Source organism: Ralstonia sp. TCR112, assembly GCF_007997035.1.
GTDB classification, from domain to species: Bacteria; Pseudomonadota; Gammaproteobacteria; order Burkholderiales; family Burkholderiaceae; genus Ralstonia; species Ralstonia edaphi.
Window position 1 is genome coordinate 1 of sequence record NZ_VOSS01000101.1, and the last position, 53,963, is coordinate 53,963.

General features: G+C 64.0%; 46 protein-coding genes and 6 pseudogenes. 13 read left to right on the plus strand and 39 right to left on the minus strand.

All coding sequences use genetic code 11. The annotated features are described in order from the left end of the window. Positions 1–134: 134 nt before the first annotated feature. The 9 genes from FUT88_RS21875 to FUT88_RS21910 form a co-directional block, all read right to left on the minus strand. Positions 135–479, minus strand: coding sequence for an L-rhamnose mutarotase (locus tag FUT88_RS21875; RefSeq protein ID WP_147218341.1), 345 nt, complete (start codon positions 477–479; stop codon positions 135–137). A 7-nt stretch (positions 480–486) separates the two neighbouring features. Further along, positions 487–1,263, minus strand: a complete 777-nt coding sequence (locus FUT88_RS26290) for an SDR family oxidoreductase (RefSeq protein ID WP_186829361.1) — start codon at positions 1,261–1,263, stop codon at positions 487–489. Between the two features lie 3 nt (positions 1,264–1,266). Further along, positions 1,267–2,148 (minus strand): amidohydrolase family protein, encoded by an 882-nt coding sequence (locus FUT88_RS26295; protein WP_186829362.1) that lies wholly within the window; start codon positions 2,146–2,148, stop codon positions 1,267–1,269. Between the two features lie 19 nt (positions 2,149–2,167). Then, on the minus strand, positions 2,168–3,445 hold the full coding sequence (locus tag FUT88_RS21885) for an L-fuconate dehydratase (RefSeq protein WP_147218343.1): 1,278 nt from the start codon (positions 3,443–3,445) through the stop codon (positions 2,168–2,170). A gap of 41 nt (positions 3,446–3,486) precedes the next feature. Then, positions 3,487–4,347 (minus strand): ureidoglycolate lyase, encoded by an 861-nt coding sequence (locus tag FUT88_RS21890; protein WP_104566896.1) that lies wholly within the window; start codon positions 4,345–4,347, stop codon positions 3,487–3,489. A gap of 40 nt (positions 4,348–4,387) precedes the next feature. Next, positions 4,388–5,137 carry an SDR family oxidoreductase gene (locus FUT88_RS21895; RefSeq protein ID WP_147218345.1) on the minus strand — a complete coding sequence of 250 codons (750 nt, stop codon included), beginning with the start codon at positions 5,135–5,137 and terminating at the stop codon, positions 4,388–4,390. Positions 5,138–5,278: 141 nt separating this feature from the next. Beyond that, entirely contained in the window at positions 5,279–6,226 is a 948-nt protein-coding gene (locus FUT88_RS21900; protein ID WP_147218347.1) for an ABC transporter substrate-binding protein, read from the minus strand. A 35-nt stretch (positions 6,227–6,261) separates the two neighbouring features. Then, positions 6,262–7,293, minus strand: a complete 1,032-nt coding sequence (locus tag FUT88_RS21905; protein ID WP_147218349.1) for an ABC transporter permease — start codon at positions 7,291–7,293, stop codon at positions 6,262–6,264. Beyond that, positions 7,286–8,791, minus strand: a complete 1,506-nt coding sequence (locus tag FUT88_RS21910) for a sugar ABC transporter ATP-binding protein (protein WP_261797259.1) — start codon at positions 8,789–8,791, stop codon at positions 7,286–7,288. The genes FUT88_RS21905 and FUT88_RS21910 overlap by 8 nt, the downstream gene beginning before the upstream one ends. Positions 8,792–9,087: 296 nt before the next feature. Here FUT88_RS21910 and FUT88_RS21915 point away from each other — a divergent pair, with 296 nt between their 5' ends. The 4 genes and pseudogenes from FUT88_RS21915 to FUT88_RS21930 all read left to right on the plus strand — a co-directional run bounded on the left by FUT88_RS21915 (position 9,088) and on the right by FUT88_RS21930 (position 13,871). Beyond that, a complete protein-coding gene (locus FUT88_RS21915) occupies positions 9,088–9,795 on the plus strand; it encodes a FadR/GntR family transcriptional regulator (protein WP_027677440.1) in 708 nt (235 codons plus the stop codon). A 412-nt stretch (positions 9,796–10,207) separates the two neighbouring features. After that, positions 10,208–11,214: pseudogene (locus FUT88_RS21920) on the plus strand (zinc-binding alcohol dehydrogenase family protein). Between the two features lie 4 nt (positions 11,215–11,218). Then, positions 11,219–12,346, plus strand: coding sequence for a mannitol dehydrogenase family protein (locus tag FUT88_RS21925; protein WP_147218352.1), 1,128 nt, complete (start codon positions 11,219–11,221; stop codon positions 12,344–12,346). A gap of 14 nt (positions 12,347–12,360) precedes the next feature. Continuing rightward, positions 12,361–13,871 (plus strand): annotated as a pseudogene (locus tag FUT88_RS21930) (UxaA family hydrolase). Positions 13,872–13,890: 19 nt separating this feature from the next. Here FUT88_RS21930 and FUT88_RS21935 read toward each other — a convergent pair. Together FUT88_RS21935 and FUT88_RS21940 are read right to left on the minus strand one after the other, a co-directional pair. Then, positions 13,891–14,664: a DUF2182 domain-containing protein gene (locus FUT88_RS21935; RefSeq protein WP_147218354.1), complete on the minus strand. Its 774-nt coding sequence runs from the start codon at positions 14,662–14,664 to the stop codon at positions 13,891–13,893. Further along, the gene (locus tag FUT88_RS21940; RefSeq protein ID WP_147218356.1) at positions 14,639–15,409 is read right to left on the minus strand and encodes a DUF899 domain-containing protein; all 771 of its coding nucleotides are present in this window, start codon (positions 15,407–15,409) and stop codon (positions 14,639–14,641) included. The genes FUT88_RS21935 and FUT88_RS21940 overlap by 26 nt, the downstream gene beginning before the upstream one ends. An 87-nt stretch (positions 15,410–15,496) precedes the next feature. Here FUT88_RS21940 and FUT88_RS21945 point away from each other — a divergent pair, with 87 nt between their 5' ends. Continuing rightward, positions 15,497–16,717: a helix-turn-helix domain-containing protein gene (locus FUT88_RS21945; protein WP_147218358.1), complete on the plus strand. Its 1,221-nt coding sequence runs from the start codon at positions 15,497–15,499 to the stop codon at positions 16,715–16,717. Positions 16,718–16,753: 36 nt separating this feature from the next. Further along, on the plus strand, positions 16,754–17,398 hold the full coding sequence (locus FUT88_RS21950) for a DUF5074 domain-containing protein (RefSeq protein WP_147218360.1): 645 nt from the start codon (positions 16,754–16,756) through the stop codon (positions 17,396–17,398). Positions 17,399–17,474: 76 nt separating this feature from the next. Here FUT88_RS21950 and FUT88_RS21955 read toward each other — a convergent pair whose 3' ends face one another. The 4 genes from FUT88_RS21955 to guaB form a co-directional block, all read right to left on the minus strand. After that, entirely contained in the window at positions 17,475–17,678 is a 204-nt protein-coding gene (locus FUT88_RS21955) for a cold-shock protein (protein ID WP_027677448.1), read from the minus strand. Positions 17,679–17,948: 270 nt separating this feature from the next. After that, positions 17,949–19,568 carry a glutamine-hydrolyzing GMP synthase gene (gene guaA, locus FUT88_RS21960; RefSeq protein ID WP_147218361.1) on the minus strand — a complete coding sequence of 540 codons (1,620 nt, stop codon included), beginning with the start codon at positions 19,566–19,568 and terminating at the stop codon, positions 17,949–17,951. Next, on the minus strand, positions 19,543–20,121 hold the full coding sequence (locus FUT88_RS21965; RefSeq protein WP_012761917.1) for a hypothetical protein: 579 nt from the start codon (positions 20,119–20,121) through the stop codon (positions 19,543–19,545). Before FUT88_RS21965 ends, guaA begins: the two co-directional genes overlap by 26 nt. A 123-nt stretch (positions 20,122–20,244) precedes the next feature. After that, a complete protein-coding gene (gene guaB / locus FUT88_RS21970; protein WP_102067139.1) occupies positions 20,245–21,708 on the minus strand; it encodes an IMP dehydrogenase in 1,464 nt (487 codons plus the stop codon). A 154-nt stretch (positions 21,709–21,862) separates the two neighbouring features. Between guaB and FUT88_RS21975 the strand changes: the two genes are divergently transcribed. Further along, entirely contained in the window at positions 21,863–22,807 is a 945-nt protein-coding gene (locus FUT88_RS21975) for a DMT family transporter (RefSeq protein WP_147218363.1), read from the plus strand. Between the two features lie 154 nt (positions 22,808–22,961). Beyond that, positions 22,962–23,501, plus strand: a complete 540-nt coding sequence (locus tag FUT88_RS21980; RefSeq protein ID WP_147218365.1) for a DUF4124 domain-containing protein — start codon at positions 22,962–22,964, stop codon at positions 23,499–23,501. Positions 23,502–23,510: 9 nt separating this feature from the next. Here FUT88_RS21980 and FUT88_RS21985 read toward each other — a convergent pair whose 3' ends face one another. Together FUT88_RS21985 and FUT88_RS21990 are read right to left on the minus strand one after the other, a co-directional pair. Next, on the minus strand, positions 23,511–23,876 hold the full coding sequence (locus FUT88_RS21985) for an RnfH family protein (protein WP_147218367.1): 366 nt from the start codon (positions 23,874–23,876) through the stop codon (positions 23,511–23,513). After that, positions 23,863–24,300, minus strand: a complete 438-nt coding sequence (locus FUT88_RS21990; RefSeq protein WP_009238217.1) for a type II toxin-antitoxin system RatA family toxin — start codon at positions 24,298–24,300, stop codon at positions 23,863–23,865. The genes FUT88_RS21985 and FUT88_RS21990 overlap by 14 nt, the downstream gene beginning before the upstream one ends. A 125-nt stretch (positions 24,301–24,425) precedes the next feature. Here FUT88_RS21990 and smpB point away from each other — a divergent pair, with 125 nt between their 5' ends. Next, positions 24,426–24,872: an SsrA-binding protein SmpB gene (gene smpB / locus FUT88_RS21995; protein ID WP_147218369.1), complete on the plus strand. Its 447-nt coding sequence runs from the start codon at positions 24,426–24,428 to the stop codon at positions 24,870–24,872. A 20-nt stretch (positions 24,873–24,892) separates the two neighbouring features. Here smpB and FUT88_RS22000 read toward each other — a convergent pair whose 3' ends face one another. The 3 genes from FUT88_RS22000 to ppsA all read right to left on the minus strand — a co-directional run bounded on the left by FUT88_RS22000 (position 24,893) and on the right by ppsA (position 28,859). Further along, complete coding sequence (locus FUT88_RS22000; protein WP_102067135.1) at positions 24,893–25,819, minus strand: SPFH domain-containing protein; 927 nt, start codon at positions 25,817–25,819, stop codon at positions 24,893–24,895. A gap of 49 nt (positions 25,820–25,868) precedes the next feature. Next, positions 25,869–26,294: an NfeD family protein gene (locus FUT88_RS22005; RefSeq protein ID WP_147218371.1), complete on the minus strand. Its 426-nt coding sequence runs from the start codon at positions 26,292–26,294 to the stop codon at positions 25,869–25,871. Between the two features lie 177 nt (positions 26,295–26,471). Then, positions 26,472–28,859 (minus strand): phosphoenolpyruvate synthase, encoded by a 2,388-nt coding sequence (gene ppsA, locus FUT88_RS22010; RefSeq protein ID WP_147218373.1) that lies wholly within the window; start codon positions 28,857–28,859, stop codon positions 26,472–26,474. A 230-nt stretch (positions 28,860–29,089) separates the two neighbouring features. Here ppsA and FUT88_RS22015 point away from each other — a divergent pair, with 230 nt between their 5' ends. Beyond that, on the plus strand, positions 29,090–29,941 hold the full coding sequence (locus FUT88_RS22015; protein WP_147218375.1) for a pyruvate, water dikinase regulatory protein: 852 nt from the start codon (positions 29,090–29,092) through the stop codon (positions 29,939–29,941). Between the two features lie 66 nt (positions 29,942–30,007). Here the strand turns inward: FUT88_RS22015 and FUT88_RS22020 are convergent, their stop codons facing one another. The 19 genes and pseudogenes from FUT88_RS22020 to rpsB form a co-directional block, all read right to left on the minus strand. After that, entirely contained in the window at positions 30,008–30,904 is an 897-nt protein-coding gene (locus FUT88_RS22020) for a metal-dependent hydrolase (protein ID WP_147218377.1), read from the minus strand. Positions 30,905–30,936: 32 nt separating this feature from the next. Continuing rightward, the gene (locus FUT88_RS22025) at positions 30,937–32,745 is read right to left on the minus strand and encodes an SDR family oxidoreductase (protein ID WP_147218378.1); all 1,809 of its coding nucleotides are present in this window, start codon (positions 32,743–32,745) and stop codon (positions 30,937–30,939) included. A gap of 17 nt (positions 32,746–32,762) precedes the next feature. Further along, a complete protein-coding gene (locus FUT88_RS22030; protein WP_147218380.1) occupies positions 32,763–33,638 on the minus strand; it encodes a M24 family metallopeptidase in 876 nt (291 codons plus the stop codon). 142 nt (positions 33,639–33,780) lie between these two features. Then, the gene (locus FUT88_RS22035; protein WP_147218382.1) at positions 33,781–34,563 is read right to left on the minus strand and encodes a TrmH family RNA methyltransferase; all 783 of its coding nucleotides are present in this window, start codon (positions 34,561–34,563) and stop codon (positions 33,781–33,783) included. 22 nt (positions 34,564–34,585) lie between these two features. Further along, positions 34,586–35,284: a ribonuclease HII gene (gene rnhB, locus FUT88_RS22040; RefSeq protein ID WP_024975783.1), complete on the minus strand. Its 699-nt coding sequence runs from the start codon at positions 35,282–35,284 to the stop codon at positions 34,586–34,588. A 4-nt stretch (positions 35,285–35,288) separates the two neighbouring features. Next, positions 35,289–36,422 carry a lipid-A-disaccharide synthase gene (gene lpxB / locus FUT88_RS22045; protein WP_410003896.1) on the minus strand — a complete coding sequence of 378 codons (1,134 nt, stop codon included), beginning with the start codon at positions 36,420–36,422 and terminating at the stop codon, positions 35,289–35,291. A 41-nt stretch (positions 36,423–36,463) separates the two neighbouring features. Beyond that, positions 36,464–37,279: an acyl-ACP--UDP-N-acetylglucosamine O-acyltransferase gene (gene lpxA, locus FUT88_RS22050; protein WP_027677464.1), complete on the minus strand. Its 816-nt coding sequence runs from the start codon at positions 37,277–37,279 to the stop codon at positions 36,464–36,466. Then, positions 37,276–37,779, minus strand: a complete 504-nt coding sequence (gene fabZ / locus FUT88_RS22055) for a 3-hydroxyacyl-ACP dehydratase FabZ (protein WP_147218386.1) — start codon at positions 37,777–37,779, stop codon at positions 37,276–37,278. Before fabZ ends, lpxA begins: the two co-directional genes overlap by 4 nt. Further along, positions 37,776–38,849: a UDP-3-O-(3-hydroxymyristoyl)glucosamine N-acyltransferase gene (gene lpxD, locus FUT88_RS22060; protein WP_147218388.1), complete on the minus strand. Its 1,074-nt coding sequence runs from the start codon at positions 38,847–38,849 to the stop codon at positions 37,776–37,778. The genes fabZ and lpxD overlap by 4 nt, the downstream gene beginning before the upstream one ends. 10 nt (positions 38,850–38,859) lie before the next feature. Further along, complete coding sequence (locus FUT88_RS22065) at positions 38,860–39,411, minus strand: OmpH family outer membrane protein (RefSeq protein ID WP_124381025.1); 552 nt, start codon at positions 39,409–39,411, stop codon at positions 38,860–38,862. Beyond that, a complete protein-coding gene (bamA, locus tag FUT88_RS22070; RefSeq protein WP_027677467.1) occupies positions 39,411–41,708 on the minus strand; it encodes an outer membrane protein assembly factor BamA in 2,298 nt (765 codons plus the stop codon). Before bamA ends, FUT88_RS22065 begins: the two co-directional genes overlap by 1 nt. A gap of 115 nt (positions 41,709–41,823) precedes the next feature. Further along, on the minus strand, positions 41,824–43,212 hold the full coding sequence (gene rseP / locus FUT88_RS22075) for an RIP metalloprotease RseP (protein WP_147218402.1): 1,389 nt from the start codon (positions 43,210–43,212) through the stop codon (positions 41,824–41,826). Positions 43,213–43,298: 86 nt separating this feature from the next. Beyond that, positions 43,299–44,486: pseudogene (gene ispC, locus FUT88_RS22080) on the minus strand (1-deoxy-D-xylulose-5-phosphate reductoisomerase). 11 nt (positions 44,487–44,497) lie between these two features. After that, positions 44,498–45,316, minus strand: a complete 819-nt coding sequence (locus FUT88_RS22085) for a phosphatidate cytidylyltransferase (RefSeq protein ID WP_147218390.1) — start codon at positions 45,314–45,316, stop codon at positions 44,498–44,500. A gap of 3 nt (positions 45,317–45,319) precedes the next feature. Continuing rightward, positions 45,320–46,096 (minus strand): polyprenyl diphosphate synthase, encoded by a 777-nt coding sequence (uppS, locus tag FUT88_RS22090; protein ID WP_147218392.1) that lies wholly within the window; start codon positions 46,094–46,096, stop codon positions 45,320–45,322. A 52-nt stretch (positions 46,097–46,148) separates the two neighbouring features. Further along, complete coding sequence (frr, locus tag FUT88_RS22095) at positions 46,149–46,709, minus strand: ribosome recycling factor (RefSeq protein WP_147218394.1); 561 nt, start codon at positions 46,707–46,709, stop codon at positions 46,149–46,151. Between the two features lie 176 nt (positions 46,710–46,885). After that, positions 46,886–47,595, minus strand: a pseudogene (gene pyrH, locus FUT88_RS22100) (UMP kinase). 292 nt (positions 47,596–47,887) lie between these two features. Next, a complete protein-coding gene (gene tsf / locus FUT88_RS22105; RefSeq protein ID WP_027677473.1) occupies positions 47,888–48,778 on the minus strand; it encodes a translation elongation factor Ts in 891 nt (296 codons plus the stop codon). A gap of 272 nt (positions 48,779–49,050) precedes the next feature. Next, a pseudogene (gene rpsB / locus FUT88_RS22110) lies at positions 49,051–49,793 on the minus strand (30S ribosomal protein S2). 302 nt (positions 49,794–50,095) lie between these two features. Between rpsB and map the strand changes: the two are divergent. From map to FUT88_RS22125, 3 genes and pseudogenes are all read left to right on the plus strand, one after another. Then, positions 50,096–50,920, plus strand: a complete 825-nt coding sequence (gene map, locus FUT88_RS22115; RefSeq protein ID WP_147218398.1) for a type I methionyl aminopeptidase — start codon at positions 50,096–50,098, stop codon at positions 50,918–50,920. A 118-nt stretch (positions 50,921–51,038) separates the two neighbouring features. Continuing rightward, positions 51,039–53,627, plus strand: coding sequence for a [protein-PII] uridylyltransferase (locus FUT88_RS22120; RefSeq protein ID WP_147218400.1), 2,589 nt, complete (start codon positions 51,039–51,041; stop codon positions 53,625–53,627). Beyond that, a pseudogene (locus tag FUT88_RS22125) lies at positions 53,611–53,963 on the plus strand (16S rRNA pseudouridylate synthase); the annotation flags it as partial. The gene FUT88_RS22120 and the pseudogene FUT88_RS22125, both read left to right, overlap by 17 nt.

Sequence of the window (53,963 nt, forward strand, 5' to 3'; positions counted from 1 at the left end):
AGCGTGACGTTGGTTTGTGCATGCGCCGCGCCAGCAGCCGCGCACAGGATTGCCGCACACAGCGGCAGGGTGGCTCGTTTCTTCATTGTCATCTCCTCTCTCTGGTGTCATGCCGGCCACGGCCGGAATTGCTTCTACTGCGGTTGCTGTTGCAAATCGAAGATCCGGCGCATCGGCATCCACTTCTGCCCGGCGGGCGTCCACGGGGTCGGTGTCTGGAACTGCCACATCAGCGCTTCCCATTCGCGGATCTTCGGGTCCATTTCGGTGGCAAGCGCCATGCGCTCGGCGTCGTAGATCGCGTCGTCGGTCTCCATGAGCATCACCATGCGGGTGCCCAGGCGATAGATCTCCATGCCGGTCACGCCGTGCTTGCGCAGGTGCTGCGCGACTTCGGGCCAGATGCGTTGATGGTGGGCTTCGTACGTGGCGATGAGCGCCGCGTCGTCTTTCAGGTCCAGAGCAAGGCAGTAGCGCATGGCAGCCTCACGTCAGGGCGCGGTCGAGGTGCGTGTAGCCGCCGTCGACAAACACCCACTGGCCCGTCGTATGCGAGGCCTGCGCAGAGAGCAGGAAGACCGTGGTGCTGGCAATCTCGTCGGCGGTGGTCATGCGCTGGCCGAGCGGAATCTTCGATGTAATCGCCGCGAGCTTGGCATCGGGGTTGTCGAACGTGGCGATCCAGCGTTCATACAGCGGCGTCAGCACCTCGGCCGGAATGACCGCGTTGACGCGCACGCCATCCGGCGCCAGCGACGCCGCCCATTCCCGCGTGAGCGACAGCTGTGCACCTTTTGCGGCGGTGTACCCGCTCGTATTGCCCTGCCCCGTCAGCGCCGTTTTCGACGAGATATTGACGATGGCCCCTCGGCTCGCTTTCAGGTGCGGCACGCACAGATGTGCCATGACGTAGTAATGGATCAGGTTCTTTTCGAGCGACCGCACGAAGGCGTCCCGGCCGGCGTCCAGGCCCACGCTGTCATTGATGCCTACATTGTTGACAAGACCATCGATATGCCCGAACGCGCGCAAGGTTTCTTCCACCATGCCGCGGCAGTCGACTTCATCCTCCAGGTCGAACTGGAAGAAGCGTGCCTTCGGCTGCCGATGCATCAGTTCGGCTTCAAACGCCGGGGCCATCGGGCTCTTGCCACAGACGACGGGAATGGCGCCCTCGGCTGCCAGTTGCAGCGAGATGGCCGCGCCAATGCCGGCCGCGCCGCCCGTGACGATGACGACTTTGTCTTGCAGATGCAAATCCATGGTTCAAGCCTTGAGTTGCAGGTTGTAGCAGCGGGCGGCGGTGCCACCCCAGAGATCGATGCGTTCGGTGGCGCTGAGCCGCTCTTCGGCCCAGACGTGCAGCACGTCGACCACCGTGCCGTACGACGCCGCCAACTGGCAGACGGGCCAATCCGAGCCGAACATCACGCGACCTGGGCCGAACACGTCGAGTGCCACGTCAAGGCACTGGCGCGCGTGCTGAACGTCGCGCACGGTCACGCCCTTTCGCCAGTCGGCTTCGGTCAGCAAGCCGGAAAGCTTGCACGCGACATGCGGCATGTCCTTGAGCGGTGCCAGCGCGGCCCGCCAGCGCGCCAGGGCCTGTGCGTCACGCTCGAACGCCTCCAGCGGCGGCTTGCCGAGGTGGTCCAACACCAGCCAGTGGTGATCGTGCCGACCGCAGAAATCCACGGCGGGCGCAAGCTGATGACCGAACACCAGCACGTCGTACGTGTAGCCCCAGAGCTGCAGCAGCGCGACGCCCTGCTCGAATGCCGGGTCTGACAAGAACGCCGCGACGTCCGGTTCGTTCTGCACGGTGTGCCGGAAGCCGACCAGCTTGTGGTCACCGCTCCTTGCCTCGAGGCGCGCTTCAAGGTCGGTGGCATGCAGGTCTTCCCAGCCCACCACGCCGACAATCCAGTCGTGCGCAGCGGCGAGTTCGAGCAGGAAATCCGTTTCCTCTCGCACGCCGCGCGCCTGCACGGCGATCGCAGCGTCCAGGCGTTGCGCCCGAAGCTCCGGCAGCAGGTCGGCAGGCAGGCGGTCTTCGGCCAGGGCTTCCATGCCGGGACCGATCCACGAATACGCCTCGGGGCGATAGCGCCAGAAATGCTGGTGCGCGTCTATTCGCGGCACGGGCAGCGCAGGATCCGTCATCGCATCAGCCCCGGAAGCGGTATTGCTCAAGCGATGCCGGTTTCATCGTGATGGAGAAACCGGGAGCCTGCGGCGGCAGATAGGCGGCATTGCGCACCACGCACGGATCGACAAAGTGCTCGTGCAGGTGGTCGACGTACTCGACCACGCGGCCTTCTCGCGTGCCCGACACGCAGATGTAGTCGATCATCGACAGATGCTGCACGTACTCGCACAGGCCCACGCCGCCAGCGTGCGGGCACACCGGCAGGCCGTACTTGGCGGCCAGCAGCAGCACAGCCAGGATTTCATTCACGCCGCCCAGCCGGCACGCATCGATCTGCACAACGTCAATCGCGCCGCGCATGATGAACTGCTTGAAGAGGATGCGGTTCTGGCACATCTCGCCGGTAGCGACCTTGACGGGGGTGACGGCTTCGCGAATCTTGCGATGGCCTTCCACGTCGTCCGGGCTGGTCGGCTCTTCAATGAACCACGGCTTGGCGAAACCGAGTTCGCGCACCCAGTCGATGGCCTCCTTGACGTCCCAGACCTGGTTGGCGTCGATCATCAATTCGCGGTCCGGCCCCAGCACTTCACGGGCGATAGAGACGCGGCGAATGTCGTCCTTCAGATCGCGCCCGACCTTGAGCTTGATATGGCGGAAGCCGCTGTCGACCGCCTCGCGGCAGAGGCGGCGCAGCTTGTCGTCGTCATAGCCGAGCCAGCCGGCGGACGTGGTGTAGCACGGGTAGCCTTCCTGCTCCAGCGTGCGGATGCGCACGGCCTTGCCGGGCACCTGTTTGCGCAGCAGCTCCAGCGCTTCTTCGGGCGTGATGCCGTCGGTGATGTAGCGGAAGTCGATGCAGCGCACGAACTCTTCGGGCGTGAGATCGGCCACCAGGCGCCACAGCGGCTTGCCTTCCGCCTTCGCCCACAGATCCCACGCCGCATTGACGACCGCGCCCGTCGCCAGATGAATGGCGCCCTTGTCCGGGCCGATCCAGCGCAGCTGGCTGTCGGACGTGACATGGCGCCAGAAGCGGCCCATGTCTTCACGAATCCAGTCGAGGTCGAGCCCTTCCACCAGATGACGCATCGCCGCGATGGCGGCGCAGCACACCTCGTTGCCGCGACCGATCGTGAAGGTCAGGCCATGGCCTTCCAGGCCCGGCTGGTCAGTCTCCAGGATCACGTAGGCCGCGGAGTAATCCGGGTCCGGATTCATCGCGTCAGAGCCGTCGAGATGCTGCGAGGTCGGAAAGCGCACGTCCAGCACGCGCAGGGATCGGATGATGGTCATGAGTATCGTGTTCAGGATTGCGGAATGCGGAACGCGTGCTTTCAGCCTTGTGCATCCACCGTGCGCTGGCGTTGCTCGCCCAGGCCCTCGATGCCCAGGCGCATGGTCTGGCCCGCGCGCAGGTAGACCGGCGGCTTCTGCCCCAACCCCACGCCCGGCGGCGTGCCGGTGGAAATCACATCGCCCGGCTGCAGGCTCATGAAGCGGCTCAGATAGCTGACAAGATGCGCCACGCCAAACACCATCGTCGACGTCGATCCGTTCTGGTAGCGATGCCCATCCACCTCCAGCCACAGATGCAGTGCCTGCGGGTTGGGCACCTCGTCTGCGGTGACGAGCCACGGGCCGATGGGGCCAAACGTGTCGCAGCCCTTGCCCTTGTCCCACGTGCCGCCGCGCTCGAGCTGATATTCGCGCTCCGACACATCGTTGATGACGCAGTAACCCGCCACGTGCGCGAGCGCATCGGCCTCGCTGATGTAGCGGCCGCCCTTGCCGATCACCACGCCAAGCTCGACTTCCCAATCGGTCTTCACCGAGCCGCGCGGGATTTCCACATCGTCGTTCGGGCCGCAGATGGCGCTGGTCCATTTGCCGAAGACGACCGGCTCGGCAGGGACCTCGGCGCCGGTTTCGGCGGCGTGGTCGGAATAGTTCAGGCCGATGCAGATGAACTTGCCGACGTTGCCCACGCAGGCGCCCAGGCGCAGGCCCGCTTGCGGCGTGCCATCGACGATCGGCAAGCGGCTGATGTCGAGCGTGCGCAGCCGAGCCAGGCTCTCGGGCAGCAGCGCCGCGCCGGCAATGTCGTCAATCACGCCCGACAGGTCGCGCACTTGACCTTGCGCGTCGAGCAGGCCGGGCTTTTCCTGGCCCTTGGGGCCGTAACGGAGGAGTTTCATCGTGTTGTCGTTATCAGCTACTGCAATCAATCAAGCCAAATCAGTTGGACCAGCCGCCGTCAATCACGCAGCAGGTGCCGGTCGTGAAGCGGGACTCATCCGAAGCGAGGTAGGTCGCCAGCGCGGCAATCTCCTCTGCCGTGCCGACACGGCCCATCGGCTGGCGCGCAACGAAGGCGGCGCGGACGGTGTCGATCGACACCTTCTGCTCGCGCGCCTGCGCGGCAATGCGCTGCTCGAGCGACGGAGACTCCACCGTGCCCGGACAGATGGCGTTGCAGCGGATGCCGCGCGCCACAAAATCGGCGGCAATCGCCTTGGTCATGCCGATGACAGCGGCCTTGGTGGTGCCATACACGAAGCGGTTCGGCACGCCCTTCACGCTGGACGCGGCGGAGGCCATGTTGATGATCGAGGCGCCGCCGTTGTCGAGCATCTTCGGCAGCAGCGCGCGCGTCAGGCGGTACATCGACGTCACGTTGAGCTGCCACGAGAACGCCCAGTCGTCCTCCGAACATTCGAGGATGCTGCCCGGGTGCACGTAGCCCGCACAGTTGAACAGCGCATCGAAGGCGGCTTCTTCGCGTGCCAGGACGGCGACGGCGTTGGCGTCTGTCACGTCCAGGCGCAGGGTGCGCACGCCGGCGGTCTCTGCCAGCGTAGTCAGCGCTTCTGCGTTGATATCGGTGGCGAGCACCTGCGCGCCCTCTCTTGCAAACATCATCGCGCTGGCCCGGCCAATACCCTGCCCGGCCGCCGTCACGAGGATGCGTTTTCCTTGGAGTCTCATTGCGTCTGCGTTCCGGCGCGGGCCACGTTGGCGATGGCCCGTTCCGTCAATGGAGTGAAAAGCACTGCGCCGTTCAGGAAGGAGATGCAGCCGGCATGGCGGTGAACGACACGCCGCCACGCCCCTTGTCGCGATGCCTCGTCAGTACAAGACGTTCTTGGCTTCAGGCGAATCCAGGTTCTGCTTGTTGACCATCATCACGCCGGTGTCGACCTGCTTCTGTACGGGCTTCTTCTCGATCACGCTGACCACCGTTTCGATGCCCTTGTAGCCCATCTGGTACGAGCTTTGGACAGCGATGGCGCGGATCGTGCCGTCGCGCACGAAGCCCTGCAGATCCTGGTTGCCGTCAAAACCGATGGCCGCCACCTTGCCGCTCTTGCCGGACTGCTGCAGCGCGCGGCCCATCCCGACGGCCGTCGGCTCGTTCGCACCGAAGATGCCCTTCAAATCGGGATTGGCGGCCAGCACGTCCGTCGTCTGGTTCAGTGCCGTCGCCATCTGCGATTGCGAATAGAACGGCCCGACGATCTGCAGCTTCGAATGCGTCTCGATGTATTTCTTGAAGCCGCCCACGCGGCCGATTTCAGAGCCGGCGCCCGGCACGTACGACATGATGGCGATCTTGCCGGTCTGGCCGACGGCCTCGATCATGGCCTTCGCACACAGCTCACCGGCCTTCGTGTTGTCCGTCGACAGGAACGACTGGTAATACTGCTTGCCGGAATCGGACACCATCGAGTCGATCAGCACCACGGGGATGTGCGCTTCCCACGCTTTCTTCATCGCCGGCACCAGCGCGTCGGGGTCCGACGGCGCGAGCACGATGCCCGCCACATGCCGGTTGACGGCGTTCTCGACCATGTTCACTTCGTCGGCAATGGCCGATTCCGCCGCTGGTCCCTGGAACGTCATCGTGTAGCCCTTCGCGTTGCCCATGGCGGCCGTCGCGCCTTTCTGAACGTTCTGCCAGTAGTTGGAATTTGCCGATTTCACGATCACGGCAATTTCACCGCCTGCCGCCTGCGCATAGGCAGAGAACAGTGCGCACGTTGCTGCAACCACCGACAGCACGGAAAGCTTCTTCATGTCTCACTCCTTGGTTTTGGTTTGAACTTCTCAAGTCACAACTTGCGGTTTCTGAGCTGATCAATCCAGACGGTGCCGAGGATGACCACGCCGATGATGATCTGCTGGATAAAACTCGATACGCCGTTCATGTTGAGCCCGTTGCGCAACACGCCGATCACGAACGCGCCGATGGCCGTGCCCGAGACCGTTCCGACACCGCCCATCAGCGACGTCCCGCCGATCACGGCGCTGGCAATTGCATCCAGCTCGTACATCACGCCTTCATTCGGCTGCGCCGTCACGAGGCGAGACATCAGCACGCAGCCCGTCATCCCGGCCAGCAAGCCCGACAGCACATACGTGAACAGCTTCACGCCCTGTACGTTCACGCCGGACAGGCGCGCCGCCTCGGCGTTCGAGCCGACTGCGTAGATGTGGCGACCGAGCGAAGTCCGTGACAGCAGCACCGACACGGCGACGAACAGCGCCAGCATGATCACCACCGGGTAAGGAATGCCGGGGAAGACCGTGTCCGGGAAGCCGTCTGCGCCGATGTGCGAGATGCGGAACAGTGCGCCGTTGCCGAGTTCGCCAAAGGCGTCGCCCAGGCCCGAGACCGGACGGGCCCCCGTGATCTGCAGGGCCAGGCCGCGCGCGACCAGCATCATGCCCAGCGTGGCGATGAACGGCGGCAGGCCCATCCGCGTGATGCAGATACCGTTGACCCATCCGCACGCGGCGCCGACGGCCACGCCGGCCAGCATGGCCAGCGGCACCGGCACGCCCATCTTCACAAGCAAGGCGGCCACCACGCCCGAGAGCGCCAGCACCGAACCCACCGACAGGTCGATGCCGCCGGTGATGATCACGCACGTGGCGGCCACGCCCAGGTAGGCAATCGACGTGACCTGCAGTGCGACGGTCATGAAATTGCCGACCGAAAAGAAGGCTGCGCTGGTGGCGGAAAACGCCATCACGAGCGCCACAAGGCTGCCAAGCGCTGCAAACTTCTGGATCAAGTCGCGGTGGTGTTGCTTGCGCTGCGTCTTCACGGGCTGCGGCTGATCTGATGTCATTTCAAGCATGGGTTCGTCCTGATGCGTAATGCAGAATTTCTTCCTGGTTGGTCTTCCGTGTGTCCAGGACTGCGGTGATGCGGCCTTCATGAAAGACGGCAATTCGATCGGTCATGCCCAGCAGTTCCGGCAACTCCGAACTGATCAGCACGACGCCGACACCGTCCGCGGCAAGTTGATCCATCAATCCATAGATCGCGTACTTGGCGCCCACGTCGATGCCCCGCGTCGGCTCATCGAAAAACAGGATGCGCGAACCGCGATACAGCCACTTGCCGATCACGATCTTCTGTTGATTACCGCCGGAAAGATTGCGCACCGTCTGCCCGACCGACGGCGTGCGGATGTTCAGCTCGCGCACGTAGCGTTGCGCCACGGCGGTCTCTTCGGAAAAGCGCAGGAAGCCATGCGAGGAAATCGCCCGCACATTGGCCAGGGTGATGTTGACGGCCACCGGCATCGAGAGCGCCAGCCCGTCCTTCTTTCTGTCTTCCGACAGGTAGGCAATGCCTTGCCGGATCGCCTCGCGCGGCGAGCGGATCGTGACCGGCTGATCGCCCATATGGCCCAGCATGATCGAGCCGGAATCGAGCCGCTCAGCACCGAAAATGGCACGCGCCACCTCCGTGCGGCCCGCGCCCATCAGGCCGGCAAAACCAAGAATCTCGCCCTTGCGCAGCTCGAACGACACCGGGCCGAAGACGCCTGCGCGGCTCAGTGCATTCACGCGCAGCAAGACCTCGTCGGTCGGCACCGATTTGCGCGCGGGAAACACATCGTCGAGCGAGCGACCGACCATCCGCGCGACGATCTCGTTGACGCTGGTGGAAGCGAAATCGCTGGTGGCGATGTGGCGGCCGTCACGCAGCACCGTCACGCGATCGACGATCTCGGCCATCTCATCCAGCCGGTGCGAGATGTACAGAATCGCCACGCCGTCGGCGCGCAGCTCCTTGATGATGCGAAACAGCTGGACGGTTTCGGATTCCGTGAGCGAAGACGTCGGCTCGTCCATGATGAGCACACGCGCGTTGAGCGAGAGCGCCTTGGCGATCTCCACCATCTGTTGCTGCGCGATCGACAACGTGCTGACCAGCGTCGTCGGCTCGACGGCCAGACCGATCCGCTGCAGATAGCTGCGTGCGTTCGTGTTGAGCTTGCGGTAATCGATGAACGGGCCGCGCTTCGGCTCGCGCGCCAGGAAGATGTTCTCCGCCACCGACAGATGCGGCACGAGATTCAATTCCTGATGGATGATGGCGATGCCCGCCGCCTGCGCTTCGGAGGTCGAGGTAAAGCGCACTGCCTCGCCGCGGTAAGTGATGGCACCATCGTCCGCCGTGTACTGGCCGCTGATGATCTTCATCAGGGTGGATTTGCCGGCACCGTTTTCGCCGCAGATGGCATGGACTTCGCCCACACGCAGATCCAGATTTACGCCATCCAGCGCAACGACGCCGGGAAAGCGTTTGCCGATGCGCTGCAAGCACAGGATCTCTTGCGGCATCGACGCTCTGGAGCTGCTTACGTGCGTAGGCACGGCATCAGCACTGCTCATCGTGGTCTCCGTTGTGTTGCGCGGCTCTGATCTTCCGCTCGACGCACTGGTAAGTCCAGTTTGGAACGTTTCGATCGGGCCGTGCATTTTTTGGTCAAGCCAATATCACTTATAACGTACCTGCCTGACCACTAGTGCAAACCCTGAACTGCTGCCGACACCAGTGTAGACAACGGCTCGCGGTGCGCATGCTAGACTCGAAACAGACCCGAACGCGGTAATGCCCGCAAAAAAATCACACCACAATGAAGCAGACAGAGCCAAAGCGGCTTTACCAATCTGTAGCCGCGCAGATCCTCGCGCTGATCCAACAAGAAAAGCTGGGCCCCGGCACACGCCTGCCGCCCGAGCGCGAACTGGCGCAGACCTTGGGCGTGTCGCGACCGTCGCTGCGCGAGGCGCTGATCGCCCTGGAGATTGGCGGCCAGGTGGAAATCCGCATGGGCTCCGGCGTCTACGTGCAAGACGCAAGCGCCGTCAGCGAGAGCGCGGCCATTCCGTCGCTGGGCGAAAGCCCTTCTGAACTGATGCAGGCCCGTGCCGTGCTCGAAGGCGATGTCATCACGCTTGCCACTGGGCGGCTGACGGCCGCCACGCTCGACAAGCTCCAGCGCACCATCGACCGCATGAAGAAACTCGCGTCGAGCGGAAAGTCGCCCACCGATGCTGACCGCCAGTTTCATATGCTGATTGCCGAGACGGCCGGCAATTCGGTCCTGAGCCGCTTCGTGGCGGAGCTGTTCGACAGCCGCCATGACCCGCTCGCCATGGCGATCCGCGACCATGCCGAGGGCGAATCCAGCTGGCATGCAGCCGTGCATGAACACGAAGAGATTCTCAAGGCGCTGCAGGCCGGCGACCCCATCGCGGCGCAAACCGCCATGCGGGCGCACTTGCGCGCGTCGGAAGAACGCTGGATCGCAGGCGCCATTCAGCAAGACGCCCCGCAGTAAGCCCCTTCTCCATGCGCGGCCCGCCTGTGGCTGCGCCCCCCCTGCTTGGGCGCACCTACGCCACTCCGCCCGCCTCTCAAAGCGGTCTGACCAAATATCTCACCACCGCGCCTTGACCCCTTGAAAACAAGGGATTTCCGGCATCAGGGTTTCCCCCCTCCAGGAATTTCACGCGAGATGTTAAATTGGCCTGACCAATAGGTGAGGCCTGTTTGGCATGACCAGTTGCGGGAGACGCGCACCATTTCCCTCAACTTGGCGCAGTACGCACACGCAATCGGCCCTCACCTCATCCCACCCAAGGAGACCGGAAGGTGACTCACCGTTTGCCATTGCCACGCGCCCATACACAACTTATTCAAGGCCCACGTCAGGCGGAGACTGGCGGCGCTACCTCGGCGGGAGCCGCATCATGCTGACCGTCGTTTGCGAAACGCCGGGCACGCTGCGCGCACTGGACCGGCCCGTCCCGAGCCCCGCCGACGGCGAAGTGCTGCTGCGCGTCAAACGCGTGGGCGTGTGCGGCACTGACCTGCACATCTTCACCGGCAATCAGCCTTACCTGAACTACCCGCGCGTGATGGGGCATGAGCTGTCGGGCATCGTCGAACAGCGCCCGCCGGCAGCGCGCTGAGCAAGGGCGACGTGGTCTATGTGATGCCCTACCTGTCCTGCGGCCATTGCGTTGCATGCCGCCAGGGCCGGACAAACTGCTGCGTCAACATCCAAGTGCTGGGCGTGCATCGCGACGGGGCCTTCACGGAATACCTGAGCGTGCCGCAAGCCTTCGTGCACAAGGCAGACGGCGTCAGTCTCGATCAGGCCGCGATGGTGGAATTTCTGGCCATTGGCGCGCACGCCGTGCGTCGGGCGCAGGTGCGCGCCGGGCAGCGCGTGCTGGTGGTCGGCGCGGGCCCGATCGGCATGGCCGCCATGATCTTCGCCAAGCTGCGCGGCGCGACGGTCACAGCGCTGGATTCGCGCGCGGATCGCCTCGCCTTTGCGACGGAGCAACTCGGCGTGGATGCCAGCGTTGCGCTGGGCGATACCGACGAAGCGCAACTCGCCGCGCTTACAGACAACGAGTTCTATGACGTTGTGTTCGACGCCACGGGCAATCCGAAGGCCATGGAGCGCGGCCTGCGCTTTGTGGCGCATGCCGGCACGTATGTGTTGATCTCGGTGGTGGCGGCCAACCTCTCGTTCTCCGATCCGGAATTCCACAAACGCGAGACCACGCTGCTCGCCAGTCGCAACGCCACCACGGAAGACTTTGAAACCGTGCTCGACGCCATGCGCGCGGGCAAGATTCCCGCCGCGCTCAATACGCACCGCATGGCGCTGGCGGATGTGCCCGAGCACTTCAAAACACTGCTCGACCCGGCCGCCGGCGTGGTGAAAGCCATCGTGGAGTGCTGAGCGCATGACGGCGCCGATCCTCCAGTTCGGCACGAGCCGCTTCCTGCAGGCGCACGTCGACTTGTTCGTGTCGGAAGCGCTCGACGCGGGACAAGCGCTGGGCGGCATCACGGTCGTACAGACGACCGCCAACCCGTCCAGTGCCGCGCGTGTGGCTGCGCTTGCCGGCGGCGCGGGTTACCCGGTGCGCATTCGCGGCTTGCGCGACGGCGCACCCGTTGACCAGACTGTCACCTGCCAGGCCGTGCAGCGCGCCCTGCAGGCCGACGCCGATTGGGAGCAACTGCGCGACCTCATGGCAACAGATGTGCAGGTCGTCGTGTCCAACACCGCCGACCAGGGCTACCAACTCGACCCGCGCGACGATGCCAGCTTGATACAGCAGCCATCGCGCGTGCCGCGCAGCTTCCCCGCGAAACTGGTGACGCTGCTGCTCGGCCGCTGGCTGCGACAGCCGCACGCGCCGCTGTCGCTGTTTCCGTGCGAGCTGATCGAGCGCAATGGCGACACGCTCTGCGCAACGGTCTCCGCGCTGGCACGGCAATGGGCACTGCCCACCGCATTCGTCGATTGGCTGCGCACGCATTGCGTGTGGGCCAACTCGCTCGTAGACCGTATCGTCTCCGAGGCATTGCACCCCGTGGGCGCCGTGGCTGAACCGTACGCCCTGTGGGCCATCGAGCGCCGGCCGGGGCTGGTGCTGCCCTGCACGCACCCGGCCATCGTGCTAACGGATGAACTCGATCATCACGAGCGCCTCAAGCTCTTTCTGCTCAACGCGGGCCACACGTTTCTGGCCGAGCGTTGGCGCGAAGATGCGCACCCCGCCGACATGACGGTCGCGCAGGCCATGGAAGACGCGCGCCTGCGGCCGGAGCTGGAAGCCCTGTGGCACGACGAGATCGTTCCCGTATTCGCGGCGCTCGACAAGCGCGATGCCGCCGAGGCCTATCTCGTCTTGCTGCGGGAGCGCCTGCTGAACCCCTACCTTGCCCACCGCCTGGCCGACATCGCGCAGAACCACGCGCAGAAGAAACAGCGGCGCCTGGCGCCCATCGTCGCGCTCGCGCGGCAGCTGGGATTGCACCTGCCCCAGCCGCGCCTGAACGCCGCGCTGGCCAATCCGAATTGAACCTGCAAAGCATCATGTCCGACGCATCCCTCATTCTTCTTGCCCCCGACGACGATGTGGCCGTCGCGCGCGTGGCGCTCGCGCCAGGCGCAGCACTCAACGCCGGGTTGACCACCCGCGATGCCATTCCCGCCGGTCACAAGGTCGCAATGCGCGACATCGCAGTGGGCCAGCCGGTGCACAAATATGGGCAGGTCATCGGCGTGGCGACAGTGGCCATTCGTGCGGGTGAGCATGTGCACGTCCACAACATCGGCATGGCCCACGCGTCTGCCCAGCACGCCGTGGGCCACGCGTACCGCGCCACCGTCCCCGTCGACACGCTGCCACGTTCCAGGGCTACGTGCGGGCGGATGGCCGCGTCGGCACGCGCAATTTCATTGGCGTCATCTCCAGCGTGAATTGCTCGGCCACCGTGTGCCGGCATATCGTGCAAGCGGCCCAGGCAGAGGCGGCCGCATTTCCCAACGTGGATGGCGTGGTCGCCATCACGCACGGCAGCGGCTGCGGCATGGCCGGCAACGGCGAAGGACTGGAACTGCTGCAGCGCACGCTGCGCGGCTACGCCGACCACCCAAACTTTGCCGGCGTGCTGATCGTTGGACTCGGTTGCGAAGTCAACCAGGTCGCGCCGCTCGTGCAGATGCTAGGGGCGCGCACACCCGGCCTGTTTGCATCGCTGACGATCCAGGAAGAAGGCGGCACGCGTGAAGCCATTGCGGCCGGCCTGTCCATGCTGCGCGACATGCTGCCGATCGCGAACCAGGCAGAACGCAGCGCCGTCCCAGCCAGCCACCTCACGGTGGGCCTGCAATGCGGAGGGTCCGACGGCTACTCCGGCATCAGCGCCAACCCGGCGCTGGGCGCCGCGGTGGATTTGCTGGTGCGGCACGGCGGCACCGCGGTGCTGTCCGAAACACCCGAGATCTATGGCGCGGAACACCTGTTGACCGCACGCGCGGCCACACCTGCCGTGGCCGATGCGCTGATGAACCGGCTGGCCTGGTGGGAGCACTACACCCGCACGCTGGGCGCCGACATGAACAACAACCCTTCGCCCGGCAACAAGGCCGGCGGCGTCACGACCATCCTGGAAAAATCCCTCGGCGCGGTCGCCAAGGGCGGCAGCAGCGGGCTGATGGCCGTGTATGAATACGCGCAGCCGGTGCAGACGCACGGCCTCGTCTTCATGGACACGCCCGGCTACGACCCCGTGTCTGCCACGGGCCAAGTCGCAGGCGGGGCCAACCTGATCTGCTTCACAACGGGCCGCGGTTCCACCTATGGCTGCAAGCCGGTGCCCTCGTTGAAGCTTGCGACCAACAGCACGCTCTATCGGCACATGGAACTCGACATGGACTACGACTGCGGCGGTATCGTCGATGGCCACCTCAGCATCGCGCAAGCCGGCGAGGCGCTGTTCCAGCTGATGCTGGCCACTGCCTCCGGCACGCGCACCAAGAGCGAACTCAATGGCCTGGGCGACAACGAGTTCGTGCCCTGGCAGCTTGGCGCGGTGATGTAACGCGTGTACGCGGCACGCCTCAGGGCAACGCGGCGCGCAACATCAAGAACAACCCGGCGCCGATGGCAACCGCGCCAACGCAGCGGGCCATACGCTGTCCCGCAGGTGCCAGGCGCTCCAGCGTAATCGCCGCTGACACAGCCGCCATTGCGCGCAGATCCATCACACCGGTCACCAGCAGGATTGCCGTCAGGCTCGCGCACGACGCGGCGCAGCGCAGGCCGAGGCGCAAGCCAAATCGCCATGCAGCGCGCCCAGGCGCCGGCACTGCACGGCACCGTGCAAGCTGGCGCGCCTTCCATGCGCTGAACTGCAGTGCGCCGGCCGCAAGAACAACCGCGCCGCTGGCAAACGGCACCACGTGCGCCAACACCGGCCACGTCATTTCAAGCTGGGCCAACGCTGCACCTAGCGCAAAGACCGTCGCACCGACCAGCGCCCACACCGCGAAGTACCCCGCGCCTGCCAACGCCGTCAGCGCATCAACGTTCGGCTTGCCCGTCAGGTAAAGCGCAACGCGATACCGCCGCAGCATTGGCAGCAATGACGGCAGCATCATCGCCATCATCATCCCTGTCCACATGCCAATGAAGGACGCGGCAAAGCTCCACCACGTCCGGCCGCACATCGGCATCCAGGCCATCGGCAGTTCGGTCATGCCCGGCATGGCGTTGCACCACGCTATCGTCGCTGTCGCGCTGGCGATGAACAGCAATGCCGAGACGGCCACGAAGCCGCGCTCGGACACGGCATGCTCGCGCGACGCCTCAACGCTGCTGAGCGTATTCGTCATGGCGACGCCACCAGACACCGGTTTCGTTGCGGCCCAGCGGCGCGCGGTCCAGCCACTGGTATGCGCCCCACAAGCCGTCAAGCCCGCGCGCGTAGGTGGAATACGTGTGATACACGACGCCATCTTCCAGCACGAACGCGCTCATGCCGGGCCGGTCGCGCACATAGGTGGGCGCATCGGTGCCGCACATGCTGGCGAACTGCTGCACGGGTTCGGGCAAGTCGGATGCATCCATCACGTGGCTGCCGCGCACGTAGTTGTAGTCGGCGCTGCCGGCGCGCTGCTGGTCTTCCGTGATCGAGACGTTGAAGTCGTAGTTGAAATCACTGCCCACCGACGACGCCCACGGGAAGCTCCAGCCCATCCGCTCCCGGTACTCCAGTAACTTGGCCAACGGCCCGCGCGACACCGCCATCAGCGTGACGTCGTGGTTCGCAAGATGCGTGACGAAGCCATCAAAGCCGTCGGCAATCATCGAGCACGAGGGGCAGCCCGCCTTGTAGTCGGGCCCGAACATGAAGTGATAGACCAGCAGTTGCGAACGTCCGCCAAACAGATCGGCCAGCGAGGCGCTGCCGTTCTCGGTTTCAAAGCGATAGGTTTTGTCGATGCGAACCCACGGCAGTGCCTGCCGGCGGCGCGCGAGTTCATCGCTGCGGCGCGTGAGTTCCTTCTCGGCCTTGAGCAGTTCAATGCGCTCTGCCAGCCACGTTGCGCGGGTTGCTGTCGGGTGTGTTGCACTCATGCTTGCCTCCGTTTTTGGGTGAGTGGTCGTGTGCTAGATTAGGCGCCGACCTCAAACGGCGGGAGTGACAAGTGTGGCGGGATTCGAATGGATTCATTGATCACGGCTGCAGCCCGCGCACTCGCCGCCGGTGACCCATTCGGAGCGCTGAACCGCGTCGCCTTGCGTGACGACGCGCCCGCACTCGCACTGCGCGGCATCGCCATGGCGCAGCTCGGTGACCTGGCACGCGCCAAGCTCCTGCTGCGCCGCGCCGCCCGCGCATTCGGCGCACGCGAGGCCGTGGCACGCGCACGCTGCATCGTCGCGGAAGCCGAAGTCGCCCTCGCCTCGCGCGATCTGGGCTGGCCCGCCAAAACCCTCGACACGGCACGCGCCACGCTCGAGGCGCACGGTGATCACGTCAACGCCGCACATGCGCGATATCTCAGCATCCGCCGCCTGTTGCTGATCGGCCGCCTTGACGACGCCGAAGCCGCGCTCGCCGCGCTAAGCCCGGCGCGTCTTCCTGCAGTCTTGCGGGCGGCACATGCGCTCGTCGTCGCCGGCATTGCCATCCGACGTTTGCAGACCACCGCCGCACGCGCAGCCTTGAGCGGCGCCGATCTCGCGGCGCGTCAGGCCGGCATCCCGACGCTCACGGCCGAAGTCGAACGTGCCGCCCAGGCCTTGAGCGCACCGGCTGCGCGGCTCATCTCGCGCGGCGAAGAACGTGTCCTGCGTCTTGATGATGTCGAAACCCTGTTTGCGTCGGAAGCGCTGGTGGTGGACGCGTGCCGGCTCGCCGTGCGACAGACCGATATGGTCGTCCCACTCGCCACGCGGCCCGTGCTGTTCACGCTGGCGCGGGCATTGGCGGAAGCGTGGCCGGAAGACGTGCCCCGAGACGCCCTCATCGCGCGCGCATTCCGCACCCGGCATCCGGACGACTCGCACCGTGTGCGCCTGCGCGTGGAGATCGGCCGTTTGCGCACGGCACTTGGTGCGTTGGGCACGGTCAAGGCGACCAAGCACGGATTCGCACTGCAACCCCACGCGGCACCAAGCGTCGTCGTGCTCGCACAGCCCGTCGACGAGCAATACGCCGCCGTGCTGGCGTGCCTGGCCGATGGGGAATCGTGGTCCAGCTCTGCATTGGCATTGGCGCTCGGGGCCAGCCAGCGCACGGTACAGCGCGCGCTCGACGCATTGGCCGCCGCCGGTAAGGTGCAGTTCTTCGGTCGCGGGCGCGCGCGCCGCTGGGTGACGCCGCCGGTACCCGGATTCGCGACCACCTTGTTACTCCCTGCGCCGCTGCCAAGTGACTAGGATGAAGACTCCACAACCGAATCCAGCGAGCCCCACATGAAACGATCCACCGCCGAAGTCGTGCGCGAATACGGCCCCTTCCCCGGCGCTGAAAACGTAGGCGGCGTGACCTACGACGGTCAGCACGTCTGGTTTGCTGCCGGCGGCCAGTTGAAGGAACTCGACCCCGAGAGCGGCAAGGCACTGCGCTCCATCGACGTGCCCGCTCATGCCGGTACCGCGTTCGACGGGCGCCACCTGTTCCAGATTGCCGAAGACCGCATCCAGAAGATCGACCCGCAAACCGGCACCGTGCTCGCCACGATTCCAGCGCCCGGTGCGGGCGGAGACTCGGGCCTCGCTTGGGCCGAAGGCACGCTGTGGGTCGGTCATTACCGTGAGCGCAAGATCCGCCAGATCGATCCGGACACCGGCAAGGTGTTGCGCACCATCGAGTCGAACCGGTTCGTGACGGGCGTCACCTGGGTCGACGGAGAACTCTGGCATGCCACGTGGGAAGGCGATACGAGCGAGCTGCGGCACATCGATCCGCAGACCGGCGAAGTGCTGGAGCAGCTTGATATGCCGGCCGGCATCACCGTGTCGGGACTGGAGTCGGATGGTGCCGATCAGTTCTTTTGCGGCGGCGGCACCACGGGGAAGATTCGCGCGGTACGGCGGCCCCGCAAGCAGGCGGCATAGGCGAGCCGTGGCGCATGCGTTTAGCCGAAAAAAAACCCCGCGATGCGGGGTTTTTTCTTGGCAGATGAACGACCGATCAGATCGCTTCGATCTTCGTGGCAGCCGGGCCCTTCTGGCCAACGCCTGCAACGTAGCGAACCTTCTGGCCCTCTTGGAGGGACTTGAACCCGCTGCCCTGAACTTCAGAGAAGTGAGCGAAGAGATCGTTGCCGCCTGCGTCCGGGGTGATGAAGCCGAAGCCCTTGGAGTCGTTGAACCACTTTACTGTGCCGGTTTCCATGTTGGATATCCTAAAAAGTTCTGTATGAGCCTGTGCTCACCAGGCACGACAATCAAGGAAGAAACATGGAGCAAAGGAAGTACCGCGTGGCGTGACGACCCAGAACATCGGAGTAACTGCTTGAAGATCCTGCGGGGATTGGTTCTACAGGTGTTCCGTGGATGTGTCAACAAATATTACATAGCGCGCCGCCGTCGGCCGTCCCGGCGCAGATGCTGGACAGAAAAAAGCCCGCGTCATGCGGGCTTCTTTCCACTTGGGGAGAAAACCTCACTCCCACTCAATCGTCGCAGGCGGCTTGCCCGACACGTCGTACACGACGCGGCTCAAACCACGCACCTCGTTGATGATGCGGTTCGACACGCGGCCCAGCAGCGTGTACGGCAGATGCGCCCAATGTGCGGTCATGAAGTCGGTGGTCTGCACGGCACGCAACGCCGTCACGTAGTCGTATGTGCGGCCATCGCCCATCACGCCGACGGACTTGATCGGCAGGAACACCGCAAACGCCTGGCTGGTCAGGTCGTACCAGCTCTTGCCGACATCGCCTTCGCCGCAGATGCCGGCGGCAGCGTCCTGCGCCGTGGCCTTGGTACCGCGCAGCTCTTCGATGAAGATCGCGTCGGCACGGCGCAGCAGGTCTGCATATTCGCGCTTGACCTCGCCCAGAATACGCACGCCCAGGCCCGGCCCCGGGAACGGATGGCGATAGACCATTTCGTGCGGCAGGCCCAGCGCCACGCCCAGCTCGCGCACTTCATCCTTGAACAGGTCGCGCAGCGGTTCGAGCAACTTCAGGCCGAGCGTTTCCGGCAGGCCGCCCACGTTGTGGTGGCTCTTGATCGTCGTTGCCTTCTTCGTCTTGGTGCCGCCCGATTCCACCACGTCCGGGTAGATCGTGCCCTGCGCCAGCCACTTGGCGTTGCTGAGTTTCTTGGCTTCGGCCTGGAACACCTCAACGAACTCGCGGCCGATGATCTTGCGCTTGGCTTCAGGGTCCGTCACACCGGCCAGATGGCCGAGGAACTGCTCAGACGCGTCCACGTGCACGACCTTGGCGTGGAGGCGGCCGGCGAACATGTCCATCACCATCTTGCCTTCGTCCAGGCGCAGCAGGCCGTGGTCGACGAACACGCAGGTCAGCTGGTCACCGATCGCGCGGTGAATGAGCGCCGCCGCCACCGACGAATCGACGCCGCCCGACAGGCCAAGGATCACCTCTTCGTCGCCGACTTGCTCGCGGATGCGCTTGACGGCTTCCTCGATGTGGTCGCGCATGATCCAGTCCGGCTTGGCACCGGCGATCTCCAGCACGAAGCGCTCGAGCATCGCGCGGCCCTGCACGGTGTGCGTGACTTCCGGGTGGAACTGCACGGCGTAGTAGCCACGCGCCTCGTCGGCCATGCCGGCGATGGGGCAGCTTGGCGTCGAGGCCAGCAGCTTGAAGCCCGGGGGCAGCTCGGCAACCTTGTCGCCGTGGCTCATCCACACCTTGAGCATGCCGTGGCCTTCCGGCGTGGCGAAATCCTGGATGTCCTTGAGCAGGCGAGTGTGGCCATGCGCGCGCACTTCGGCGTAACCGAATTCGCGGTGGTCGCTCCACTCGACCTTGCCGCCCAGCTGCACGGCCATGGTCTGCATGCCGTAGCAGATGCCCAGCACCGGCACGCCCAGGTCCCACACGGCCTGGGGGGCGCGCAGCTGGTGGTCTTCGTAGGTGCTGGCGTGGCTGCCGGACAGGATGATCGCCTTGGGCGCGAACTCGCGCACGAAGGCGTCGGACACGTCGTTCGGATGGATCTCGCAATAGACGTGTGCTTCACGCACGCGCCGCGCAATCAGTTGCGTGACCTGCGAGCCGAAATCAAGGATGAGGACTTTGTCGTGCATGTTGTGGAGGAATGGAATCGGCAATCGTGTCGACTTCAGTGCCGGGGCCGTAGCCCGGAGGCGGCATGTAGCCAGGTTCTTTGCGTTGCGCCTTTTCTGCGCGTTCGCGTTCGCGCGCGGCCGCGGCATCTTCACGGGCCTTCTGCGCGCGCACGCGCTCATGGGTGCGCACACGGCGCGACGCGGGAATCTGCACAGCGGAAAACGCCGCCAGCACCGCCGCAAACGTCGGCAGCCAGATGCGGCCTGCGCCGTCCACCGGCAGGTGGAAGAACAGCAGCCACGCAATCACCAGCACGGCGACCGCCAGGTTCACATGACCGACCACCTGCGCCACGGCGGTCGTCAGTTGACCGTTGACGGTGGCGTGCCACAGCAGCCACGCCACGCCAATCAGCGTGACGCCGAGCAGCTGACCGTACATCGCCGGCTCCGGCTGCGGCAATTGCAGCGCGCCGAAGATGGACGTCATCGGTGAAGCCAGCAGGACGAGACCGACGCACAGTGCGACAGCCGCATCCAGAAACAGAACGAGTCGCAAAAGCGCTTTCATCATCGTCTCCAGTTGCGGGCGGCCGCCCGTGCTTCGGCCGCCGGTTGATTCAGCCGGAGCGCCCGCGCACCCCGGCGGCAGTACTGCTTGCCTTCTATCTTGTTTGCGATGATCGGCAAGCGATCAGTCGCGGTGATAGTTCGGCGCTTCCTTCGTGATCTGCACGTCGTGCACGTGCGATTCGTTCATGCCAGCGGCGGTGATCTCGACAAATTGCGCCTTCTCGTGCCATTCGGCAATCGATGCGCAACCGCAGTAGCCCATCGACGAGCGGACGCCACCCGTGAGTTGATGCACGATCGGCAACGCGGAACCCTTGTAAGGCACGCGGCCCTCGATACCTTCGGGCACCAGCTTGTCGACGTTGGCGGTGTTGTCTTCCTGGAAGTAACGGTCGGCAGCGCCGTCCTTCATCGCGCCCACCGAGCCCATGCCGCGGTAGCTCTTGTACGAGCGACCCTGGAACAGGAACACCTCACCCGGCGATTCGTCCGTACCGGCAAACATGCCGCCCATCATCACGGTGTGTGCGCCGGCAGCCAGCGCCTTGGCGACGTCGCCCGAGTAGCGGATACCGCCGTCGGCGATCAGGGGAACGCCGGTGCCCTTCAGTGCCTCGGCCACATTCGACACGGCAAAGATCTGCGGCACGCCCACGCCAGCGACGATCCGCGTCGTGCAGATCGAGCCCGGGCCGATACCGACCTTGACGCCATCCGCACCGTGGTCGACCAGCGCCTTGGCAGCGTCGCCCGTGGCGATGTTGCCGCCAATCACCTGCACTTGCGGGTAGTTGTCCTTGATCCAACGCACGCGACTCAGCACGCCCTGGCTGTGACCGTGCGCGGTGTCCACCACGATCACGTCCACGCCGGCCTTGACCAGCAAATCGATACGCAGATCGTTATCCGGGCCCACGCCCACCGCCGCACCCACGCGCAGCGAACCGCGTTCGTCCTTCGACGCCAGCGGGTATTCGGTGGCCTTCTGGATGTCCTTGACGGTGATCAGGCCGCGCAGCTCGAAAGCCTCGCCCACCACCAGCACACGCTCCAGGCGGTGCTTGTTCATCAGGCGCTTGGCCTCTTCCAGCGAGGCGCCTTCCTTGACGGTGACGAGCTTCTCGCTCGGCGTCATCTTGGCGCGCACCGGGGCGTCCAGTTCCTCTTCGAAACGCAGATCGCGGTTGGTGATGATGCCCACCACCTTCTTGCCTTCCAGCACCGGGAAGCCCGAAATGCCGTGCTGGGCCGACAGCGCCATCACGTCGCGGATCTTCATGTCCGGACCGATGGTGATCGGGTCACGCAGCACGCCCGATTCAAAGCGCTTGACCTTGGCGACTTCGCGCGCCTGTTCTTCCGGCTTCAGGTTCTTGTGGACGATACCGATGCCACCTTGCTGCGCCATGGCGATGGCGAGCCGCGCTTCCGTGACCGTATCCATGGCGGCGGAGACGAGCGGAATGGCGAGTTCGATCGAACGGGTGAGCTTGGTGCGAAGGGACGTATCGCGGGGCAGGACGGCCGAGTAGGCCGGGACGAGCAGCACATCATCGAACGTGAGTGCTTTCTGGACAAGACGCATAGCAATTTCCTCTAGGCGCAAAATCGGATTATACGGGAATTCGCCCCACGGTTGTAGAGACCCGTGCTATGCTCGATAAATTTTTCTTCGCGCACGCACCTCCAGCGCTCTGCGCCGCCAGCGGCCGCGCCGAATCAGCCTCGCGAGTGTTCGAATGGGAATTGGCGTATTGTGCGCCCTGCTGGCCGGGGCGATGTGGGGCATGGTCTTTGTTGCGCCCCGCGCGCTGCCCGCCTTTTCACCGTGGGAACTGACCCTCGGCCGCTACCTCGCCTACGGCATCATCGCCGCCATTGCGGCCGGCCCGATCCTCCCCCGCATTGCCCGCAAGATAACGCGCGCCGATTGCCTGGCGCTCGTCCGGCAATCCTGCAGCGGCAATCTTGTCTATTACGTACTTCTGGCCTTCGCCGTGCAACTGGCCGGAGTCGCGCCCACCTCGCTGATCATCGGCATCTTGCCCATCACCGTCACGGTTCTGGGGCGGCGCGACCACGGCGCTGTGCCGCTTTCCCGGCTGATCTGGCCGCTGCTCTTGGTAGCTGCCGGCATTGTCTGCATCAATGTCGACCTGTTTGGACATCAGGCCACCGCCGCGGCGGCCAATGTCCGGCCGATCTGGCAGCGCATTGCCGGCATCGTCTGTGCGGCCGGCGCGCTGTGCAGCTGGACGTGGTACGCCGTCGACAACGCCCGCTACCTGCAGCGCAATCCGCATTTTTCCAGCAACGAATGGTCTGCCCTATATGGCATTTCGAGCGGCATTCTGTCGGCAGCGTTGATCACGGTGGCTCTGCTCACGGTCGGCACAGCATGGATGAGCGCCGGCGGACGTATCTGGGGCACGTTCTGGGCGGTCAATGCGGCCGTGGCACTTGGCGCGTCGCTGATCGGCAACAACCTGTGGAACATCGCCTCGCGACGGCTGCCGCTCACGCTGTCGGGCCAGATGATCGTGTTCGAGACGCTGTTTGCGCTGGCATATGGCTTCGTGTACGACGGCCGCTGGCCACGCCCGCTTGAGATCGCCGCAATCGCCTTGCTCATCCTGGGTGTCGGCTGGTCGGTGCGCTTGCATGCCAACGACAAGTCTGCATAAACTGGGCGCCTTGCCGGGGGGCGAGTCGACAGGCCGAGCCAGGCCGTCGGCGTAGATTGGCGAGTGGCGATCACGCCACCGGGCTCCCGTGCGCGTCGAGGGGCCGTCGTCGGGTCGGCCAGCGCGCCGTCGGCAGTCCACGAACGAGAACTCCATGAAACGACTGCACGTCCTGTTGCCTGCCACTGCGGCCCTGATCGCCCTTGCCTGCCCGGTTGCCCAGGCGCAATGGGCCTGGCAATGGCGCGACGACAAGGGCCACATGGTCTACAGCGACGCTGCACCGCCGCCGTCGGTGCCGCCCAGCCGCATCATCCGCAACCCGAACAGCCGCACGGCCACGGCCTATGAAGCGCTGTCCGCACCTGCCTCGGGCGTCAAGGCGGCAGACCCGAACGCAGCCGCGAAACCCCGCCAGCCGGCCTCCGGCGTCGCCGCGTCCAACCCAGACGAAGAATTGCGCAAGCGCATGGCCGACCGCGCCAAGAAGGAACAGGACGAGGCCAAGCAGGCGGAGCAGGCCCAGCGCAAACAGGCAGAATGCCAGCGCCTTCGCGCCGACACCGCCTACCTCCAGGGCGGTCGCCGCTATGCCACGCCGCAGCCGGATGGGTCGCTTTCGTATATGGATGACAACCAGCGCGCCCAGGCCATTCAGCGCAACCAGGCCGTGCTGGACCAGAACTGCGGCTAAGACTAAGACTTACTCGAGGACGTCGTCTTTGGGCGGCGCCTCGTTGCGCAGCCACTTCAGCCCTTCGCGCGTGCCCGTGGCCCGCACCTTCTGCACACGCCGCCGGCGTGCGGTCTTCGGATCGGCGATCAGCGGACCCAGGATTTCCACCCGGTCACGCGCATGCAATGCGGCATCGGGGGTCTTGCGCTTGCCGTAAACACCCAGCCGGCAGGTCTCGATCGTCAGATCCACGCCGCTGAGCAAGCCGGACGCCCGCACGGCGTCGGCCACCGTCGCCTGCGCCGGCACTTGCACGTTGACAAGCCGCGGCGGCGTGACCGTCGCCAGGCAGACCATCACGTCAATCACGGAATTGGGTTCAGGACTCGCCATACACAGCCTCGGCGCGTTTGACGAATGAGTCGACGAAGGTGTTGGCGATCATGCTGAACACCGGGCCGATGAGCTTTTCCAGAATCACACTGGAAAACTCGTAATGCAGGTGGAAATTGATCTTGCAGGCATCCGCGCGCAGCGGCGTGAAGATCCAGAAACCGGTGAACGACTTGAAAGGCCCGTCTGCGAACGTCATATCGATGCGGGTGGGCCGCGTTTGCACGTTGCGCGTGCGAAAGAATTGATGGATGCCCTTGAAGGCGATATCGACACGCGCGTCGAGTGACGTTTCCGTCTGCTCGTAGATTTCCACGCCGCCGCACCAGGGCAGAAAGTTCGGATAGTCCTTGACGTCGGTGACCAGGTCGAACATCTGTTCGGCCGAGTAGCCAATCAACACGGTTTTTTCAACGTCTGCCATGCGTCATCCGAAAGCTTTGCGCGCCGCGCCCCGGTTGGGATTGCGGCGGATTTGTTAAACTCGCCATTTTATCGCAGCGCATGCAGGGATCATCACCCCAATGCGCGCACCGCATATTCCAACGTATGACCATCGCCGACAACAAGAAGGCCTTCTTCGATTACTTCATCGAGGAGCGCTACGAGGCAGGCATGGCTCTCGAGGGCTGGGAGGTGAAAGCCATCCGAGCCAACCGTGCGCAGATCAAGGAAGGCTACGTCGTCATTCGTAACGCCGAGCTGTTCCTGATCGGGGCCCATATCAGCCCGCTGCAATCGGCCTCCACGCATGTCAATCCAGACCCCGTGCGCACGCGCAAACTGCTGCTGCACGCCGAAGAGATCAGGAAGCTCATCGGCAAGGTGGAGCAGCGCGGCTACACGCTCGTGCCGCTCAACCTGCACTACACGCGCGGCCGCGTGAAATGCGAAATCGGCTTGGCGAAGGGCAAGAAGCTCTTCGACAAGCGCGAAACCGAAAAGGACCGCGACTGGCAGCGCGAAAAAGCGCGCCTCATGCGCGAGAAGGCCTGAGCCCTCGCGCTTGCCGACCTTTACGCGCTCGGCCGCTGCTGCTTCACAATCGTCAACGCTGACGCAATCATCGTGCTCAGGTCGCCCATGTTGCCCGGCACGATGAGCGTGTTGCCCTGCTTGGCCAGGTTGCCGAACGCGCTCACATACTCTTCCGCCACTTTCAGGTTAACGGCATCGACACCACCCTCGGTGCGAATGGCCTGACCGATCTTCTGGATCGCCTGTGCGTTGGCTTCGGCCACCGCCAGAATCGCCGCCGCCTCACCCTGCGCCTTGTTGATGGCAGCCTGCTTTTCACCTTCGGATTTCTGGATGGCAGCCTCGCGCGCACCAGATGCCAGGTTGATCTGCTCCTGACGTTTACCCTCCGATGCGGCGATGAGCGCACGCTTTTCGCGCTCGGCCGTAATCTGCGCCTGCATGGCATGCAGGATTTCCTTCGGCGGGGTTAGATCCTTGATCTCGTAACGCAGCACCTTCACGCCCCAGTTCGATGCCGCCTCATCCAGCGCATTGACGACGCTGTGGTTGATGAAGTCACGCTCTTCAAACGTCTTGTCCAGTTCCAGCTTGCCGACCACCGAGCGCAGCGTCGTCTGCGCGAGCTGCGTGATGGCGATCACGAAATTGCTGGAGCCATACGATGCCCGCATCGGGTCGGTCACCTGGAAATACAGGATGCCGTCCACCTGCAGTTGCGTGTTGTCCTTGGTGATGCAAATCTGGCTCGGCACGTCGAGCGGGATTTCCTTGAGCACGTGCTTGTAGGCCACGCGATCGACAAAGGGCAGCACGATGTTGAGCCCCGGCGAGAGCGTCGCGTGATACTTGCCCAGCCGCTCCAGAATCCAGGCGTGCTGTTGCGGCACGATCTTGATGCCTTGCGCGATGAGCACGATGGCGGCAAACAGGACGATGATCGCGAGAGTCCCCAGCTCGAACATAGAACCTCCGTGGTTGAGCTTGTTGGTTGTTTTGAGTGCGATGTGCGTGTTATTTGGGCGCGACGACGAGCACGTTGCCGCGCACTTCGACGATCCGGAACTCGCCACCTGTGGCGGGCGCGTGCGGTGCAAGTTCGACATCCCAGGCGGCGCCGCGATACTGCACGCGCGCGCGGCGCTCCGGCGACCAGGCGTCGACGCGCAGGGTCTCGCCGATATCCAGATTGACGTTGCGATTACGGGCGGCGTTCTCGCGCGTCGCCCGCCCGTAGCGCGTACGCCGCAGCCCGACGATGCCAAACACCGCCACGATGGCGGCCACGATGGCCTGCGCAGGAAATGCGAGGCCGATCAGCGCAGCAAGGCCGCCGGCAATCAGCCCAATCGCCACCATCAGCAGATAGAAGGTCCCCGTCATCAGCTCGCCGATGACGAGCAGCACGGCCAGAGAAAACCAGACGGTCTGAGCCGACATACTCCCTCTCCCTGAATCCCATAAAAAAACCCCCGCGACGCTGTTCGTCTGCGGGGGCATGTCGCTCGGCCCCCGCCAGCGCTGGACGCCGCCGGGCACTTCGCGTTCTTGTTGGCGCGCACCCGTCAGGATACGCGCCTTGTCTTACGACATTCGTTGTAACGCTCTAGTTCAAGCTCAAGCCGAACCGAGCTTCTGCCATGTGTCGACCACCGAATCCGGGTTCAGCGAGATCGACGAGATGCCTTCCTTCGCCAGCCACTCGGCAAAATCCGGGTGATCGGACGGGCCCTGACCGCAGATGCCGACGTACTTGTTCATCGACAGCGCCGTGGAGATGGCGCGCTGCAGCATGAACTTGACCGCCGGATCGCGCTCATCGAAGTCCTTGGCCAGCAGCTCCATGCCGGAGTCGCGGTCCAGGCCGAGCGTGAGCTGCGTCAGGTCATTCGAACCGATCGAGAAACCGTCGAAGTACTGCAGGAACTGTTCGGCCAGGATCGCGTTGGACGGCACTTCGCACATCATGATCAGACGCAGGCCGTTCTCGCCGCGCTTCAGGCCGTACTTGGCCAGCAGCTCAACAACCTTCTCGGCCTGGCCGAGCGTACGCACGAACGGCACCATCACTTCGACGTTGGTCAGGCCCATCTCGTCGCGCACGCGCTTCATGGCGCGGCACTCCATCTCGAAGGCTTCGGCAAAGTCTTCAGCGATGTAACGCGAGGCGCCACGGAAGCCCAGCATCGGGTTTTCTTCGTCCGGCTCGTAGCGCGAACCGCCGATCAGCTTCTTGTACTCGTTGGACTTGAAGTCCGACAGGCGCACGATCACGGGCTTCGGATAGAACGCCGCTGCGATGGTGGCAATGCCCTCGGCCAGCTTGTCGACGTAGAACGCCCGCGGGCTGGCATGGCCACGGGCCACGCTTTCCACGGCCTTCTTCAGATCGCTGTCGACCTGCGGGTAGTCGAGGATCGCCTTCGGGTGAACGCCGATGTTGTTGTTGATGATGAATTCCAGACGGGCGAGGCCCACGCCGCCGTTCGGAATCTGGCAGAAATCGAACGCCAGTTGCGGGTTGCCGACGTTCATCATGATCTTGGTGCTGATCGTCGGCATTTCGCCGCGCTGGACTTCCGTGATTTCGGTTTCCAGCAGACCGTCGTAGATCTTGCCTTCGTCGCCTTCGGCGCACGAGACCGTCACGAGCGTGCCGTCCTTCAGCAGATCGGTCGCATCGCCGCAGCCGACCACCGCCGGCACACCCAGCTCACGCGCGATGATGGCCGCGTGGCAGGTACGACCGCCGCGGTTCGTGACGATGGCCGAGGCGCGCTTCATCACCGGTTCCCAGTTCGGGTCGGTCATGTCGGCAACCAGGACGTCACCCGGCTGCACACGTTCCATTTCAGCCGGATCGTTGATCACGCGCACCGGGCCCGTGCCGATCTTCTGGCCAATGGCGCGGCCGGTGGTCAGCACCGGCGCCGAGCCCTTCAGGCGGAAACGCTGCTCGACCTTGCCGTGCGCCTGGCTCTTCACCGTCTCAGGGCGGGCCTGGAGGATGTAGATCTTGCCGTCCTTGCCGTCCTTGCCCCACTCGATGTCCATCGGGCGGCCGTAGTGCTTTTCGATGATGACGGCGTACTTCGCCAGCTCTGCAACGTCGGCATCGTTGATGGAGTAGCGGTTGCGGAGTTCACCCGGCACGTCGACGGTCTTCACGCGGCCTTCTTCGCCCGGCGCGGTGAATTCCATCTTGATCAGCTTGGAGCCGATCGAGCGGCGGATGATCGGGTACTTGCCGGCGGCCAGCGTCGGTTTGAAGACGTAGAACTCGTCCGGGTTCACGGCGCCCTGCACCACCGTTTCGCCCAGGCCGTAGCTGGAGGTGATGAAAACGACATCCTGGAAGCCCGATTCGGTGTCGATGGTGAACATCACGCCCGAGGCGCCGCAGTCCGAGCGCACCATGCGCTGGATACCCGCCGACAGGGCGACCACGTCATGGGCGAAGCCCTTGTGCACGCGGTACGAAATCGCGCGGTCGTTGTACAGCGAGGCGAACACGTGCTTGATCTTGTCGAGCACGTCGTCGATGCCGAGCACGTTGAGATAGCTCTCTTGCTGGCCGGCAAACGAAGCGTCCGGCAGGTCTTCCGCCGTGGCCGAGGAGCGCACCGCGAACGATGCCTCGGCGCCTTCGCGGGCCGACACGCGAGCGTACGACTCGCGAATCTCCTTCTCCAGACGCGGCTGGAACGGCGCGGTGGCGACCCACTCGCGGATCTCCTTGCCGGCGACCGCCAGCGCCTTGACGTCGTCGACGTCGAGGCTGGCCAGACGCTGCGAGATGCGCTCCGTCAGGTTGTTGTGTGCAAGGAAATCGCGGAACGCCAGTGCCGTGGTGGCAAAACCGCCCGGAACGCGCACGCCGGCGCCGTCCAGCTGGGAGATCATCTCGCCCAGCGAAGCGTTTTTCCCGCCAACGACCTCGACATCGGTCATCCGCAATTGCTCGAACGGCAGCACATAGGCGCCGTCTTGCGACAGGTTAGTCATACAAGCCCCTAAACTAAGTGAAAAACCGGTCGGATCCGCACGGGGCTTTCTTCTTGTCGTCTGGCCGTACGAATCGCTTGGCTAAATCATCCGGAAGCCATGCCAGGATTGCCGCTGCGGCAGCGCCTGGCAGGCAATTGGCCCGAATTGCTTAGCTAAACGATCGCCGCTATTCTACCGTGCCGCAGCACGATTTCCTGCCGGCGTGCTGGAAAAACCCCTCGTTTTCGATGACCGACCTCGCCTCCGCATCTCCCAACCGGACACCTTTCCGGACCGTTTTCATCGTGTCGGATGGCACCGGGATCACCGCAGAAACCTTCAGCCACTCGATCCTGGCGCAGTTTGAGATGAAATTCCGCCAGGTGCGGATTCCGTTTGTCGACACGATCGACAAGGCGCATGTTGCGGTCGCCAAGATCAACGAGGCGTTTCACGTCGAAGGGGTGAGGCCGATCGTCTTCACCACGTTGGTGGATGCCGAGGCAAACGAGATCGTCCATCGGGCCAAGGCCACCATCCTGGACATGTTCCAGACCTTCATCGAGCCGCTCGAGAGGGAGCTGAACCTCAAGTCCACGCATGCCATTGGCCGGTTTCACCAGAATGCTGACACCGAGGCGTACAAGAACCGCATCGAAGCGATCAATTTTTCACTTGCCCACGATGACGGGCAGTCACACAAGAACCTGGCCGAGGCGGATGTGATTTTGGTGGGGGTATCGCGCAGCGGCAAGACGCCGACCAGCCTGTACCTGGCGATGCAATATGGCGTGAAATCGGCCAACTACCCGCTCATTCCGGATGATTTCGAGCGCGGCAAGCTGCCCACCGTGCTGTACGACTACAAGAGCAAGATTTTCGGGCTGTCGATCGACCCTCAGCGCCTGTCGGAAATCCGCAATGAACGTCGCCCAGGCAGCAAATACGCAGCACTGGAAAATTGCCGCTACGAGATCAACGAGGCCGAAGCGATGATGCGGCGCGAGGGCATCAAGTGGCTGTCGTCAACGCACAAGTCGATCGAGGAAATTGCCACGACGATCCTGCAGGACATCAAGATGGAGCACGGCAACTACTGAGCGTAGGACGCCAAAGCACAAGCAAAACGGCCGGCATTGCACCGGCGTTTTGCTTTTCTGTGCCGGTCAGGCGCGATCGCGCACCCAGTTGCCGCCGTGCGCCGCAGCTTGCGCGGCTGGCGATGTTTCCAGATAGGCCAGCGCCTGCTCGGTTGAGCCTTCATCATGCGGCGTATAGCTGCGCCGGAAATAGCGCAGCGCGGCCCCCAGCATCTTCCAGAACGAGGGCAGGCAGTTACGCCGCGAGCCATACCACCAGCCGCGGATAAAGCCGGGAAACCTGCCCGCGCCCGGATCGCGCTTGTGCATGAAGCGGAAGCCCGTCACCAGGAAATACAGCAGCAACAGGATCGTGGTCAGCATGTGGAAGCAGCGTTCGAGATACGTGCCGCCCATGTGCCGAAAGATGTCGAAGGCGACGGTGCGGTGCTCGACTTCCTCCGCGCCGTGCCAGCGCAACAGGTCCAGCATGACGGGATCGGCGCGGGCGGCGTCCAGCCCCTTTGCGTTGAGGACCCAGTTGCCCAGATAGCCGAAAAAGTGCTCGAGCGCGGCGATGATGCCGAGTTGCTGCCGCAGCCAGAAGCACGTGTGGCCGATCTTCAGACCGAGCGGCTGTTCGCCGAGCACCTTGGAGAACAGCCAGTCGAGCCGCTTGGTAAAAGGCTGGGTATCGATGCCGTGGTCTTTGTAGTAATGCGTCAGCACGCCGCCATGCGAGCGCGAATGGACGGCCTCCTGGCGCAGAAAGCCCTCGGCGTCGGCGCGCAGCTTCGCGTCGGTAATCAGCGGCAGCGCCTTGTTGTAGACGCGGCAAAACCATAACTCGCCAGCGGGAAACAACAGATTCAGGATGTTGATGATGTGCGTGCTGGACGGATCGCCGGGAATCCACTGGATAGGCGTGTCCTTCCAGTCGAAACGGACGTGGCGTGCCTTGATGAAATAATCGGGCGCGGTCATGGTGGTCTCCGGATGTTCATGTCGGCGCGGGTTCAATGCCCGGCCATGCTCACGCGCGCGATCAGCCGGCTGAGCCATTGCGCGTAGCGCGAGATGAAGCGTGACGAATGCGCCTCGATACCGATCGTGACGACGGGCTTGTTGTGCTGAATCGCAGTCAACATGGCTTTCGCGACGGTCTCGGGCTTGAGGCCCCGCAGTTGGTAGAGCTTCGTCGCGCGGGCGCGCAGTTGCGCCTGCTGTGCCTCGGTCGTGCCGGTGTAGACCGTGGAGGCCATGATTCCCGTCTCTGCAAAACCGGGGCAGATGGCCGACACGCCAATGCCTTGCCCGACCAGTTCGCCACGCATGCATTCGGACAACATCAGCACCGCGGCCTTCGTCGTCGCATAGGCGGCAAGATCGCGCGATGGCGCAAAGGCCGCTGCCGATGCGGTGTTCAGGATGTGCCCGCCCTGCCCGCGCGCCACCATCTGCTTGGCGAACAGGCGCGCACCGTGGATCACGCCCCACACGTTCACGTGCAGGATGCGTTGCCAATCGCGCTCGGACGTGTCGACAATGCCGCCCGCCATACCGATGCCCGCGTTGTTGACGGCGATGTCGGCGCCGCCTAACTCCTTGCCGACCCAATCGACCAGCGCTTCCATCTGCTCGGCGTTGCCGACGTCCACGGTACGCGCCCACGCCTTGCCTCCGGTGAGGCGGACGAGCTTGGCGGTGCGCTCTGCGTCTTCAGCACGAATGTCGACGGCGACAATGGCTGCGCCTTGCTCCGCGAATTCCAGCGCCGCGCAACGACCGATGCCGCTGCCGGCCCCGGTGATGACAGCGAGCTTGCCGGACAGCGGTTTGCGCTCGCCATGCTGACGCGCGCGTTGCAGCGCTTCGGATTCCGGCTTGCCCTCGGCGTGCTCGATCAGCTCGCGCGCCATCTCGGCCATGCGTGCGGCATGCGTGACCGGCAGCCAGTGCCGAGCCACAACCTCGCGGCGCCAATACTGCGGTACCCAGCGCGAGAGGTCTTCGGACAACGCGGGGCTGACGTACTTGTCCAGCATCGGCACGATCACCTGCACCGGCGCATGTGCGACACGCTTGCGCGGCGTGAACAGGCTGCGGATGAAGTTGGCGCGATACAGCGACACACCACGCACGCCATCGGCCGTCTGCGTGGGGCGCGGCTCGATGACGGTCTTCTCGACACGACGCAGCACGCGCGGCCACGCCCGCCCCAGCCACAGGCGCCAGCTCAGTTCCGGCACGATCGGCAAATGGAACAGCAGCACGTACCACGATCGCACGAGCTGGCCCAGCATCTTGCCCAGCGACGACGGCGTCGGGCGCAGCAGTCGCGCGCGCATCCAGTGCCCGACGTGGTCCAGGCACGGCCCCGAGCACGACGTGTATGACGCAATGCGGCCGCGCAGGCGCGCCTCTGTCACGAATTCCCACGACTGGATCGAACCCCAGTCATGCGCGATCAGGTGCACGGGCTTGCCGGGGCTCAGCGCTTCGATCACGGCGATGAAGTCATCGGTCAACCGCGCGAAGGTGTAATTGCGCATCCCGCTGGGCGAACTCGACCGGCCTGCACCCCGCACGTCGTAGGCAACGACGTAGTAGTCGCGCGCGAGCAGCGGTGCCATCTCGTGCCAGACCTCGCTGTTGTCGGGATAGCCGTGCACCAGCACGACGGTCGGATGCGCCGGGTTGCCCCACGTCTTGACGGCGAGCGCGACGCTGCCGGACTGCACCATCCGCTCCGAATAGTCGTTAGGCGAAACCGCTGCGGTCGATTCGAACAACGCCAACGGGGCCTCTTCAAGAAGCATTTTCATCTGGGCCTCCGCGTACGTCAGGCAGCGCGCTGCTGCGCGAGTTGACGCTGCTGCCAGCGGCGCACGTGCGGCAGATCGTCGTCGAGCCAGTAGGCGTCGTCTTCGGTGATGACGAGCAGTTCCTCGAACTTGGCGCCCACGCCATGGAAGCCGAGGTGCGGCTCGACGGCCCACAGGCCCGGCACCGGCGCGTGTTCGGATCGACGATCGATCGACCACAGCGGCGACCACCCTTCCTGCTTGCCGCTGCGCACCTGGTCGAGGATCAGGTTGCGCGTGGCGTTCAGCCCGAAGCGCGCAACGAAACGCGGCTTCGATGGGCTGTCGAGCTTGGCCACGCGATGCGCCAGCACTTTGAACGGATACGCCTTGTGACGCGGCTCCACGCCCTGCCTCATGCAAAGCTGGTCCACCGCACGGGCCACGTCGGCCATCGACCGACGCTCGCGGATCAAGCGCACGATCAACTCACGATGCGCCATCAAGTCGTCCTGCAGCTGCTCGAGGATGGCGTTTTCGCCGAGACACGTGGCATAGCCGACATCGGCGATCACGCCATTGCGCACGGGCGCCACGTCGAGGATGACGGGCATGTTCTCTTCCAACCGCCGCGACGACGGAAAGAACGCCAGGTTGAAGCCGGCCATATGCGTCAGGCCCGACAAGCCCTGGAACGCGGTGCGGTCGCCAAACCACGCGAACGGCTTGTGCAGCCAATCATGGACGCCACGATCGCCAAGCCATTCGGTGAGCAGCTTGGCCGCGTCCTTCTCGGTCATGCCGGGGCGCAGCATGTCGCCGACGGCTTCGACGCACGCGTAAGCGAGCTGCTGGATTTCGCGAAACTGGGCGAGTTCGTCGACATGGACGCGCGCCAGGGTGGGGTTCGGCATGCCGGTCTCCTTGAGTCTGGGTATCGAGGGCGCTCGATGGCACCGCGCTCAATGTTCCATTACTCAATGTCAAAGTCAATGCGGGACTTTTCTGGCGTTTGAAAACGCCGTAGGACCGGTAACCGACAGAAAAAAGAGAGCGTTAGGCCGCGCGGCGTTGTCGCACGGCCTCAAACAGGCAGATTGCTGCTGCGGCAGCCACATTGAGCGATTCCATGCCGCCCGGCTGCGGAATCGTCACAGGCGTCGTCACCGCAGAAAGCCACTCCTCCGACACCCCCGCCCCCTCGTTTCCGAACACCCAACCGACGGGTGCCTTGAGCGGCACATCAAACACCGCCTGCTTTGCGTGCGAGGACGTTGCCAGCAGCGGCACCTGAAGGCGCGAATGCACGCTCTCGAACGTGCAGTGTTCAACGATGTTGAGGTGGAAATGCGCGCCCATGGCGGCGCGCAATGTCTTGGCCGACCACGCGAACGCACAACCCGGCGTCATGAACACATCGCGCACGCCCGCAGCGGCCGCACACCGCAAGATGGAACCGACGTTGCCGGCATCCTGAATGCCATCGAGAATCACGCAGTCTGTCTCAATGGTTTGCGGCAGCTTGCCCTCCGGCGTCTCAACCAGTGCAATCAGATCGACGCCATTGACGACGGTGGTAAGTTGGCCAAACAGGTTGTCCGCGAGCAGGATGACGGTGTCCGGATCGACGCGATCGAGCACCGCCGCCACTTCCGGGTGCCGGATATGGCGCTCCGAAACCAGGCATTGCGCCGGCATATGGCCCGCATCCAGATACGCCACGACGAGATGCACGCCATCGAGCACGGATTGCCCCGCGCGCCGACGATGCTGCGTCGAGCCCGAAAGCGCCTTGAGATGCTTGAACACCGCGTTGTCGCGGGAAGTGATGTGCTTCACGAATGGGCCCAGCGGAAAAAGGTCAGTCGTCCCAGGCGCTGCCTGCAGCGGTGGTTTCGATGCTGATCGCGCTCATCCCCTCCAGCGCACGACGCACGGGCGCGAACGAGCGGCGATGATGCGGCGTCACGCCATGCAGGTCGATCGCGGCCAGATGTTGCGGCGTGCCATAGCCGGCATGGACGTCAAAGCCGTAGAGCGGAAACTCAATATGCAGCGCGGCCAACTGGCGATCGCGCGTCACCTTCGCCAAGATGGAGGCTGCTGAAATGGCCGGCACCAGCGCATCGCCCTTGACGATGGCCTCCACCGCAAACGCCACCTGCGGACAGCGATTGCCGTCCACCTGCACGAGATCGGGCAGCGTGCCCAGCGCGGCCACGCCGTGTACCGCACGCTGCATGGCGAGCATGGTCGCGTGCAGGATGTTGATGCGATCAATTTCTTCGACGGTGGCTTCCGCCACGTGCCAGGCGAGCGCCTTTTCGACGATCTCGTCGTACAGAGCCTCGCGCTTCTTGGCAGTCAGGATTTTGGAGTCGGCCAAGCCCTTGATCGGCTTGCGCGGATTGAGAACAACCGCTGCAGCCGTCACCGGCCCGGCCAAGGGCCCGCGGCCAGCCTCATCCACGCCGCAGAGGATGCGACGCGCACGCTTGGCCGCCGGCTCTTGCGAGAGCAGCAAGCCAAGCTGATCGGGATTCGGTTTGCGGGAAGCCATGGGCTCAAAGCTTACCGCGACTGCGCAGCAGATCGACCACGACTTTTGCGCCGATCTCGGCCATGTTCTGTTTGAGCGTCAGATGCATCTGCGTGAAGTGTTCGCGCAGGAACGTGGCGTTGCCATGGTCGCTCAGTTGCAGCAGCGTTTCGCGCGCGAGGGCCTCGGGCGTCGCGTCATCCTGCAGCAGCTCCGGCACGACAAAGCGGCCGGACAGGATGTTCGGCAGCCCGACATACGGCAGATAGCCTTTGCGCTTCATGATCTGCGCGGTCAACCAGGGCACCTTGTAGGTGATGACCATCGGCTTCTTGTACAACGCCGCTTCGAGCGTGGCCGTGCCGCTGGCCAGCAGGATGACGTCAGCCGCTTCCATGGCTGCGTGCGACTGGCCATCGACGACCCACAGATGCAGGCCCGGGTGCTCCGCGCGCATGGTGTCGATACGCTCGCGCAGCGTCGCATTGGCTGCCGGTAACACAAAAGCCAGATCCGGCTCGACCGCCTGCATGCGCGACATCGCCGCAAACAGCGTCGGCCCGAGATGCTTCACTTCGGAATTGCGACTACCCGGCAGCACCGCAACGACCTTGCGACCCAACGGCAGCCCCAGGCGCGTGCGAGCGCCCTCCACGTCCGGCACCAGCGGAATCTCGTCCGCCAGCGGATGCCCGACGTACGTGGCCGGAATGCCCGCCTTGGCGTAAATCTCGGGCTCGAACGGGAACAGACAGAGGATATGGTCGACGGCGCGGGCGATCGTCTTGATACGGCCGGCTCGCCACGCCCAGATCGACGGGCTCACGAAATGCACCACCGGCACACCCGCCTGCCGCATGGCGATCTCGACGTTGAAATTGAAGTCGGGCGCGTCCACGCCGATGAACGCCAGCGGGGGCGCAGTCAGCAGGTTCTGCTTGAGTTCCTTGCGGATCGCGAGAATCTCGCGCAGCTGGCCGAGCACTTCCACGTAGCCGTTGACCGACAGCTTGTGCATCGGCCAGTTCGACTGGAAACCCTGCTCCATCATGCGTGCACCGCCGATGCCGTTGTAGGCGATGTCGGCAGGCAAGTGTGCGTGCAATCCCTTCAGCAGCAGCGAGGCCAGCAGATCGCCGGAAGCCTCGCCGGCCACCATGCCGATGCGGCGCACCGGCGTGGCGTTCTGTGGCTGCTCGCTCAACGCACGATGCCGCGCTTGGTGGCGGCGATGAAATCGGCAAACGCGGTCAACACCTCACGGGTCGGGGCGTCATCCGCCTGAGCGATCTGCGCGGCGATTTCCGCCTTGGCCTGATCAAAGCTCAGATCGCTCTTGTAGAGCAGCTTGTACGCCTGGCGCAGCGCGGTGATCTGCTCGGCCGTAAAGCCGCGGCGGCGCAGGCCTTCCACGTTGATGCCGTGCGGTGCAGCCTTGTTGCCGCCCTTGTCGCTGGCGGCGATCACGAACGGCGGCACATCCTGCACCAGCGCCGATGCGCCACCCAGCATGGCATGTGCGCCGATGCGCACGAACTGGTGCACGCCCGACATACCGCCGAGGATCGCCCAGTCGCCCACTTCCACGTGGCCCGCGATCTGCGCGTTGCTCGAGAACACCGTGTGGTTACCCACGCGGCAATCGTGCGCGATATGCACGTAGGCCATGATCCAGTTGTCGTCGCCGATGGACGTGATGCCGGCATCCTGCGCCGTGCCGGTATGGATCGTGGTGAATTCACGGATCGTATTGCGATCGCCGACGATCAGCTGCGTCGGCTCATCACGATACTTCATGTCCTGCGGGCGGCCACCCACCGATGCGAAGTGCCCGATGCTGTTGTCACGGCCCAGCGTCGTGTAGCCCTCCACCACCGTGTGGTGGCCAACGCGCGTGCCCGCGCCCATGCGCACGTTCGGGCCCACGACCGTGAACGCACCGATCTCGACGCTCGAATCCAGTTCGGCCTTCGGATCGATCTGCGCGGTCGGGTGGATCTTCTGTGCTTGCGTCATGCCTCGCCCTTGGACTTGTCTTCGCGCACGGCACACATGATCTCGGCTTCCACGGCGACTTCGCCGTCAACCTTGCCGTACACCTTGAACTTCCACATACCGCTCTTCGAGCGCAGCAGCTCAGCTGTCATCACAAGCTGGTCGCCCGGGATCACCTGCCGCTTGAAGCGCGCACCATCGATGCTCACGAACAGGTAGAGCTGGTTTTCCTTGCGCTCGTGGTCTGCCTCGCCGAAGGTCAGCAGCGCAGCGGTTTGCGCCAGCGCCTCAAGCATCAACACGCCCGGCATGACCGGGTGGCCGGGGAAGTGCCCGTTGAAGAACGGCTCGTTGAACGTCACGTTCTTGATAGCCGTAATCGACTTGCGCGGCTCCAGCGCGATCACGCGGTCCACCAGCAGCATCGGGTAGCGATGCGGCAGCAGGTCGAGAATCTTCTTGATGTTGAAATCGCAGACGACGCTGGGGTTGGCGCTCGTCGCATTCGTTGCTTCGGTCATGATTGTTGCTGCAGGTCTTTGACCCGCTGTTCGAGTTGTTGCAACCGTTCGCGCATGCGCGTCAGGCCTCGGACGATGGCCGCGTTACGCTCCCAGTCGCCGTGCGGCATGAACGGGAAAACGCTGGTGAAATGGCCACCGGGCTTGGTGATGGATTTGGTAATGGATGTGCCGCCCGAGACGGTCACGCGATCAGCGATGGTCAGGTGGCCGGCAAAATTGGCCGCGCCGCCGATGATGCAGTAGCGCCCGATCTTCGTGCTGCCGGAAATGGCAGCGCAGCCGGCGATCACGGTATAGGCGCCCACGTGCACGTTGTGCGCAATCTGCACCTGGTTGTCGATTTTGCAGCCTTGCTCGACGACCGTATCGGCCATCGCGCCGCGGTCGATGGCGGTGTTCGCGCCGATTTCCACGTCGTCGCCAATCACGGCTCGGCCAACCTGCGGAATCTTCACCCATTCGCCACCCTGCGGACCGAAGTCCGGGGCAAAGCCAAACCCATCCGCGCCGATCACGACGCCGCTATGCACAATGCAGCGCGCGCCGACCACGCAGCCGTGGTAAATCGAAACGTTCGCGTAGATCAACGTGTCGTCGCCAATACGCGCGCCGGCGCCAACGAAACTGTTGCCCGCGATGCGCACCCGCTCGCCGAGCACTGCACCGGCTTCGATGGTGACGTTCGGACCGATGGAGCACGACGCCGGCACCGTGGCGCCCTCTTCCACGCTGGCACTGCGGTGGATGCCCGGCACAACGGGGCGCGCCGCCAGCGCAACAAAGCGCTGGGCGACACGAGCAAACGCAGCATACGGATTGGCCGCAATCAGCCAGTTCCGGCCAGCAGCGTGGCCCTGACTTTCGAGCGTTTCCAGATCGCGGGGCGACACGATAATCGCGCCCGCGCCGGAACTCACAGCTTGATTGAGGTACAGCGGATTGGAGAGAAAAGCGAGCTGATCGGCGCCCGCTTGATCGAGCGGCGCGATCGACTTGACGATCAGGCCTGCGTCACCCTGGACGGTCGCGCCAAGCGACGCAGCAAGTTCACCAAGCGAAAACGACATGCGAACAACCTCATTTGGCCGATTGCGAATTCAGCGCCTTCAGCACCTCGTCCGTAATGTCGATGCGCGGGTTCACGTACACGGCTTCCTGCACGATCAGGTCGTATTTACGCTGCTCTGCGATCGAGCGGATCACGCGATTGGCGCGCTCAAGCACCTGGGCCAGCTCTTCATTGCGGCGCTGGTTCAGGTCTTCACGGAATTCGCGCTGCTTGCGCTGGAAGTCACGATCCAGGTCCGACAGTTCACGCTGACGGCGGGTGCGATCGGAATCGGCCAGCACGGCAGAATCCTTGTCCAGCTTGTCCGACATGCCCTTCAGTTTGGCGGCCATGTCCTGCAGTTCGCGGTCGCGCTTGGCGAACTCCGTTTCCAGCTTTGCCTGGGCGGCCTTGGCCGGTTGCGAGTCGCGCAGAATACGCTCGGAATTGACGGCGGCGATGCGCGCTTCCTGCGCCGTGGCCGGCAGCGCGAAGCTGGCTGCGGCAAGTGCGGCGAAAGCAGCGGACACGCCCATGCGGGACAACGTGATGCGCGTGGATTTCATGATGAATGCAGTCATTAGAATGCAGTCCCGATCTGGAACTGGAAGCGTTGCGTTTGATCTTCGGTCTTGCGCTTGATCGGGAAGCCCATGCTGATCTTCAGCGGGCCGATCGGCGACAGCCACGACAGACCGAAACCAGTCGAGTAGCGCATGTCGCCCAGCTTGTACGGCTGACCTTCGGCGAACACGTTACCGTAGTCGAAGAACGTGAACAGGCGAACCGTGCGGTCCACGCCAGAACCGGGCAGCGGGAAGATGAATTCCACGTTGCCGACGAACTTGCTGGCGCCACCGATGGCCACGCCGTTGGCGTCGCGCGGGCCCAGCGTGCTGGTTTCGTAACCGCGCACCGAGCCGATACCGCCCGCGTAGTAGTTCTTGAAGACCGGGAAGTCCTTGCCGCCGTAACCGTGGCCGTAACCGATTTCGTTGTTGAACGCCATCGTGAACGACTTCGACAGCGGGTAGAAGTACTGGTGCTGGTAGTACGCACGGAAGTACTGCAGATCGCCGCCCGGGATACCGAATTCCAGGTTCGCCTGCTGATAACGGCCGCGCGTCGGCACCAATGCGCTGTCACGCTGATCCTTCGACCACCCGATGGTGATCGGGAAGTTGTTGGTGATACGGCCGTTCTTCGCGACGTAATTCTGGTAAGCCAGCGGCGTGTTGGTCGTCACATCGATGGTCGTGCGCTCGTAGCCGATGCCGAAGAAGACGGTATCGGTTTCGGAGAACGGCACGCCAAACTTGACGTTGCCGCCTTGTTGCACAACGCGGTAGTCCTGGTCACCCGTGTAGTACAGCGGGCGGTACGTGCGGTAGTACAGCTCGGTCGAACGGCTGATGCCATCCACCGTGAAGTACGGATCGAACTGCGTCACCGCAATCGTGCGGTTCGACTTGGACGTGTTCACATCCAGGCCGAGGCTTGTACCGGAGCCGAACACGTTGTCCTGACGGATACCCGCCGACAGCACCAGCTTGTCAGTCGACGAGAAGCCCACGCCCAGGTTGATCTGGCCCGTCGGCTTTTCGGTCACGTTGACGTTCACATCGACCTGGTCAGTCGTGCCGGGCACGTCTTCCGTCGTGATGTTGGCATCGGTGAAGTAACCGGTGCGGTTCACGCGATTCTGCGACAGCTGCAGTTTCTCGCCATCGAACCACGACGCTTCCATCTGGCGCATTTCACGGCGCACGACTTCGTCGCGGGTCTTGCTGTTGCCGACCACGTTCACGCGACGCACATAGACACGGCGGCCCGGATCAACAACCAGCGTGAGCGCAACCGTGCGGTCCGACTGGTTGATCTGCGGCTGCGGATTGATGGTGGCGAAAGCGTAGCCGTACGTGCCGAGCAGGTCGGTAATCGACTTGGTCGTCGACGACAGCTTGGCCGACGAGAAGACATCGCCCTGCTTGAGCTTGATGAGCTTCTCCATCTCGGCCTGCTTGCCGAGCAGCTCACCGGTCAGCTTGATGTCCGACACCTTGTACTGCTCGCCCTCGTGGATGTTCAGCGTCAGGTAGATGTCCTTCTTGTCCGGCGTGATCGACACCTGGGTCGACTCGATGGCGAATTCCAGGTAGCCGCGATCCAGATAGAACGAGCGCAGCGCTTCGAGGTCGGCCGTGAGTTTCTGCTTCGAGTACAGATCGTTCTTGGTGTACCAAGACAGCCAGTTCGGCGTGGACAGCTGCATCTCGTCGCGCAGGTCACCTTCCTTGAAGGCCTTGTTGCCGACGATATTGATCTGGCGAATCTTGGCAGTCGGACCTTCGTCCACCGTGAAGGTGATCGACACGCGGTTGGCGTCGACCGGCGTAACAGTGGTCGTCACCTCGGCCGCGTAGTAGCCGCGCGAAACGTACTGGCGCTTGATTTCCTGCTCGGCGCGGTCGATGAGGGACTTGTCGTAGTAACGGGCCTCCGCCACACCCACGCCGCGCAGCGTGCGACGCAGCGCTTCCTTGTCGAATTCCTTGAAGCCGATGAATTCGAGTTGCGAGATCGCCGGCCGTTCTTCCACGCGCACCACCAGCACGTTGCCTTCGGAGCGTATCTGCACGTCCTTGAAGAAGCCGGTGTTATAGAGCGCGCGAATCGATTCGGCGCCCTTCTCGTCGGTGAAGGTCTCACCCACCTTCACGGGCAGATAGCCGAACACGGTGCCCGGCTCGACGCGCTGCACCCCCTCCACGCGAATGTCCTTGACGACGAACGGCTCCACTGCATGAGCCTGACCGGCAGTGACGGTCAGCACGGAAGCCGCCAGCACGCTGAGCGGGAAGCGATGTTGTCTGATCAATCTAATCCCCTAGTTGGATTCAATCGGAATCCACTTCTGAGTGTTTTCAAAACCCTGAGTTGCCCGCTCACGCCGGTGGCAACGATGCGGCTGACCGACCCAATTTGAATACGGTCTAGCCTCGAGTCAAAAACAACCGACTCAAATCGTTGTACAGGGCGAGCGAAGTGAGAAGCAGGATGCAGGCGACGCCGATCTTCTGAAGGACTGCTTGCCAGGATTCCGGCACGGGTCGGCCAGTCAAAAATTCCACGCAATAATACAGCAAATGCCCCCCATCCAATACCGGAACGGGCAATAAGTTCAGCACGCCGAGACTGACGCTGATCAACGCGAGAAAGCTCACAAACGTCTGCCAGCCAAGGCTTGCCGCCTTGCCCGCAAAGTCCGCCACCGTGATCGGCCCGCTCAGGTTCTGCAGCGATGCCTGACCGACGATCATCTTGCCCAGCACCTGCAGCGACAGCACCGAAGTCCGCCAGACCTCGCCCACGGCATGACCCAAGGCGGCGACCGGCTCGTCCCGGATCATCGCCGTTTCCACCTTCTGGTTGAGTTGTGCGCCCAGCTTGCCAATCTTGGGGCCCGTCGGGTTCTTGGGATCAGCGTCTGCATCCGGGCGAACGGGCAACGTCATGGGCTGATCGTTGCGCAGGATATCGATCGAGGCGTTCTGCTCGGGCATGGCGCGAATCTGACGGATGAGGTCCATCGCCTGATCGGCGGGCTGGCCCGCGAAGCGCACGATCTGGTCACCCGCCCGCAACCCCGCGCGTGCCGCGGCACTGCCCGGCAGGACGTCGACGATGGTGACGGGGCCGCCGAGCAGGCGCAAACCGATCTGGTCAATCACGTCGGCCTGCGGCGTACGGGCGGCACTCGGCAAGCCCTGCAGGCGGACGGTACGTTCGACTCCATCCGTGCCGCGCACTTGCACAAGCGCGTCGCGCCCGGCGATGCCAGCCGAGTACAAACGCATGCGGACATCGCTCCAACTGCGCACGGCGGCCGGCGCTTCGCCGTCCGTGCCGATCGCGATCACGCGGTCCCTTGCGCGCAGGTCGGCCTGCGCTGCGATGCTGCCCGGCGGCGGGGCGCCCAGAATAGGCACCGGCTCGATCGCACCCACCCATGCCAGCACTGCATAGAGCGCAATGGCGAGCAGGAAATTGGCGATCGGGCCCGCAGCGACGATGGCAAATCGCTTGTAAACCGGCTGGTGGTCGAACGTGCGCGGGAGATCTTCCGGGAGGATGGGCGGGTCTTTCTCCGGGTCTCGCGAGCCCTCGCCGAGCATCTTGACGTAGCCGCCCAGCGGAATGGCACAGATGGTCCATTCGGTGTGGTCGGGCCCACGGCCAACACGGCGGAACAGCACCTTGCCGAAGCCAACGGAAAACCGGAGCACCTTGACGCCGCACAGGCGCGCGACGCTGTAGTGGCCCAGTTCGTGAATGACGATCAGTACCGCGATCGCAAAGACAAACGCTAAAACGGTCTGCAAAACCTTCTCCGGATGCACTGAAGGGCACGCGCGGGGCTGGCCCGCGCGAAGCCGCTATGTTACCCGCTTGCTCTGACGGGGCGCTTTCACGCGGCCGGCAGTTGCGCGCATACGGTCGCGATATAGCGCTCGGCCTGCTGACGCGCTTGGGCGTCGGCAGCAAAAACGGTGTCGAGCGAGTCGGCGGGCACGACAGACGTGCGGGCGAGCGTGTCGCCCACCACGGCAGCGATCTCGGTGAACCGGATGCGGCGCTGTAAAAATGCTTCGACAGCCACCTCGTTGGCCGCATTCAGCGCAGCAGGTGCCGTACCACCGGCGCGCAGCGCGTCGAAGGCCAGCGCCAGGCACGGGAAGCGGCGTAGATCTGGCGCCTCGAACGTCAGTGCGCCCGTGGTGACGAGATCGAGCAGCGGAACGCCAGCTTCAATGCGGCCGGGATAGGCCAAGCCGTAGGCAATCGGCGTGCGCATGTCTGGGTTGCCGAGCTGCGCCAGCACCGAGCCATCGTCGTAGCCAACCATCGAATGGATGACACTCTGCGGGTGGATCAGGACTTCGAGATGCTCGACCGGCACGCCGAACAGCCAGTACGCCTCGATCACCTCCAGCCCCTTGTTCATCATGGTGGCGGAATCGACCGAAATCTTCCGCCCCATCACCAGTTCGGATGCGCGCAAGCCTGATCTGGCGTGACGTCCGCAAGGGACTCCACGGCGCGCGTGCGGAACGGACCACCTGATGCCGTCAGGACGATGCGCGATACACCACGTCCGAACTGCGGAACTTGCTGGGGCAAGCATTGGAAGATGGCGTTGTGCTCGCTGTCGATCGGGAGCACGGTGGCGCCATGCTGACGCACCGCGTCCATGAAGAGCGCGCCGGACATGACCAGCGCCTCCTTGTTGGCCAGCAGCACGCGCTTGCCGGCGCGCACAGCCGCGAGCGTCGGCGCAACCCCGCTGCGCCGACGATGGCCGCCATCACGGCATCGCAGTCGGGGTGGCCCGCAGCCTCTTCCAATGCCTCGCTGCCGAAACGGATGTCGATGCCGCGGCCGCCGCGCCCAGCTGGTCACGCAATGCATCCGCCGCGACCGCCGAACCAAGCACCGCCATCTTCGGGCGAAACTCGCGGCAGAGCACCGCGAGCTTGTCGGCCTGCGCGTTGGCGGTCAGCGCAAAAACGCTGTACTTGTCGGGATGACGGCGCACCACGTCGAGCGTGCTGTCGCCAATGGAGCCGGTGGCGCCAAGAACGGTCAAACGCATCATGTTCAGACGCCTCAGGAAATCAGCAGCGCAGCCAGCGGAAACACCGGCAGCAGCGCATCGATACGATCCAGCACGCCGCCGTGGCCGGGCAACAGGCGGCTGCTGTCTTTCATGCCAACCTGACGCTTGAGCAGGGATTCAAACAAATCGCCGCCGACGCTTGCGGCCACCAGCAGGATGGTCAGCACCAGGGCGACGACGGCGCCGCGCTGATCAAACTGATACGAAAACCACGTCGGCGCAAACCAATGCGTGATACCAGCCACGGTGGCGATCACGGCGACAAGCACGGCACCGCCGATCGCACCTTCCCACGACTTGCCAGGGCTGATGGTCGGTGCAAGCTTGCGGCGGCCAATAGCCTTGCCGACAAAATACGCGCCCACATCGGCCGCCCACACGAGCAACGCGACCGACAGCAGAAAGGCGACGCCGTGCGTGCGCAATTCAATGGCGCCATGCACAAACGCCGGCAGCATCACCAAGCCCAGCAGCGTGAAAACGACCCTGCGTGTGCCGTGCAACTCGCGCACGCCCCCGGCCAGCAGCGCCCAGGCGATCACCCAGGCGATGATTGCTCCGTGGAACAGCGGCTGCACATCGCCACGAACGGGAATGTCGTGCCAGGCGATCGTCAGCATGACGACAACAACGGCATAGAGAATCGGCCCCCACCAGCCCGGCAGGCGGACGAGACGCCCCCACTCCCACGCGGCGAGGGCTGCAAATACCGTCACCAACCCGGCCAGGCCGGCGGGCGGCGCGAAGAAGAGAATGGGCAGGATGACAATCAGCAGGCAGACAGCGGTAATGACGCGAGTCAGCAGCATGTGTCAGGCTCCGGCGGATAGCGCGGGGGGAACGTCGGGCTCGAGCTGCGCGCTGGTGCGGCCAAAGCGGCGCTCGCGGTTGCGATACCACGCAAAGGCGCGATCGAGTTCTGCTGCATCGAAGTCGGGCCAGTAGCGATCGGTGAAGTACAGCTCGGAATAGGCAAGCTGCCACAGCAGAAAGTTGCTGATGCGCTGCTCGCCACCGGTGCGGATGAACAGATCGGGCTCCGGCGCGTAGGACAGTGCCATATACGGCGCCAGCATCTCTTCGGTAATGGCCTCAGGTGCAATGCCAGGCTGCGCCGCCAACAAGGCGCGCATGGCTTGCAGGATGTCCCAGCGCCCGCCGTAGTTGGCGAGGATCGTCACCGTCAGACCAGGGTTGGCAGCCGTCTTGGCCTCAGCCTCGCGAATCAAAAGCTGGATGCGCGGGCTGAACGCCGCCAGATCGCCCACCACGCGTAGGCGGATGCCGTTGTCGTGGAGCTTGCCCACTTCACGGCGCAGCGCCGTCATGAACAGCTTCATGAGGAAGGTGACTTCCTCGGCCGGACGACGCCAGTTTTCGGAGCTGAAGGCAAACAGGGTCAGGTACCCGACGCCACGGCGTGCCGCGGCTTCAACGGTTGCGCGCACCGCATCGAGGCCGCGGCTGTGCCCGGCCACGCGGGGCAGATGCCGTTCGGTGGCCCAGCGGCCGTTACCATCCATGATGACGGCAACGTGGCGCGGCGTGTCGGCGGTGTCCGGCACCGCCAGTGTGGAACTGATATGCATGAATCGGGCTTCCCGCCACCTGCGCCCAATGCGCCGGCGACGGGAGACGGCCTTACACCGTCATGATTTCCTTGTCTTTCTCGGCGACCAGTTTGTCGATTTCGGCGACGAACTTGTCGGTGAGCTTCTGGACTTCGTCACCACCGCGACGCTCGTCGTCTTCAGAGATGGCCTTGTCCTTCACCAGCTTCTTGAGCTGTTCATTGGCATCGCGACGCAGATTGCGCACGGCAACCTTGGCATCCTCGCCCTCGCCCTTCACGACCTTGGTCAGCTCCTTGCGGCGCTCTTCGGTCAGTGCGGGGGTCGGCACGCGAATGATGTCGCCCATCGTGGCAGGGTTCAGGCCGAGGTCCGCTTCACGGATGGCCTTCTCGACGGCTTGCACCATCTTCTTTTCCCACGGCTGCACGCCGATCGTGCGTGCGTCCACCAGCGTCACGTTGGCAACCTGGCTGATCGGCACCATCGAGCCGTAGTAGTCGACTTGCACATGATCGAGCAGACCGGTGTGGGCACGGCCAGTGCGGATCTTGGCCAGATCCGCCTTGAGAGCCTCGATCGACTTCTGCATCTTCTGCTCGGCATTCTTTTTGACATCGGCGACGCTCATACTTCCTCCGAACGATAACGGCGGTCTGCCGAACTTGTGCCCCGGAACACGACACAGGGCACCGGCAAGACCAAAAAGACAATAGACGATTTTACATGGAAGCCGCTCGCCAACGCCATTCAAGCGGGGTCAGCGAACGGTAAAAAAGGCGCCTGCAACGAGGCTTGCCGGTGGCTTTAGACGTGCACCAGCGTGCCTTCGTCTTCACCCAGGATGACGCGCTTGAGCGCGCCCGGCTTCTGGATCGAGAACACCTTGATCGGCAGCTTCTGATCGCGGCACAGCGCGAAAGCGGTCGCGTCCATCACCTGCAGGTTGCGCGAAATGGCTTCGTCGAAAGTAATGGTGGTGTAGCGGGTGGCGCTCGGATCTTTCTTCGGATCGGCGGTGTATACGCCATCGACCTTGGTGGCCTTGAGGACGATCTCGGCGCCGATTTCCGAGCCGCGCAGCGCAGCGGCGGTGTCGGTCGTGAAGAACGGGTTGCCGGTGCCGGCCGCAAAAATCACGATCTTGCCCTCTTCCAACTGGCGGATCGCACGGGGGCGGATGTACGGCTCGACCACTTGGTCCAGGCGCAGCGCCGATTGCACGCGGCCTTCGAGGTTGGCGTGGCGCATGGCGTCCTGCAGGGCCAGCGCGTTCATCATGGTGGCCAGCATGCCCATGTAGTCCGCCGTGGCGCGGTCCATGCCGGCCGCGCCGCCCGCGACACCGCGGAAGATGTTGCCGCCGCCGATCACCACTGCTACCTGCACGCCCAGCTTCACGATTTCAGCGATGTCGTTGACCATCCCTTCGATGGTGCTGCGATTGATGCCGAAGGCATCGTCGCCCATCAGGCTTCGCCGGAAAGTTTGAGTAGAACGCGCTTATAGGCAGGCATGGAGATCCTCGTGACGATTCCTGGTACGGGAGACAGGAAAGGGGGAAATGACGCTGCGGAGATGACAACGACGTGCAAAGCGGGGACTTCGCACATCCCGCAACCTTCTTGCGCGGAAGCCGTCGGGAAAATCCCCAACGATGCCCGCGCAAGCAGGCTGCACCTGCAAACAGGGCACCTTTCGGTGCCCTGTCTGTTTGGCATTATACGGCTGCGCCAACGGTGGAAACGCCCCCTACCGGCCTGCGCCGGAAGGTGAATCGCCGCACCGTTGGAAACGGCCGCTGCAGCATTACGCCTGTTGCTTGGCGGCGGCCACTTGGGCAGCCACTTCAGCAGCGAAGTCGTCTTGCTTCTTCTCGATGCCTTCGCCCACCACGTACAGCGTGAAAGCCTTCACGGTCGTGTTGGCCGCCTTGAGCATCTGCTCAACGGTCTGCTTGTCGTTCTTCACGAACGGCTGGTTCAGCAGCGAGACTTCCTTCAGGTACTTCTGCACGCTGCCTTCCACCATCTTGGCAACGATTTCAGCCGGCTTGCCCGATTCGGCAGCCTTCTGCTCAGCAACGCTGCGCTCCTTGGCAACCAGATCTGCGGGCACGTCGTCAGCCGACAGCGACACCGGCTTCATGGCGGCAACCTGCATGGCCGCATCCTTGGCCGCAACTTCGTCACCCTCGTACGCCACCATCACGCCGATGCGGGCGCCGTGCAGGTACGACGTCAGCTTGGTGCCGTCGAAACGCTGGAAGCGGCGGATCGTCATGTTTTCGCCGATCTTGCCGATCAGGCCCACGCGCACGTCTTCAACGGTCGGGCCGAAGCCGTCTTGCGACAGCGGCAGCGCGCCGACAGCGGCAACGTCAGCCGGGTTGTTCTTGGCGATCAGTGCAGCCACCGAGTTGGCGAAGGCCAGGAACGAATCGTTCTTCGAGACGAAGTCGGTTTCGCAGTTGATTTCGACCAGCGCGCCGGTCGTGCCTTCCACTGCAGCCGCCACCACGCCTTCAGCGGTGACGCGCGAGGCGGCCTTGCCTGCCTTGTTGCCCAGCTTCACACGCAGGATTTCTTCGGCCTTTTCCAGGTTGCCTTCGGCTTCGGTCAGGGCCTTCTTGCATTCCATCATCGGCGCATCGGTCTTCGCGCGCAGTTCTGCCACCATGCTTGCGGTAATTGCCGCCATTTCATGCTCCTTGTTTCAGATCGTCGTCCGGTCGCGCGCTGAAAGGTCTTTGCGTCTTCGCTGCACGCCGGCCTGTCGTCCGGTTTCCATCCGGTCGCCCCACGAGATACGACGCGTGTGGGACATCCGCATGACAAATTAAAAAAAAGGGGCGTTTATTACGCGCCCCTGTCTGGCCTTCACCTCGGATGCACCGCCTTCGCAGAACATCACCGATATGGCCTGACGCGCTTCCCGCTCGGCAATGCGGCGGGCGCGCGCCTTCTTGTGTATTAGCCTTCTTGGACTTCGACGAAGTCGTCGCCGCCGCGAGCGGCTTCAACCACTTCCTGGACCGCGTTTGCGCGGCCTTCCAGGATCGCGTCGGCCACGCCGCGCACGTACAGAGCAACAGCCTTGCTCGAGTCGTCGTTACCCGGGATGACGTAGTCGATGCCTTCCGGCGAGTGGTTCGTGTCGACCACGCCGATCACCGGAATACCCAGCTTGGCAGCTTCGGTCACGGCAATCTTGTGGTAACCAACGTCCACCACGAAGATGGCGTCCGGAATGCCGCCCATATCCTTGATGCCGCCAATGGACTTCACCAGCTTGTCCATTTCGCGTTCGAACATCAGCGCTTCCTTCTTGCTCATGGTTTCGGTCGCGCCGGCTTCCTTGGCGACTTCCATGTCCTTCAGGCGCTTGATCGAGGTCTTGACCGTCTTGAAGTTGGTCAGCATGCCGCCGAGCCAGCGGCTGTCGACGAACGGCATACCTGCGCGAGCCGCTTCTTCAGCCAGGATCTCACGCGATTGACGCTTCGTGCCGACGAACAGAATGGTGCCCCGGTTGGCTGCCAGCTGGCGCACATACTTCAGTGCGTCCTGGTACATCGGCAGCGTCTTTTCCAGGTTGATGATGTGAATCTTGTTGCGATGGCCGAAGATGTAGGGGGCCATCTTGGGGTTCCAGAAGCGAGTTTGGTGGCCAAAGTGGACACGGCTTCCAGCATTTCGCGCATGGTCACGGACATGAAATTCTCCAGTCGGGTTAGGTCTAAAGCCGCCTCAGACATTTTTCGCATGCGTTACGAAAAACACCCGCGGTGAAGCGGCTCGCGATTTCAAGCGCCACCGGCCACACGACCGGCAACTGCTTAGCCGGCGATTATAGCGGCAAAAAGCCAATCGACTCAATACCTTCCGAGCATTCGCGGCAAACGGGCCGAGGCTGGCGCGCAGCGCCCGAAAACCCCGGCCGGCGTGCTTTGGTGCGATAATTCATGCTTTAGCCACGACGCGGCGCTTTGCGCTTGCGTGCAGAAAGAGTCACAACATGGCCGTTACCATTCACACCGCCGAAGACATTGCGCACATGCGCGTGGCCTGCCGGCTTGCGTCGGAAGTCCTGGATTACATCACCCCATTCGTCGTGCCCGGCGTGACCACGGGCAAGCTGGACCAGCTCTGCCACGCTTACATGCGTGACGTGCAAGGCACCGTGCCGGCCCCGTTGAACTATGCGCCGCCCGGCTATCCGCCCTTCCCAGCATCGATCTGCACGTCGGTCAACGATGTGATTTGCCACGGCATTCCCGGCGACAAGGTGCTCAAGGGCGGCGACATCGTCAACCTCGACATCACCGTCATCACCAAGGAAGGCTATTACGGCGATACCAGCCGCACCTTCGTTGTGGGCGAAGGGTCGATCCTGGCCAAGCGCCTGACGCAGGTGACGTTCGAATGCATGTGGAAGGGTATTGCCGCAGTGCGCCCGGGGGCCCGCCTCGGCGACATCGGCCACGTGATCCAGCAGCACGCCGAAGCCGCCGGCTACAGCGTGGTGCGCGAATATTGCGGCCACGGCATCGGCAAGAAATTCCACGAAGATCCGCAGATCCTGCATTACGGCCGCCCCGGTACCGGGATGGAGCTGAAGGCCGGCATGATCTTCACGATCGAACCGATGATCAACGCAGGTAAGCGCGACATCCGCACGATGCCCGACCAGTGGACCGTCAAGACGCGCGATCGCAGCCTGTCGGCGCAGTGGGAACACACGCTTCTGGTGACGGACACCGGCTACGAAGTGCTGACTGTATCGGCATTGACGCCGCCGGCACCCGAATTCGTACACGAAGGCGCGCCGGCCACGGCCTGATCATCGCGGGCGAGCCGCGCCGCCAGCGGCAGCACCGTCACGCTGATCTCGCCCCACACCGGCTCAACACCAGCAGCGACCGGCTCGTTCCGGTCGCTGTTTCATTCACGCTCCACTCATGCCCTCCGCTGCCGCCGCCCCTGCCGAAGAAGTCCAACCGCGCGACGCCCTGAAAGCTGAGCGCGCGCAGCTGTTCGCGCAGTTCGACCAGCACGCCAATGTTCAGCAGCTCGTGACCAAGCTGGCACGCGCGGTGGACCGTGCGCTGGTGCGGCTCTGGCAGGAAGAGCAGATGCCGGCCGACTGCGCGTTGGTTGCCGTGGGCGGCTACGGGCGCGGCGAGCTGTTCCCGTATTCCGACGTCGACATCCTGCTCTTGCTGCCGGGCACCGCCGACAAGGCACTCGAGGCGCGGCTGGAGGCCTTCATAGGCCGCTGCTGGGACATGGGGCTGGACATCGGCTCGTCGGTGCGCACGGTCGACGAGTGCATCAACGAAGCGGCACAGGACGTCACGGTACGCACATCGCTGCTGGAAGCGCGTCTACTGACCGGCGACGAAGGCTTGTACCGCACGTTCGAGACGCACTATCAGGGCCATCTGGACGCGGCCGATTTCTTCCAGTCGAAACTGCTGGAGATGCGCCAGCGGCATGCCAAGTACCAGGACACGCCCTACTCGCTCGAACCGAACTGCAAGGAAAGCCCTGGCGGCCTGCGCGACCTGCAAGTCATTCTGTGGATGACGCGCGCGGCAGGGTTCGGTTCGAGCTGGAACGAGCTGCTTGCCAATGGCCTGCTGACGCGCCGTGAAGCGCAGGAGCTGGCCAGCAATGAGCGCTTGCTCAAAACCGTCCGCGCGCGTCTGCACCTGCTGGCCGGGCGCCGGCAGGACGTTTTGGTGTTCGATCTGCAGACGCAACTGGCCGAAGCGTTCGGTTACCGCCCCACCACCGCCAAGCGCGCGAGCGAACAGCTCATGCGCCGCTATTACTGGGTCGCAAAGGCCGTCACGCAGCTCAATACCGTGGTGCTGCAGAACATCGAGGCGAAGCTGTTCCCGAGCGAGCTGGGTATCACGCGGCGGATCAACGATCGCTTTGTCGAGCGGCAAGGCATGCTCGAGATTGCCGACGCCGATCTCTACCAGCGCGAGCCGACGGCCATCCTGGAAACGTTCCTGCTGTATGAGCAGACGCGCGGCATCAAGGGATTGGCTGCCAGCACGATGCGCGCGCTCTACAACGCGCGGACGTTGATGGACGCCAAATGGCGCAAGGATCCGGCCAATCGCGCGCTGTTCCTGTCGATCCTGCAGCAGCCGCAGGGCATCACGCACGCGCTGCGGCTGATGAACCAGACCAGCGTGCTCGGCCGCTACCTGGTCAATTTCCGCCGCATCGTCGGGCAGATGCAGCACGACCTGTTCCACGTCTACACGGTCGATCAGCACATCCTGATGGTGGTGCGCAACATCCGACGCTTCTCCATCGTCGAGCACACGCACGAGTTCCCGTTCTGCAGCCAGTTGATGGCGAACTTCGATAAGCCGTGGGTGCTGACCGTGGCGGCGCTGTTCCATGACATTGCGAAGGGACGCGGCGGTGACCACTCCGTACTGGGCATGTCCGACGCACGCCGCTTCTGCAAGGAACACGGCATCGCCAAGGAAGACGCAGACCTGATCGTCTGGCTGGTCGAGCACCACCTGACCATGAGCCAGGTCGCCCAGAAGCAGGACCTCGGCGACCCCGAAGTCATCCGTCATTTCGCCGATCTGGTCGGCACCGAGCGCCGGTTGACCGCGCTGTATCTGCTCACCGTTGCCGACATCCGCGGCACCAGCCCCAAAGTCTGGAACGCGTGGAAAGGCAAGCTGCTGGAAGATCTGTATCGCATGACGCTGCGTGTGCTGGGCGGCGCCACCACCGACCCGCACGCCGTGCTCGAAGGCCGCAAGGAAGAAGCGCGCGCGCTACTGCGCCTGGCCGCACTCGACGACACCGCGCACGAGGCGTTGTGGAAACAGCTCGACGTGGGCGTGTTCCTGCGTCACGACGCGCGCGACATTGCCTGGTTCACGCGGCACTTCTACAACCGCGTCGACACGACGATCCCGATCGTGCGCGCACGCATTTCACCGGCGGGCGTCGGCCTGCAGGTGGCGGTGTATTCGCCGGATCGGCCCGATCTTTTTGCGCGCATCTGCGGCTACTTCGAGCGCAAGAGCCTGACGATTCTCGACGCCAAGATCCACACGACCAAACACGGCTACGCGCTCGACACCTTCCAGGTGGCCGACCCCAGCAGCGGCCTGGTGGAGCCCGGCCATTACCGCGACATCATCACGCTGGTCGAACACGAACTGGCCGAGCAGATCTCGCGCGAAACCGCCCTGCCCGAGCCGCCGCGTGGGCGCATCTCGCGCCAGTCGCGCAGCTTCCCGATCAAGCCGCGCGTCGACCTGCGTGCCGACGAGCGCGGCCAGTATTACCTGCTCTCCATTTCTGCGACAGACCGCACCGGTCTGCTCTACGCCATTGCCCGCGTGCTCGCACACCGTCGCGTGTCGGTGCACACCGCGCGCATCAATACGCTCGGCGAGCGCGTGGAAGACATCTTCCTGGTCGACGGCACTCGCCTGACCCAGGACAACAAACTGCAGCTCGAGCTTGAAAGCGAGCTGCTCGATGCGCTCGCCATCTGAGCGCCAGCCTTACCGGTCTAGATTCATGACTACCGATTCCGATGATTTTCCGGGCGACGACGACAAGCGCCGCGCCAGCGACCCGACGCAGCGCGCCACCCGCCCCGGCAAGCGCGCCACGCTCGGCGTGCGTCGCGATGACGAAGGCAATGCCGTACGCTCCACGGGCAAGCCGCTGCGCTCGTCCGACCTGAACCGCGAGCGCCAGCCGCTGCGCCCTTCGCAACGCCGCCCCAAGCCGGAAGAAGGCACCGGCAAGCCTGCGCGCCCGGCACGCCCGCCCAGCCGCGACGACGACGGCCAGACGCGCGACGCCAAGCCACGCCGCATGCAAGG

Coding starts and splice junctions, on each gene's coding strand:
- FUT88_RS21875 (WP_147218341.1), bottom strand. CDS start 479: ATGCGCTACTGCCTTGCTCTGGACCTGAAAGACGACGCGGCGCTCATC.
- FUT88_RS26290 (WP_186829361.1), bottom strand. CDS start 1,263: ATGGATTTGCATCTGCAAGACAAAGTCGTCATCGTCACGGGCGGCGCG.
- FUT88_RS21885 (WP_147218343.1), bottom strand. CDS start 3,445: ATGACCATCATCCGATCCCTGCGCGTGCTGGACGTGCGCTTTCCGACC.
- FUT88_RS21890 (WP_104566896.1), bottom strand. CDS start 4,347: ATGAAACTCCTCCGTTACGGCCCCAAGGGCCAGGAAAAGCCCGGCCTG.
- FUT88_RS21895 (WP_147218345.1), bottom strand. CDS start 5,137: ATGAGACTCCAAGGAAAACGCATCCTCGTGACGGCGGCCGGGCAGGGT.
- FUT88_RS21900 (WP_147218347.1), bottom strand. CDS start 6,226: ATGAAGAAGCTTTCCGTGCTGTCGGTGGTTGCAGCAACGTGCGCACTG.
- FUT88_RS21905 (WP_147218349.1), bottom strand. CDS start 7,293: ATGCTTGAAATGACATCAGATCAGCCGCAGCCCGTGAAGACGCAGCGC.
- FUT88_RS21910 (WP_261797259.1), bottom strand. CDS start 8,791: ATGCCGCAAGAGATCCTGTGCTTGCAGCGCATCGGCAAACGCTTTCCC.
- FUT88_RS21915 (WP_027677440.1), top strand. CDS start 9,088: ATGAAGCAGACAGAGCCAAAGCGGCTTTACCAATCTGTAGCCGCGCAG.
- FUT88_RS21925 (WP_147218352.1), top strand. CDS start 11,219: ATGACGGCGCCGATCCTCCAGTTCGGCACGAGCCGCTTCCTGCAGGCG.
- FUT88_RS21935 (WP_147218354.1), bottom strand. CDS start 14,664: ATGACGAATACGCTCAGCAGCGTTGAGGCGTCGCGCGAGCATGCCGTG.
- FUT88_RS21940 (WP_147218356.1), bottom strand. CDS start 15,409: ATGAGTGCAACACACCCGACAGCAACCCGCGCAACGTGGCTGGCAGAG.
- FUT88_RS21945 (WP_147218358.1), top strand. CDS start 15,497: ATGGATTCATTGATCACGGCTGCAGCCCGCGCACTCGCCGCCGGTGAC.
- FUT88_RS21950 (WP_147218360.1), top strand. CDS start 16,754: ATGAAACGATCCACCGCCGAAGTCGTGCGCGAATACGGCCCCTTCCCC.
- FUT88_RS21955 (WP_027677448.1), bottom strand. CDS start 17,678: ATGGAAACCGGCACAGTAAAGTGGTTCAACGACTCCAAGGGCTTCGGC.
- guaA (WP_147218361.1), bottom strand. CDS start 19,568: ATGCACGACAAAGTCCTCATCCTTGATTTCGGCTCGCAGGTCACGCAA.
- FUT88_RS21965 (WP_012761917.1), bottom strand. CDS start 20,121: ATGAAAGCGCTTTTGCGACTCGTTCTGTTTCTGGATGCGGCTGTCGCA.
- guaB (WP_102067139.1), bottom strand. CDS start 21,708: ATGCGTCTTGTCCAGAAAGCACTCACGTTCGATGATGTGCTGCTCGTC.
- FUT88_RS21975 (WP_147218363.1), top strand. CDS start 21,863: ATGGGAATTGGCGTATTGTGCGCCCTGCTGGCCGGGGCGATGTGGGGC.
- FUT88_RS21980 (WP_147218365.1), top strand. CDS start 22,962: ATGAAACGACTGCACGTCCTGTTGCCTGCCACTGCGGCCCTGATCGCC.
- FUT88_RS21985 (WP_147218367.1), bottom strand. CDS start 23,876: ATGGCGAGTCCTGAACCCAATTCCGTGATTGACGTGATGGTCTGCCTG.
- FUT88_RS21990 (WP_009238217.1), bottom strand. CDS start 24,300: ATGGCAGACGTTGAAAAAACCGTGTTGATTGGCTACTCGGCCGAACAG.
- smpB (WP_147218369.1), top strand. CDS start 24,426: ATGACCATCGCCGACAACAAGAAGGCCTTCTTCGATTACTTCATCGAG.
- FUT88_RS22000 (WP_102067135.1), bottom strand. CDS start 25,819: ATGTTCGAGCTGGGGACTCTCGCGATCATCGTCCTGTTTGCCGCCATC.
- FUT88_RS22005 (WP_147218371.1), bottom strand. CDS start 26,294: ATGTCGGCTCAGACCGTCTGGTTTTCTCTGGCCGTGCTGCTCGTCATC.
- ppsA (WP_147218373.1), bottom strand. CDS start 28,859: ATGACTAACCTGTCGCAAGACGGCGCCTATGTGCTGCCGTTCGAGCAA.
- FUT88_RS22015 (WP_147218375.1), top strand. CDS start 29,090: ATGACCGACCTCGCCTCCGCATCTCCCAACCGGACACCTTTCCGGACC.
- FUT88_RS22020 (WP_147218377.1), bottom strand. CDS start 30,904: ATGACCGCGCCCGATTATTTCATCAAGGCACGCCACGTCCGTTTCGAC.
- FUT88_RS22025 (WP_147218378.1), bottom strand. CDS start 32,745: ATGAAAATGCTTCTTGAAGAGGCCCCGTTGGCGTTGTTCGAATCGACC.
- FUT88_RS22030 (WP_147218380.1), bottom strand. CDS start 33,638: ATGCCGAACCCCACCCTGGCGCGCGTCCATGTCGACGAACTCGCCCAG.
- rnhB (WP_024975783.1), bottom strand. CDS start 35,284: ATGGCTTCCCGCAAACCGAATCCCGATCAGCTTGGCTTGCTGCTCTCG.
- lpxB (WP_410003896.1), bottom strand. CDS start 36,422: ATGGTGGCCGGCGAGGCTTCCGGCGATCTGCTGGCCTCGCTGCTGCTG.
- lpxA (WP_027677464.1), bottom strand. CDS start 37,279: ATGACGCAAGCACAGAAGATCCACCCGACCGCGCAGATCGATCCGAAG.
- fabZ (WP_147218386.1), bottom strand. CDS start 37,779: ATGACCGAAGCAACGAATGCGACGAGCGCCAACCCCAGCGTCGTCTGC.
- lpxD (WP_147218388.1), bottom strand. CDS start 38,849: ATGTCGTTTTCGCTTGGTGAACTTGCTGCGTCGCTTGGCGCGACCGTC.
- FUT88_RS22065 (WP_124381025.1), bottom strand. CDS start 39,411: ATGACTGCATTCATCATGAAATCCACGCGCATCACGTTGTCCCGCATG.
- FUT88_RS22085 (WP_147218390.1), bottom strand. CDS start 45,316: ATGCTGCTGACTCGCGTCATTACCGCTGTCTGCCTGCTGATTGTCATC.
- uppS (WP_147218392.1), bottom strand. CDS start 46,096: ATGCATATCAGTTCCACACTGGCGGTGCCGGACACCGCCGACACGCCG.
- frr (WP_147218394.1), bottom strand. CDS start 46,709: ATGAGCGTCGCCGATGTCAAAAAGAATGCCGAGCAGAAGATGCAGAAG.
- tsf (WP_027677473.1), bottom strand. CDS start 48,778: ATGGCGGCAATTACCGCAAGCATGGTGGCAGAACTGCGCGCGAAGACC.
- map (WP_147218398.1), top strand. CDS start 50,096: ATGGCCGTTACCATTCACACCGCCGAAGACATTGCGCACATGCGCGTG.
- FUT88_RS22120 (WP_147218400.1), top strand. CDS start 51,039: ATGCCCTCCGCTGCCGCCGCCCCTGCCGAAGAAGTCCAACCGCGCGAC.